Annotated in this window: 61 protein-coding genes and 1 tRNA gene (2 of these 62 only partly in view); 42 read left to right on the plus strand and 20 right to left on the minus strand. The window is 68.1% G+C overall.

Annotated features, from left to right (window positions below; genetic code table 11):
- Positions 1–20 carry the 3' portion of a HalX domain-containing protein gene (locus EP28_RS03290; RefSeq protein WP_049982569.1) on the plus strand. 565 nt of this gene lie to the left of the window's left edge, so the window shows 20 of its 585 coding nt (coding positions 566–585); its start codon lies off the left edge, out of view; the stop codon is at positions 18–20.
- Between the two features lie 92 nt (positions 21–112).
- Entirely contained in the window at positions 113–2,167 is a 2,055-nt protein-coding gene (locus tag EP28_RS03295) for a DEAD/DEAH box helicase (RefSeq protein WP_049982570.1), read from the plus strand.
- 41 nt (positions 2,168–2,208) lie between these two features.
- Here EP28_RS03295 and EP28_RS03300 read toward each other — a convergent pair whose 3' ends face one another.
- Positions 2,209–3,276 carry a phytoene/squalene synthase family protein gene (locus EP28_RS03300; protein ID WP_049982571.1) on the minus strand — a complete coding sequence of 356 codons (1,068 nt, stop codon included), beginning with the start codon at positions 3,274–3,276 and terminating at the stop codon, positions 2,209–2,211.
- Positions 3,277–3,434: 158 nt separating this feature from the next.
- Between EP28_RS03300 and EP28_RS03305 the strand changes: the two genes are divergently transcribed.
- Complete coding sequence (locus tag EP28_RS03305; protein WP_049982572.1) at positions 3,435–4,580, plus strand: acyl-CoA dehydrogenase family protein; 1,146 nt, start codon at positions 3,435–3,437, stop codon at positions 4,578–4,580.
- Between the two features lie 29 nt (positions 4,581–4,609).
- Here EP28_RS03305 and EP28_RS03310 read toward each other — a convergent pair whose 3' ends face one another.
- The 4 genes from EP28_RS03310 to EP28_RS03325 form a co-directional block, all read right to left on the minus strand.
- A complete protein-coding gene (locus EP28_RS03310; protein WP_049982573.1) occupies positions 4,610–6,556 on the minus strand; it encodes a PH domain-containing protein in 1,947 nt (648 codons plus the stop codon).
- Positions 6,553–7,017, minus strand: coding sequence for a PH domain-containing protein (locus EP28_RS03315; protein ID WP_049982574.1), 465 nt, complete (start codon positions 7,015–7,017; stop codon positions 6,553–6,555). The genes EP28_RS03310 and EP28_RS03315 overlap by 4 nt, the downstream gene beginning before the upstream one ends.
- 145 nt (positions 7,018–7,162) lie before the next feature.
- Positions 7,163–7,846, minus strand: a complete 684-nt coding sequence (locus EP28_RS03320) for a YqjF family protein (protein ID WP_049982575.1) — start codon at positions 7,844–7,846, stop codon at positions 7,163–7,165.
- Positions 7,847–7,932: 86 nt separating this feature from the next.
- Positions 7,933–8,883: a cation diffusion facilitator family transporter gene (locus EP28_RS03325; RefSeq protein WP_049982576.1), complete on the minus strand. Its 951-nt coding sequence runs from the start codon at positions 8,881–8,883 to the stop codon at positions 7,933–7,935.
- A 149-nt stretch (positions 8,884–9,032) separates the two neighbouring features.
- On the opposite strand from EP28_RS03325, the gene EP28_RS03330 reads away from it, so the two are divergent.
- The 10 genes from EP28_RS03330 to EP28_RS03375 all read left to right on the plus strand — a co-directional run bounded on the left by EP28_RS03330 (position 9,033) and on the right by EP28_RS03375 (position 20,452).
- Positions 9,033–10,457, plus strand: coding sequence for a DUF7289 family protein (locus tag EP28_RS03330; protein ID WP_049982577.1), 1,425 nt, complete (start codon positions 9,033–9,035; stop codon positions 10,455–10,457).
- A 179-nt stretch (positions 10,458–10,636) separates the two neighbouring features.
- Entirely contained in the window at positions 10,637–11,338 is a 702-nt protein-coding gene (locus EP28_RS03335; protein ID WP_049982578.1) for an HD domain-containing protein, read from the plus strand.
- Between the two features lie 154 nt (positions 11,339–11,492).
- On the plus strand, positions 11,493–11,738 hold the full coding sequence (locus EP28_RS03340; RefSeq protein WP_049982579.1) for a YhbY family RNA-binding protein: 246 nt from the start codon (positions 11,493–11,495) through the stop codon (positions 11,736–11,738).
- Positions 11,738–12,628 (plus strand): mechanosensitive ion channel family protein, encoded by an 891-nt coding sequence (locus EP28_RS03345; RefSeq protein WP_049982580.1) that lies wholly within the window; start codon positions 11,738–11,740, stop codon positions 12,626–12,628. The genes EP28_RS03340 and EP28_RS03345 overlap by 1 nt, the downstream gene beginning before the upstream one ends.
- Positions 12,629–12,719: 91 nt before the next feature.
- Positions 12,720–14,057: a Trk system potassium transporter TrkA gene (trkA, locus tag EP28_RS03350; protein WP_049982581.1), complete on the plus strand. Its 1,338-nt coding sequence runs from the start codon at positions 12,720–12,722 to the stop codon at positions 14,055–14,057.
- A gap of 7 nt (positions 14,058–14,064) precedes the next feature.
- Positions 14,065–15,567, plus strand: coding sequence for a TrkH family potassium uptake protein (locus tag EP28_RS03355; protein WP_049982582.1), 1,503 nt, complete (start codon positions 14,065–14,067; stop codon positions 15,565–15,567).
- Between the two features lie 117 nt (positions 15,568–15,684).
- A complete protein-coding gene (locus tag EP28_RS03360; protein ID WP_049982583.1) occupies positions 15,685–17,253 on the plus strand; it encodes a TrkH family potassium uptake protein in 1,569 nt (522 codons plus the stop codon).
- A gap of 121 nt (positions 17,254–17,374) precedes the next feature.
- Positions 17,375–17,815: a universal stress protein gene (locus tag EP28_RS03365; protein WP_049982584.1), complete on the plus strand. Its 441-nt coding sequence runs from the start codon at positions 17,375–17,377 to the stop codon at positions 17,813–17,815.
- A gap of 254 nt (positions 17,816–18,069) precedes the next feature.
- Positions 18,070–18,753, plus strand: coding sequence for a potassium channel family protein (locus EP28_RS03370; RefSeq protein ID WP_049982585.1), 684 nt, complete (start codon positions 18,070–18,072; stop codon positions 18,751–18,753).
- A 1-nt stretch (position 18,754) separates the two neighbouring features.
- Positions 18,755–20,452, plus strand: a complete 1,698-nt coding sequence (locus EP28_RS03375) for a potassium transporter TrkG (protein WP_049982586.1) — start codon at positions 18,755–18,757, stop codon at positions 20,450–20,452.
- A 27-nt stretch (positions 20,453–20,479) separates the two neighbouring features.
- Here EP28_RS03375 and EP28_RS03380 read toward each other — a convergent pair whose 3' ends face one another.
- Both EP28_RS03380 and EP28_RS03385 read right to left on the minus strand, forming a co-directional pair.
- A complete protein-coding gene (locus EP28_RS03380; protein ID WP_049982587.1) occupies positions 20,480–20,836 on the minus strand; it encodes a hypothetical protein in 357 nt (118 codons plus the stop codon).
- A gap of 204 nt (positions 20,837–21,040) precedes the next feature.
- Entirely contained in the window at positions 21,041–21,286 is a 246-nt protein-coding gene (locus tag EP28_RS03385; protein ID WP_049982588.1) for a DUF7999 family protein, read from the minus strand.
- 102 nt (positions 21,287–21,388) lie between these two features.
- On the opposite strand from EP28_RS03385, the gene EP28_RS03390 reads away from it, so the two are divergent.
- The 11 genes from EP28_RS03390 to ftsY all read left to right on the plus strand — a co-directional run bounded on the left by EP28_RS03390 (position 21,389) and on the right by ftsY (position 29,446).
- Positions 21,389–22,150 (plus strand): 4-phosphopantoate--beta-alanine ligase, encoded by a 762-nt coding sequence (locus EP28_RS03390; protein ID WP_049982589.1) that lies wholly within the window; start codon positions 21,389–21,391, stop codon positions 22,148–22,150.
- Positions 22,151–22,255: 105 nt separating this feature from the next.
- Positions 22,256–24,013: a pyruvate kinase gene (gene pyk / locus EP28_RS03395; protein ID WP_049982590.1), complete on the plus strand. Its 1,758-nt coding sequence runs from the start codon at positions 22,256–22,258 to the stop codon at positions 24,011–24,013.
- A gap of 81 nt (positions 24,014–24,094) precedes the next feature.
- Positions 24,095–24,331 carry a DUF7312 domain-containing protein gene (locus EP28_RS03400; RefSeq protein WP_049982591.1) on the plus strand — a complete coding sequence of 79 codons (237 nt, stop codon included), beginning with the start codon at positions 24,095–24,097 and terminating at the stop codon, positions 24,329–24,331.
- Between the two features lie 125 nt (positions 24,332–24,456).
- The gene (locus tag EP28_RS03405) at positions 24,457–25,110 is read left to right on the plus strand and encodes an NfeD family protein (protein ID WP_049982592.1); all 654 of its coding nucleotides are present in this window, start codon (positions 24,457–24,459) and stop codon (positions 25,108–25,110) included.
- Positions 25,107–26,255, plus strand: a complete 1,149-nt coding sequence (locus EP28_RS03410) for a M20 family metallopeptidase (protein WP_049982593.1) — start codon at positions 25,107–25,109, stop codon at positions 26,253–26,255. Before EP28_RS03405 ends, EP28_RS03410 begins: the two co-directional genes overlap by 4 nt.
- Positions 26,256–26,419: 164 nt before the next feature.
- Positions 26,420–26,572, plus strand: a complete 153-nt coding sequence (locus EP28_RS03415) for a 50S ribosomal protein L39e (protein ID WP_004050128.1) — start codon at positions 26,420–26,422, stop codon at positions 26,570–26,572.
- A complete protein-coding gene (locus EP28_RS03420; RefSeq protein WP_049982594.1) occupies positions 26,573–26,851 on the plus strand; it encodes a 50S ribosomal protein L31e in 279 nt (92 codons plus the stop codon).
- Between the two features lies 1 nt (position 26,852).
- Entirely contained in the window at positions 26,853–27,518 is a 666-nt protein-coding gene (locus EP28_RS03425; RefSeq protein ID WP_049982595.1) for a translation initiation factor IF-6, read from the plus strand.
- A 150-nt stretch (positions 27,519–27,668) separates the two neighbouring features.
- A complete protein-coding gene (gene rpl18a, locus EP28_RS03430) occupies positions 27,669–27,845 on the plus strand; it encodes a 50S ribosomal protein L18Ae (protein ID WP_049982596.1) in 177 nt (58 codons plus the stop codon).
- On the plus strand, positions 27,845–28,309 hold the full coding sequence (gene pfdA / locus EP28_RS03435; RefSeq protein WP_049982597.1) for a prefoldin subunit alpha: 465 nt from the start codon (positions 27,845–27,847) through the stop codon (positions 28,307–28,309). The genes rpl18a and pfdA overlap by 1 nt, the downstream gene beginning before the upstream one ends.
- 9 nt (positions 28,310–28,318) lie before the next feature.
- The gene (gene ftsY / locus EP28_RS03440; RefSeq protein WP_049982598.1) at positions 28,319–29,446 is read left to right on the plus strand and encodes a signal recognition particle-docking protein FtsY; all 1,128 of its coding nucleotides are present in this window, start codon (positions 28,319–28,321) and stop codon (positions 29,444–29,446) included.
- Here ftsY and EP28_RS03445 read toward each other — a convergent pair whose 3' ends face one another.
- Positions 29,447–31,063: a long-chain-fatty-acid--CoA ligase gene (locus EP28_RS03445; RefSeq protein ID WP_049982599.1), complete on the minus strand. Its 1,617-nt coding sequence runs from the start codon at positions 31,061–31,063 to the stop codon at positions 29,447–29,449. It abuts the gene before it with no gap.
- A 23-nt stretch (positions 31,064–31,086) separates the two neighbouring features.
- On the opposite strand from EP28_RS03445, the gene EP28_RS14635 reads away from it, so the two are divergent.
- The 4 genes from EP28_RS14635 to EP28_RS03460 all read left to right on the plus strand — a co-directional run bounded on the left by EP28_RS14635 (position 31,087) and on the right by EP28_RS03460 (position 32,368).
- Positions 31,087–31,215, plus strand: a complete 129-nt coding sequence (locus tag EP28_RS14635) for a hypothetical protein (protein WP_255358265.1) — start codon at positions 31,087–31,089, stop codon at positions 31,213–31,215.
- Positions 31,212–31,433, plus strand: a complete 222-nt coding sequence (locus EP28_RS03450) for a hypothetical protein (protein ID WP_049982600.1) — start codon at positions 31,212–31,214, stop codon at positions 31,431–31,433. Before EP28_RS14635 ends, EP28_RS03450 begins: the two co-directional genes overlap by 4 nt.
- A gap of 104 nt (positions 31,434–31,537) precedes the next feature.
- Positions 31,538–31,612, plus strand: a tRNA-Met gene (locus tag EP28_RS03455).
- 144 nt (positions 31,613–31,756) lie between these two features.
- Complete coding sequence (locus EP28_RS03460; protein WP_049982601.1) at positions 31,757–32,368, plus strand: translation initiation factor IF-2 subunit beta; 612 nt, start codon at positions 31,757–31,759, stop codon at positions 32,366–32,368.
- 49 nt (positions 32,369–32,417) lie between these two features.
- On the opposite strand, the gene EP28_RS03465 is transcribed toward EP28_RS03460, so the two are convergent.
- The gene (locus tag EP28_RS03465; protein ID WP_049982602.1) at positions 32,418–33,353 is read right to left on the minus strand and encodes a thiazole biosynthesis protein; all 936 of its coding nucleotides are present in this window, start codon (positions 33,351–33,353) and stop codon (positions 32,418–32,420) included.
- A gap of 148 nt (positions 33,354–33,501) precedes the next feature.
- On the opposite strand from EP28_RS03465, the gene EP28_RS03470 reads away from it, so the two are divergent.
- From EP28_RS03470 to EP28_RS03500, 7 genes are all read left to right on the plus strand, one after another.
- Complete coding sequence (locus tag EP28_RS03470; protein ID WP_006114269.1) at positions 33,502–33,768, plus strand: 50S ribosomal protein L37ae; 267 nt, start codon at positions 33,502–33,504, stop codon at positions 33,766–33,768.
- Positions 33,769–33,771: 3 nt separating this feature from the next.
- Positions 33,772–33,906, plus strand: coding sequence for a DNA-directed RNA polymerase subunit P (locus tag EP28_RS03475; protein ID WP_004049526.1), 135 nt, complete (start codon positions 33,772–33,774; stop codon positions 33,904–33,906).
- 36 nt (positions 33,907–33,942) lie between these two features.
- On the plus strand, positions 33,943–34,197 hold the full coding sequence (locus EP28_RS03480) for a KEOPS complex subunit Pcc1 (RefSeq protein ID WP_049982603.1): 255 nt from the start codon (positions 33,943–33,945) through the stop codon (positions 34,195–34,197).
- A 187-nt stretch (positions 34,198–34,384) separates the two neighbouring features.
- Entirely contained in the window at positions 34,385–34,768 is a 384-nt protein-coding gene (locus tag EP28_RS03485) for a prefoldin subunit beta (protein WP_049982814.1), read from the plus strand.
- Between the two features lie 6 nt (positions 34,769–34,774).
- Positions 34,775–35,050 (plus strand): DUF3194 domain-containing protein, encoded by a 276-nt coding sequence (locus tag EP28_RS03490; RefSeq protein WP_049982604.1) that lies wholly within the window; start codon positions 34,775–34,777, stop codon positions 35,048–35,050.
- Positions 35,051–35,182: 132 nt separating this feature from the next.
- The gene (locus EP28_RS03495) at positions 35,183–35,377 is read left to right on the plus strand and encodes an HVO_0649 family zinc finger protein (RefSeq protein ID WP_049982605.1); all 195 of its coding nucleotides are present in this window, start codon (positions 35,183–35,185) and stop codon (positions 35,375–35,377) included.
- Positions 35,378–35,433: 56 nt separating this feature from the next.
- Entirely contained in the window at positions 35,434–35,880 is a 447-nt protein-coding gene (locus tag EP28_RS03500; RefSeq protein WP_049982606.1) for a universal stress protein, read from the plus strand.
- 9 nt (positions 35,881–35,889) lie between these two features.
- On the opposite strand, the gene EP28_RS03505 is transcribed toward EP28_RS03500, so the two are convergent.
- Positions 35,890–36,444, minus strand: a complete 555-nt coding sequence (locus EP28_RS03505; RefSeq protein WP_049982607.1) for a GMP synthase subunit A — start codon at positions 36,442–36,444, stop codon at positions 35,890–35,892.
- A gap of 189 nt (positions 36,445–36,633) precedes the next feature.
- On the opposite strand from EP28_RS03505, the gene EP28_RS03510 reads away from it, so the two are divergent.
- Positions 36,634–36,846 (plus strand): hypothetical protein, encoded by a 213-nt coding sequence (locus EP28_RS03510; RefSeq protein ID WP_049982608.1) that lies wholly within the window; start codon positions 36,634–36,636, stop codon positions 36,844–36,846.
- Between the two features lie 145 nt (positions 36,847–36,991).
- Complete coding sequence (locus EP28_RS14050; protein ID WP_155118423.1) at positions 36,992–37,147, plus strand: rubrerythrin-like domain-containing protein; 156 nt, start codon at positions 36,992–36,994, stop codon at positions 37,145–37,147.
- A gap of 39 nt (positions 37,148–37,186) precedes the next feature.
- Here EP28_RS14050 and truD read toward each other — a convergent pair whose 3' ends face one another.
- Together truD and pth2 are read right to left on the minus strand one after the other, a co-directional pair.
- Complete coding sequence (gene truD, locus EP28_RS03515; protein ID WP_049982609.1) at positions 37,187–38,749, minus strand: tRNA pseudouridine(13) synthase TruD; 1,563 nt, start codon at positions 38,747–38,749, stop codon at positions 37,187–37,189.
- A gap of 3 nt (positions 38,750–38,752) precedes the next feature.
- The gene (gene pth2 / locus EP28_RS03520; RefSeq protein WP_049982610.1) at positions 38,753–39,091 is read right to left on the minus strand and encodes a peptidyl-tRNA hydrolase Pth2; all 339 of its coding nucleotides are present in this window, start codon (positions 39,089–39,091) and stop codon (positions 38,753–38,755) included.
- Between the two features lie 262 nt (positions 39,092–39,353).
- Between pth2 and EP28_RS03525 the strand changes: the two genes are divergently transcribed.
- The 4 genes from EP28_RS03525 (at position 39,354) to EP28_RS03540 (ending at position 44,326) form a co-directional block, all read left to right on the plus strand.
- Positions 39,354–39,773, plus strand: a complete 420-nt coding sequence (locus tag EP28_RS03525; RefSeq protein ID WP_049982611.1) for a cupredoxin domain-containing protein — start codon at positions 39,354–39,356, stop codon at positions 39,771–39,773.
- Between the two features lie 98 nt (positions 39,774–39,871).
- Entirely contained in the window at positions 39,872–40,723 is an 852-nt protein-coding gene (locus EP28_RS03530; protein WP_049982612.1) for a sulfite exporter TauE/SafE family protein, read from the plus strand.
- 1 nt (position 40,724) lies between these two features.
- On the plus strand, positions 40,725–43,355 hold the full coding sequence (locus EP28_RS03535; RefSeq protein WP_049982613.1) for a heavy metal translocating P-type ATPase: 2,631 nt from the start codon (positions 40,725–40,727) through the stop codon (positions 43,353–43,355).
- Between the two features lie 182 nt (positions 43,356–43,537).
- Positions 43,538–44,326, plus strand: coding sequence for an aldo/keto reductase (locus EP28_RS03540; protein ID WP_049982815.1), 789 nt, complete (start codon positions 43,538–43,540; stop codon positions 44,324–44,326).
- A 66-nt stretch (positions 44,327–44,392) separates the two neighbouring features.
- Here EP28_RS03540 and EP28_RS03545 read toward each other — a convergent pair whose 3' ends face one another.
- A complete protein-coding gene (locus EP28_RS03545) occupies positions 44,393–46,243 on the minus strand; it encodes a S9 family peptidase (RefSeq protein WP_049982614.1) in 1,851 nt (616 codons plus the stop codon).
- A 143-nt stretch (positions 46,244–46,386) separates the two neighbouring features.
- Between EP28_RS03545 and EP28_RS03550 the strand changes: the two genes are divergently transcribed.
- The gene (locus EP28_RS03550) at positions 46,387–47,433 is read left to right on the plus strand and encodes a glycosyltransferase family 4 protein (protein ID WP_049982615.1); all 1,047 of its coding nucleotides are present in this window, start codon (positions 46,387–46,389) and stop codon (positions 47,431–47,433) included.
- Positions 47,434–47,526: 93 nt separating this feature from the next.
- Here the strand turns inward: EP28_RS03550 and EP28_RS03555 are convergent, their stop codons facing one another.
- The 7 genes from EP28_RS03555 to EP28_RS03585 form a co-directional block, all read right to left on the minus strand.
- Positions 47,527–48,159 (minus strand): halocyanin domain-containing protein, encoded by a 633-nt coding sequence (locus EP28_RS03555; protein WP_049982616.1) that lies wholly within the window; start codon positions 48,157–48,159, stop codon positions 47,527–47,529.
- A gap of 121 nt (positions 48,160–48,280) precedes the next feature.
- Entirely contained in the window at positions 48,281–49,198 is a 918-nt protein-coding gene (locus EP28_RS03560; RefSeq protein WP_049982617.1) for an NAD-dependent epimerase/dehydratase family protein, read from the minus strand.
- Between the two features lie 63 nt (positions 49,199–49,261).
- Entirely contained in the window at positions 49,262–50,524 is a 1,263-nt protein-coding gene (locus tag EP28_RS03565) for an XdhC family protein (protein WP_049982618.1), read from the minus strand.
- Between the two features lies 1 nt (position 50,525).
- Complete coding sequence (locus EP28_RS03570) at positions 50,526–51,407, minus strand: Rossmann-like domain-containing protein (protein ID WP_080506038.1); 882 nt, start codon at positions 51,405–51,407, stop codon at positions 50,526–50,528.
- Complete coding sequence (locus EP28_RS03575; RefSeq protein WP_049982619.1) at positions 51,404–52,840, minus strand: VWA domain-containing protein; 1,437 nt, start codon at positions 52,838–52,840, stop codon at positions 51,404–51,406. Before EP28_RS03575 ends, EP28_RS03570 begins: the two co-directional genes overlap by 4 nt.
- Positions 52,841–52,842: 2 nt before the next feature.
- The gene (locus EP28_RS03580; protein WP_049982620.1) at positions 52,843–53,841 is read right to left on the minus strand and encodes an AAA family ATPase; all 999 of its coding nucleotides are present in this window, start codon (positions 53,839–53,841) and stop codon (positions 52,843–52,845) included.
- Between the two features lie 8 nt (positions 53,842–53,849).
- Positions 53,850–54,728, minus strand: partial view of an XdhC family protein gene (locus EP28_RS03585; RefSeq protein ID WP_080506039.1) — the 3' portion only. The gene runs 363 nt beyond the window's last position; the window shows 879 of its 1,242 coding nt (coding positions 364–1,242); its start codon lies off the right edge, out of view; the stop codon is at positions 53,850–53,852.

The following is a 54,728-nucleotide window of genomic DNA, read 5'->3' on the forward strand; positions in this document are numbered from 1 at the left end:
AGTTCGACGTTGAGGAGTGACCGGCGACGGCCCGCACCGTCGAAACGTCGACACCCGACGCCCGGATTCCGCGGCGACTGTTTAAATACTACCACGCCGAATCGACGGTCGAATGCGCGTTCGGGACCTTCCGCTTTCCGCGTCGTCCGTCGATCACTTCGCCGATCGCGGGGTCCGAGAGCTGTACCCGCCGCAGGCGGCCGCGGTCGACGCGGGGGTCTGTGAGGGTTCGAACGTCGTCGCGGCCATCCCGACCGCCTCCGGCAAGACGTTCATCGCACAGTTGGGCCTGCTGACCGCAGACGGCCCGGGGTTGTACGTCTGCCCGCTCCGAGCGCTCGCCCGCGAAAAGTACGAGTCGTTCGCGTCGCTCCCCGGCCTCGAGGTGGGGATCTCAACCGGCGACTTTGACGCGTCAGGTGAGGATCTCGCCGGCAACGACGTCATCGTCGCCACGTCGGAGAAGGTCGATTCGGCGATCCGAAACGGCGCGTCGTGGGTCGACGAGTTGGCCTGTGTCGTCGTCGACGAAGTGCACCTCCTCGACGCGGAGCGTCGCGGCCCGACCCTCGAAGTAACGATCGCGACGCTCCGTCGACAGAACCCCGACGTACAGGTCGTCGCGCTCTCGGCGACCGTCGACAATCCGGAGGCGATCGCGGGATGGCTGGACGCGACGCTCATCGAGTCGGACTGGCGACCGGTCGATCTCCGTACCGGCGTTGCCGTCGGCGGATCGGTCGCGTTCGACGACGGGACGACCCGCGAGGTCCCGCTCGACGAACCGGATCGGGCCAACGGACGCGACGGTGACGCCAGCAGTGGCGGCGGTGACGCCAGCAGTGGCGGCGGTGACACGGGCAACAGCACCGGTGACGCTGGCGGCGACGACGACGGCGAGACGGGACCCGACGACACCGAGGTCGCGGCTGCGCTCGTCGCAGACACGGTCGCCGAGGGCGGCCAGTGTCTCGCGTTCGTTCGGTCGCGGGCGGAGGCGGTGTCGCTGGCGGAGCGGCTCGCCGCCGACGGTCTCGCAGAACGGATGGGGATAGAAACTGCCGCGGCCGCGGCCGCCGACGAGGCCGGCGCGGTCGACGGGACAGTGACCGGACGCCAGCTCGCCGACTGTCTTCGATCGGGCGTCGCGTTCCACCACGCCGGGCTCCGCTCCGGTCACCGAGCCGTGGTCGAATCGGCGTTTCGCGACCGCGACGTCGCCTGCATCTGTGCGACGCCGACGCTCGCGGCGGGCGTCAACGTCCCGGCGCGCCGCGTCGTCGTCCGCGACCAGAAGCGCTACTCCGGGTCGAGAATGGAGTGGCTCCCGACCCTCGAAGTCCACCAGATGTGCGGGCGAGCCGGCCGCCCCGGCCTCGACCCGCACGGAGAGGCCGTCCTCGTCGGCGCGGCAGACACCAGAGACGAACTCGTCGAGCGGTACGTCGACGGCGAGCCCGAGGCCGTCGAATCGACGCTCGCCGACCCGGCCTCGCTTCGGACGCACGTCCTCTCTGCTATCGCCACCGGCTTCGCCGAGACAGAAGCTGAGATCCTCGACGTGTTCGAGGGGACCTTCTACGCCCGCGAGACGGGTGCCGGTGGACTGGCCGACGCGGTCGGCGTCGCCGTGGACGCCCTCGTCTCGGCCGACATGGTCCAGAGGGAGACGACGGGCGGTGTCGACGACTATCGGCTCATCGCCACGTCGGTCGGCGAGACGACCTCGCGACAGTACGTCCGACCGGAGACGGGCGAGCGAATTGTCGACGGCCTGCGAACAGCCGCGGCCATGCCGAACGCGACGACACTCACCGCCTTCGAACTGATATGTGACACGCCCGATATGCAGGACACGTACCTCGGCAACGAAGAGCGCGCCGAGATGTACCGGTTTGCGCGGCGACACGCCGGCGTGTTGACGACAGAGATGCACGAGACGGACGCCTTCGAGGAGTGGCTGGAGTCTGTGAAGACGGCGCGGATCCTCGACGAGTGGATCGACGGGGCGACCGTCGAGGAACTCGTCGAGGCCTACCGGATCGGCCCGGGCGATCTCGACTCGCGGATCGAGCGCGCGGAGTGGCTGTTGAGTGCGGCCGAAGCGCTCGCGGACACGATCGGTGTCGGCGTGCCGTCGGTTCCGCGGGCGCGCTCTCGGCTGTGAACGTGAGCCGAGACCGAGTAGGAAACAGGCGTCGAACGCGGTCAGTCCGCCGGTTCGACGGCCCTGTGGAACGGCGTTCGGGAGATGGTCTTCCGGAGGTCCGCGAGCGAGTCGCGCCCCGCTTCGCCGGCGACCGACATCACGGCGAACACCTCTTTTCTGGATATCTTCACGCCGGTCTCGGTGAGCGCGTCTTCCGGGCGCGAGCTGAGCTCGCGGAGCGTGCCCACGGCTAGCAGATACGGAACCGTCCACGCCTCAATCGTGTTCCCGTTCGAGAGCGGCATCGTCTCGAGGTACGCCTGCGCGTCGTCGAGGAACGAGCGCGCGAGATCGGCGGTGCGGTCGACCACGCGGGCCGACGATTCGCGGTTCGCCGGGTGGACGACGCGCTCTTGGTCGACGCCTTCGTCGGCGAGCCACTCCGCCGGGAGGTAGACGTTGTTCTCTTCGGTGTAGTCGTCGTACACGTCTTTCGAGACGTTCACGAGCTGTAAGAGGAGGCCAAACTCCTCTGCGGTGTCGCGGAGCCGCTTCGCGCGGTCCTCGGTGACGTCGCCGCGGGTGAGGAGGTTCGTGATGAGGTTGCCGACGGTGCCGGCGGCGTAGTAACAGTACTGTTCTAGCTCCTCGCGGTCGTCTATCCGGAGACCGCCCTCGGTGGCATGACGGTCGACGAACATCGCCATCCCGTCGACCATCTCGATGACGGGCGGGACGATCGCGGCGCGGGCCTCGGGGTCGAGTTCTTCGAACGTCGCCACGATCGTGGGTGCCTCGGCGACGACCTCCCAGTCCTCGTCGCGTTTTTCGGGAGCCGGGAGCCACTCGTCGACCGCCTCGCGGAACGTCGCGATGTCGACGTCGCTGTCGGGGTCGATCGCGCGGCGGTACGTCCGCAACACGTCGCTCTGGGCGGCGGGCGGGATGTGCCCCGCGTCTTCGACGGTGTCGGCGACCCGACAGAGGAGGTATCCCACGCAGATCTGCGAGGCCATCGGCTCCTCTAACACGTCGACGGTCAGCGCAAAGGTTCGGGAGACGCCTTGCACCGCCTCGTGACACCACGAGAGGTCGGGTTCGACGGGGCCGTGTGATCGTCCGCTCATTCGGGTATCGGCCCTTACGTCACAACGCATAAAAAGCCTCGTGGAACGGCGGAGGGGAGCGGCCGAATCGAAGCGATACGCGGCGTCCGCATCGGGAACGAACCCGCGCGAACGATCATCGTGGCAACGGCTAAGTCACCGTGGGGGAAGCATTCGCTATGGAGCTAACGCTCTCAGCGGAGCAGCGACAAATCCGTGACACCGTCGCGTCGTTCGTCGACGAGGAGGTCGTCCCGCGCGCCGCCGACATCGACGAGACGGACGAGTTCCCCGCGGACCTGATAGACGAAATGGCCGACCTCGGGTTCATGGGGATGCCGTTCCCCGTCGAGTACGGCGGTTCCGGACTCGATTACCACAGCTACGTGCTCGGGCTCGCGGAGATCGCCCGCGGGTCGGGCGGGCTCGGCACGATCGTCGCCGCCCACACCTCTCTCGCCGGTACCATGGTGTACGACTTCGGTGACGAAGCCCAAAAGTCGGAGTACCTCACGCCGCTCGCCGCTGGCGACGACGTCGGCGCGTTCGCGCTCTCGGAGGCCGAGGCCGGCTCCGACGTTCCGGCCATGTCCACGGTCGCCGAGCGGGACGGCGACGGCTACGTCGTGAACGGCGGGAAGCTGTGGATATCGAACGGGTCCGTCGCCGACACGGTCGTCCTCTTCGCGAAGACGGATCCTGACGCCGGCCGAGATGGGATCTCCGCGTTCGTCGTCCGTCCCGACGAAGACGAGGGGTTCGTCGTCGAGGGGACGGAAAAGAAGCTCGGTGACAAGGGGTGTCCCACGGCGGAACTGCGCTTCGATGACATGTGGCTGCCCGAGGATCGGCTCCTCGGGGACGAGGGAGAGGGGTTCGTGCAGGCGCTGAAGACGCTGAACGGGGGCCGGATAACCATCGCGGCACGCTCCGTCGGCATCGCTCGCGCCGCGCTCGACGAAGCGACGTCGTACGCGCAAGAGCGCGAGCAGTTCGACCGCCCCATTGCCGACTTCCAAGCCATCCAGCACAAGCTCGCGGACATGGACACCAAGACCCGGGCCGCGGAGCTGTTGATGCACGAGGCGGCCGACCTGAAGATGCGCGACGAGTCGTTCGTGAAGGAGGCCGCGCAGGCGAAGCTGTACGCCTCCGAAATCGCCCGAGAGGTCGCCAACGAAGGGATTCAGATCCACGGCGGCTACGGCTACACAAAGGACTTCCCGGCCGAGCGGTTCTACCGAGACGCGAAGCTCTCCGAGATATACGAGGGGACGAGCGAAGTGCTCCGAAACACCATCGCCCAACAGCTGCTCGACGAGTAGAACGTCACCGGTTCGCGTGGCGAAGACTGTTACTGACGGTCCTCAGTGCGTCTGCCATGATCGTCGCTGTCGTCACTGTCGTCGCTGTCACTGTCGTGGTTGCCGTCGCTGTCGTCGGAGACACCGTCAGTATCCGCAGCGTCGCCGTCCGCGTCGCTGTCGTCGTCATTTTCGTCTCGATGCGTCACGTCGGCGTCGGACGGGAACCGATCGACCGCGTAGTTGCCCGTGTCGACGCGCTTCGCCGGCTCGGAGTAATCGCGGTCGCTCCCCGCGAAGTCGGGTCGGATCACGCCGTCGTCCGGCGGCTCTTCGGCGTCCGCCTCGACCGTCGCCGCGTCGGCGGCGGTGGCCGTGTCGCTTCGAGCGCTCTCCGTCGTGTCGTCCTCGGGAACCTCGTCTCCGTCTCCGGGAACCTCGTCTCCGTCTCCGGGAGTCCCGCCGCCCTCGTCGGGGGGGTCGTCTCCGGGGTCGCCTTCGATCCACTCGAATCCGCTCCGTTGCCGTCGCCGCGCCGACACGGCCTCGTGGAGTCGCTCGCGAAGGGTCTCACGGAGCGCGACCGCCTCGTCGACCGCGATGTCGACGGCGGCGGCCTCGTTGCCGGTGAGCGAACTAGAGCCGGCGGTGTCGGCGACGATCGTCGCGACTCCCCACCGGCGCTGGAACACCGTGCGACTGTCGATGACGTTTTGCACTCGATAGTACGGGACGACGGTCACGGTTCGGCTCCAGAACCCGTTCCGCGTGAGCAGGTGGTCCTCGCCGAGCCAGTAGCCGCGGTGTTTCCACTTGAGATGCGCGGCGGGCGGTACGGCGGGGAGGAGCACGAGGAGACCGAACCACGGCAGGTCGGCGACGAGATACCAGTCGGTCGCGAACGCGATTCCGGTGAGAACGGCGACCCCGAGTGTGTACCGGAACGCGTACCGCCACCGGATCCGTTTCGGCGGCCGATCGAAGCGCGGGTCGCCGAACGGCTCCACCTCGCGGGCGAGTCCGTAGACGCGGGCGGCGGCTGCGATCGGGACCGCCGACTGGCTCCCCTGATCGCCGTTCTGTCCCGGGGCGTAGCCGGCGGTCTCGATGGCGAGGCTCGCGTACCCGAGCGCGCGCTTCGCCGGGTTGTCCGTGATAGTGAGCGTCTGGACCTTCTCGGTCGGGATCGACCCGCTGTACCGACGGAAGAGGCCGCGCTCGTACCGCAACTCGTCGCCGGCTCGCGCGAGCCGGAACCCGTAGTAGTTCGAGAACGCGACGCCCGCGCCGAGCACCCACGACACGAGGAACAGCCCGCCGACGGCGACGAACGCCGTCGCGGTGAGCGCGGCGGCGTCAGCGCCCGGGAGGAACCCCGAGAGCACCGGGAAGGAACCGGATCCCAAGAACGCCAGCAGGCCGATCAGACGGCCGTCGAACGACAGCGCGCCGACGAGTGCAAGCTCTTTCGGCGAGATGGCGAACAGCTCCGTCTCAGCGTCGGCGGCTCCGCCCGACACGCCGGCCGTCGCCGGGTCGTCGGCGTCGCCGCCCGTTCCGCTCTCGCCGCCCGCGCCGCTCTTTCGACGCTGGACCTCGCGTCGGATCCGCGTCGCCTCGGCCGGCGAGACGAACCGGATGGACCCCTCGGTGCTCGACCCGCCGGCCGTCTCCAGATCGACGGCCGCGATCCCGATCGCCCGCTGGATCACGCTCTGGCTCACGTCGACGTTCTGTATCCGTCGGTAGGGTATCTCTCGCTCGCGGCGAGAGATCACCCCCGACGCGATGTCGAAGGTATCGGCGGCGAACTCGTAGTCGAACCGTCGGTAGTACGCCGTCTCGTAGCCGAAGGCGGCGAGGAGCATCGCTCCGGCGACGCCGACCGCGAGCGGAAGTCCCCAGCCGTTGCTGTTCACGACGAAGAAGCCGACGACGACGAACCCCGAGACCTTCTGAAGCGCGCGGTACGGGATCGACTGGGGCGCGAGTCTCACACCGCGTCCTCCCCGTCGGCGCGGATCGCAAGCCGTTTCAGCTCCTCGCGAAGGTCGCTCGCCCCGCTCGGCGTCAGTCCCGGGATCTGTACGTCCGCTCCCCGCGATCCGGCCGTGTACACCACACAGGAGGCGAGGCCGACGGCGCGCTCGACCGGCCCGCGGCGCGAGTCGACGTGCTGGATTCGCACCAGCGGGACGGTCGTCCGGACCTGCGTGATCACGCCGCGGTCGAGGTACAGCGCGTCCTCGCGGATCTCGTAGCTCCAGCGTCGGTACTTCAACGTGGCGTGTGCGACGCCGACGACGAGCGCGACGCCGCCGACCGCGCCCGCAGACCATCGTGGCACGTAGCCCAGGTAGGCCACGGCGGCGACTGGGAGGGAGACGAGCACGGCGACGAGCGCCGCACGGAGGATCCACACGATCCGTACGCGGGGATGAAGCGACTGAGCGGTCATCGGTCCGCCCCTGTCGCGCGTCCGAGAGTCATACGCGGTGGTTGTCCGCGACGCATTATAAGTCCCGGCCGTCGGTGCGGAGCAGCGCGGCCCGTGGTCGTCCTCGGCGGGTGTGCGGCTCCGTTCAGATCCGACGGGAGCGGTATCAGATCCGGCGGATCCGGTCCGCCGTCACGTCTATCGGGTCGGCGACGTGTGCGGTCGGCTCGCCGTCCGGTCGCTCAAACCCGTTCGCCTCGAATAGCGTGTTCGCCCGGAGGTCGACCCGAGCCTCGCGAAGCGTCCAGGGCTCGTGTGCGATCTCTCCGACGTAGAGCCTCCGACCGGACGTGTAAAACCGGTAGTTCTCGACGAGGAAGGCGGCTCGCGATCCCGGATCGGGGACGAACGCCTCCCCGTCCGGCCTGTAGGTCGCATCGAAGCGGGCGTGCGGGGCATCGCGGTGCGCCCGACGGCTGGTGAACCGGACCGCGTCGCCGTCGCGACGCACCGACATCTCGGCGCGGTAGTACGGCAGGGCGAACAGCCGGCGTGCGACCGCGACGCCGAGCCGGTCTGCGGCGTCGAGGTTGTAGAAGTAGACCCCCGGCCCGTTCGGCCCCTCGACGTACGTGCGGAGGTTCAACTCCGGGAACGAGAGCCCGACCGGCGATCCGCGCGGGCGGATGTCGTCCATCACGAACGCGACGACGCCGAGGTAGGCGTCGCCGTCATGCGTGGCGACCGAAAGCCCAGACGGAAGCGTCTCGGCGACGACGGCGGGGTCGGCTACCCAGTGACAGAACAGCCCCTCGCGCCACGTCATCTCCAGCCAGCGGGGTGCGGCCATATCGACCGTCGGTGCTCGACGAATAAATGCGGTGCGGCGGACGGGCGGGGCGACCGATCCGCGCGAATCGAGGCGGCCGCCGAGGCTTAGAACGGACCGTCGCCGGACGGTCCACGGGGCGGCCCGGTCGTCGACTCCTCGGCGTCTTTCCACTCGCCGAGCCCCGAGGGGTCGAGGTGCACGTGAACGTCGCCAACGTCGTCGAGGGCGCGCAGGCTCGTGACGAGTTCCGTCTCGACGTCGTGGGCGTCGTGCAGCGTCATGCTACCGTCGACCTCGACGTGGACTTCGACCTCCAGATCGGTCCCGTCGTAGTACACGGTGAGATCGTGAACGCCTTCGACGGCGGGGTGATCGCGCAGGGCCGCGACGATCCGGTCGCGGTCGGCGTCGGGGGGCGCGCCACCGACCAGGTACGTCACGTTCTCGCGGCCGATCTCGATCCCCTGATACACGACGAGGACGCTGACGAGCGCCCCGGCCAGCGGATCGAGGACGGGAAATTCGAGGAAGACGCCGAAGATGCCGACAAGCGCCGCAATCGTCGTGTAGATGTCGTTGAGACAGTCGGCCGACAGCGCGGTGAGCGCCGTGGATCCGAGCGAGTCGTTCACCCGCTCCGTGTACCAGTAGAGGAGGTACATGTCGGCCACCGCGAAAAGCAGCGCGGCGACCAAGAACGGGCTCGCCGCGACCTCGGTCGGACCGACCAGCCCGACGATCGACTCGCGCAACAGGAGGAGCCCGAGAATCACGATCGTCGCGCCGACGAAAAGCGCCGTCAGCGGTTCGATCCGCTGGTGACCGTGTGGGTGAGTCGGGTCGGCGTCGTCGTACCGCGCGCCGCCCCAGATCAGGACGACGGCGCTCGCGACCAGATCCGCGACGGAGTGGGCCGCGTCGGCGACGAGCGCGACGCTCCCGAACGCGATCCCGGCCGCGCCCTCGACGAGGATCTTGGCTAGGTTCCCGAGGACGTTCACCGCCGCGGCCCGCTGGAATCGCCCTTTCTCGCTTCGAGAGCCGGGAACCCACATTCGTCCGAACCGTCGGCGGCCGCGTTTAAGAACTTCGTGGCTGGCGCGTCCCGACGCGACACCCGGTTACACCGGACGCCGCACAGCTGCGTATCAGTTCTGATGGCTGACGGTCCGAGGTTAAGTACGGTGGCGACGTACGCCCTGGCATGAGAGTCAGCGAGCGCGGCCAAAGCGAGGTGATCGGCGTCGTGCTCCTGTTAGGAATCACCATCGCGGCCGTGACGGCCACGGTGGCGACGGGGAGCGTCGCACTCGGGCTGATCACCGACGAGGCCCAGTCTGCGAGCGTCGAAAACGGGATGTCTCAGTTCTCCTCGCAGTCCAGCCTCGTCGCGCTCGGCGAGACGGACGCGCGGCGGTTCGACCTCGGGAGCGTCGACGGCGGACAACTTCGCCTCGACGAGGACGCCGGGCACGTCACGGTGCGGATCGAAAACGGAACCGACGGCGAGACGACGGTGTACGACGGGTCGATAGGCACGCTGGAGTACGTCGGATCGGACCGTACCGTCGCGCTGCAGGGCGGCGGCGTCTGGACCGCCTCCAACGGCTACGGGCGGATGGTCTCGCCGCCGGAGTACCACTACCGAGGGACCACGCTCACGTTCCCGATCGTGCGCCTGACGGGGACGGAGCAGACCCCGCAGTCGGGGACCGGCGTCGTCCGTCGGTCGTCGGGCGGCACCGACAACGTCACCGAGACGGCGAACCCCCTCGAAAACGGGACGGTCGTCGTGGAGGTACAGAGCGACTACTACGAGGGGTGGTACGAGTTCTTCAGCCAGCGCGCCGACGGCTCGGTGACGAAGTACGACGGCAATCGGACGACGGTCGCGCGCTTGGTCGTGCCGGACGAGGTCGTGTTCGACCGGGCGATCTCTCTCGAAGGCGATTACACGCACGGAAACAACGGGAACGGCGGCCTCGACGAGTCGCTCTACGAGGAGGACGAGGTGCATCCGTCGCCCGGGCCGATGATCGACTCCGCGCTACAGGAGGGTGCGGACTCCGGCGAGCCGCTCTCGAACTGTTTCGACGCCGACCCCTGTACGGGCGGCACCTACTACGCGTCCGGCGATGTCGACGTCGGCCAGCGGGTGGAGTTTGACACGAGCGGCGGCGACGTCACGATCGCGGTCGACGGCGATCTTGACCTCGGCGGGAACGAACTCGAGATCACGAACGAGGGCGACGGCGTCGTCCGGTACTACGTCAACGGCTCCGTGTTCGCGAACGGCGACGCGACGGTGGGTACGACGAGCGCCGCCGTCGAGGCGCAGCGGAATCAGTTCTACGTGCGAGACGGGTTCCTCGAAGACGGCCCCGGACAGGGGACCGTCGACGTCGACGCGGTCGTGTACGCCCCGAACTCGGACACGGACCTCGCCGGGAGCGTCACGCTCCGTGGCGGCTTCGTGTTCGACTCCCTGACTACGCAGAGCAGCGCGTTCAGCGTCGAACACGACGACACGCTCGACGACATCGAGATCCGTATCGCGGGCGGCAGCGGTCGGAACTCGATCACGTACCTCCATGTGAGCGAGAACGCCGTGGAGGTCGAGTTCGACTGAGCGCCCGTCGATCAGACTTCCCGCCGGCTGCGAGGGGTCACCGACCGGGTTGGGCCGCCGACACCGCACCGCCGTGACGGCGATATGGCACCGCTCGACCGCCGTCGCGGCACCGTCGTAACGCCTAAGAACGAAACGCTCCTCGGTCACGGTAATGAATCATGAGTTTTTCGTCCGAGGTGGTTCCCGTGGGCGTCGAGATTAAGGAAACGGAGGTGAGCGACGAGGAGTTCGCCGAGATGAAAGCGTTTGTGAGAGATTACCTCGCAGCCAGCGTCGAGAGCGAGGACGATGGCGGTCGGATGCGGTGGTATCCGTGGCACTCGGCCGACTACCGGTTTAACCACATCCTCAACGTCGTCGACCTCGCGACCGAGATCGCGGCGTCGGAGAGCGCCGACCTCGACGTGGTCCGCGTCGCGGCGGTGTTCCACGACGTCGCGAAACTGGAGGCCGAACAGGACGTCCACGCCGAGGCCGGCGCGCGCGTCGCCCGCGAGTACCTCACGAGCCGCGGCGACTACCCGGAGTGGTTCGTCGACGAGGTGTGCGGCGCGGTCGTCGACCACTCGTACACCGGTGACCTCGACGACGTGCCCTTGGAGAGCCGGTGCCTGATCGAAGCGGACGTGCTCGATAAGGTCGGCGCGAACGGCGCGGTCCTGATGCTCCTGCGGATGGGATACGAGTCCCGCACGCACATGGACGCCGCGAAGATGGTCGACCGCGTCTTACAGCGCGCACACGACCACACCGAGCGCGTCGTCTCCGACAGCGCAGAGAGCATCGCCCACCAGCGGATAAAACGCGTGAAGTGGTTGCGCGAGTGGCTCGAAGAAGAAGTGTCGCGGATGGACGCCGACGGCGTCACCGACCGCTGAGGCGAGTCGACACGAGAACCGCACTCGGACCGCCGAGCATCATCTCCGACCGCCGAGCATCATCTCCGACCGCCGAGCATCATCTCCGACCGCCGATCCTCCCCTTCGACCGCCGAACCTCAAGCTTCAATGGTCACGGGCGTGTTGCGTCCGTATGAGCGACCAACAGCTTCGCAAGGAGGCACACGACCTCGACGTCACCGTCTGGGTCGGGAAACACGGTATCGACGCGGTCGTCGACGAACTCGGAGACCAACTCGACGACAGCAAGCTCGTCAAGGTGAAGTTCCTCCGCGCCGCTCGCGGCGGGACGACGACCGACGAGCTCGCCGCTGAACTCGCCGACGCGGTCGACGCGGAACTGATAGAGACGCGCGGGAACACGGCGGTGCTCCACTGATGGCCGCCGCGCCCCCGGCGCGAGCCGTCGTCGCTGTCGGCGGCGCACTGGACCCGTATCTCGGACCCTTCACCGGCACGGTCGTCGACGCGGGGACGTTCCTTACCGTACTCGCGGCGGTGTACGTGGTGTTTAAGATCGCCATCGCGCCGCTTTTCGAGCGGGTGTTCAACCGCCGGGGGCTCGACGATCACGCGCGGAAGCCGCTACAGAAGCTGCTGACGTTCGTCGTCTTCTTCGCCGGAGTCACGGTCGCGTTCGGCGCGGCCGGCTACGGCGACTTCCTGCAGTCGCTGGCGACGATCGGGGCCGCGGCGACGCTCGCCATCGGATTCGCGCTCCAAGACGTGCTCAAGAACTTCGTCGCTGGGGTGTTCATCTTCACGGACAAACCGTTCCGGATCGGCGACTGGATCGAGTGGCAGGGGAACTCCGGCGTCGTCGAGGACATCTCGCTCCGTGTGACCCGTGTCCGAACGTTCGATAACGAACTGCTCACGGTACCGAACAACGTGCTCACGGGCGACGTGATCAAAAACCCCGTCGCGAAGAAGACCCTCCGGCTGAAGTTCGTCTTCGGGATCGACTACGAGGACGACATCGACAAGGCGACGGAGATCATCGTGGAGGAGGCGGAGCGGAGCGAGGCCATTCTGGACGACCCCGCCCCGTCGGTGCGGCTGACGGAGCTGGCGGACTCGTACGTCGGGTTGCAGTCGCGGATCTGGATCGACGACCCCTCGCGCGCGGACTTCGTGAAGACCCGCGCCGACTACGTGAAGGCGGTCAAAGAGCGGTTCGACGAGGAGGACATCTCGATCCCGTTCCCGCAGCGCACCGTCTCGGGACGGAACTCGTGGGAGGAACCGAGCGCGTTCGGCGGGGACTGATCGCTCGGGCCGTCTCTTCTCCGGGTCGCGGTCGCGTCGATCCGGGATTCCGATAGTAACGAACTTCAGTCTCGGGTAACTCGGTGTGGCTATGCACGTGGTCGTTATCGGGGCCGGCGAGGTCGGGACGAGTATCGCCGCGAGTCTCGCGTCGGACCACGAGGTCGTCGTCGTCGACGTTGACCCGGACCGAGCGGAACAGCTCAAGTACGAACTCGACGTTCTCACCATCGCCGGCGACGGCACGAGTTCGGAGATCCAGACCGCGGCGGACGTCGGCCGCGCAGACATGGTCATTGCCTGCACCGATAACGACCAGACGAATCTCGTCGCCTGCGGGACCGCGAAGACGCTCGGTGATGGGTTCACCATCGCGCGCGTGAAGAGCACGGACTTCCTCCGGACGTGGCAGGGGAACGAAGGCGCGTTCGGCGTCGATTTTATGGTGTGTACGGACCTGCTGACGGCCGAGAACATCGTTCGCGTCATCGGCCTTCCGGCCGCCGTCGACGTCGATCCGTTCGCGGGTGGTCTGGTGCAGATGGCCGAGTTCGAGATCGCCGAGGGGAGTCCCGTGGCCGGGCAGACGGTCTCGGAGGCGGACCGCTTCGAGTCTCTCACGTTCGTCGGGCTGTTCCGCGACGGCGAGATGACCATCCCACGCGGCGACACCGGAATCACGGTCGGCGACCGTGCGGTAGTTATAGGGAGCCCCGAGAGCGTGCAAGCGTTCGCGACAGACGTCGCGCCGCAGACGACCCCTGGCCGCGCCGACGAGATCGTCGTTGTCGGCGGAAGCGAGATCGGATACCAAACGGCGAGGCTCCTCGAAGAACGCGACTTCAAGCCACGGGTGATAGAACAAGACTCCGGTCGCGCCCGCTGGCTCGCGGAGAATCTCCCGAAAACCGTCGTGATGGAACACGACGCGACAGACGCGGAGTTCCTCACGCGGGAGCACGTCGACGAGGCCGACATCGTCGTCACCGCACTCGGGTCGGACGAAAAGAACCTGCTCATCTCCGTGCTCGCGAAGCGGCTCGGCGTCGACCGGGTGATCGCGGTCGTGGACAGCCCCGATTACGTCACTGTGTTCGAGGAAATCGGTATCGACATCGCGATCAACCCGCGCACCGTGACCGCAGAAGAGATCACGCGGTTCACCTACGAGAGCGTCGCCGAAAACATCGCCGTGCTGGAGAACGATCAGGCCGAAGTCCTCGAATTGGAACTCACTGAGGGCTGCGGCCTCGTCGGACGACCGATCTCGGAGATCGTCGCCGAGACCGACGCGCGGTTCGTCATCGGCGCGATCACCCGCGATCACGCGCTTGTTACCCCTCGTGGCGATACCGTGCTTCAGGCCGGCGATCACGTTATTCTCCTTGCGGAGTCCGACGCTATCGGAGCCATCACCTCGATGGCGTGACACGCCCGTGAGACCCACGGTGCGAGTCGGTTGGCGTGCGAGCGTCGGGCTCTCCGGGGACATCCTCGCCGCTCTCCCCGTCCCGCTGGCGTTCCCACTGTTGGTAGCGCTCTACTACGGTGAGTCGCCGCTCCCCTTCGTTGCGGCGATCGCGGTCTCGGTCGCACTTGGAGCCGGATTTCGGAGGCTTGGCGATCCGAACAGCAACCTCGGTCCCCGCGAGGCGTTCCTCGCGGTGGCGCTCATTTGGTTTCTCGTCGCCGTCGTCGGCGCGATTCCGTTCGTCGTCGCCGGCGACGGAACGACCGCACACCCGGTGAACGCACTGTTCGAGTCGATGAGCGGACTGACGACGACCGGTGCGACGGTTCTCGTCGACTTCTCGGTCCACTCCCGCTCGGTCATGATGTGGCGACAGGTGATTCAGTGGCTCGGCGGCCTCGGGATCTTGATCCTCGCGACCGCGGTGCTCTCGGAGGTCGGCGTCGGCGGGGCCCAGCTGATGGAGTCGGAGACGCAAACGCAGGACATCAACAAACTCGCGCCCAAGATCTCGCGGACGGCACAGCTCATCTGGGGAATCTACTTCGGGCTCACCGGGCTCGCGGTCGTCGTCTACTTCCTGCTCGGGCTCGCCGTCGACCCTCGGATGGACCTGTACAACGCGGTCGCGCACGCGTTCACATCGGTCGCGACCGCCGGGTTCTCGCCGGAGCCGCTCTCCGTCGGCGCGTTTCATCCGGCCATTCAGTGGGCGGTCGTCCCGTTCATGGTGATCGGCTCGACGAGCTTCGTACTCATCTATTTCGCTATCAACGGCGAACCGATGCGCCTGTTGAAAAACGAGGAGTTTCACTTCTATCTCGGTGCGATGGCCCTCTTCGCGTCGATCGTCGCCCTCGGGCTATTCTTCGATCCCGGGATCGGATACGGTGTCGAAGGAACGCTTCGCCACGCCGTGTTCAACGTCGTCTCGATCGTGACGACGACGGGGTACGCGAGCACCGATTACGTGACGTGGGCACCGGCGGCGAAGCACATCCTGTTCATGGGGATGTTCGTCGGCGGGATGGTCGGGTCGACCACGTGTTCGATCAAGTCGCTCCGGTGGCTGGTCGCGCTGAAGTCGTTCCGACGGAACCTCTACACCGCCATCCATCCGGAAGCGGTGCGTCCGGTCCGCATCTCTGAAAAGCCGATCGACGAGGGGGCCATCCGCGACATCTACGCGTACCTGCTGTTGAGCATCGTCATTTTCTTTCTTCTCACCGTGGTGATCGTTGTCGACGCGGAGCGATCCGGGCTCCGCGTGACCGAATTCGAGGCGCTCGGCGCAGCGGCGACGACGTTTCTCAACATCGGCCCCGCGTTCGGCGCTGCGGGTCCGTACGGGACGTTCGCGACCTTCCCGATGAGCACCCGAGCCGTGATGGTCGTCCTCATGTGGATCGGTCGGATCGAGATAATCCCCGTGCTCGTGCTGTTCACGAAGGCGTTCTGGACCTCGTGACGGCACACCGCGAGTCGAGATCTGACCAACATTCGAAGACAGACCAGGCGGCGCCGCGGTCGTTCCTTCGACAGTTTAATACAGGGAACCGGCCACTCTCACATCGATCGAACATTCATGTCCTGGGGCGTCAACTGGAAGGCGAGCGTCGGGCTTCTCGGGGTCGGAATCAAGTACCTCGCCGTCACGATGCTGGTGCCGCTGGTCGTAGCGATCGCGTACGGCGAGGACATCTGGGTGTTTCTCGTCTCGATGGTGCTCGTCGCCGGCATCGGGGTCGTCGTAGAACGGATCGATCCCGACCCCGATCTCGGGCCGCGCGAGGCGCTGCTTTTCGTCTCGCTCGCGTGGATCACCGCCGCGGTCATCGGCACGATCCCCTACCTTCTTGCGGGGTACGGTACCGCGTCTACGGTCGGGCTCCAGGTCGGGTCGGCCGGCGCGTTCACGGAGTCGATCGTCAACGCACTGTTCGAGTCGATGAGCGGGTTCACCACCACAGGCGCGACGATACTCGGTGAAATCAGCACCGATCGCCACTCTCACGCCGTGCTGATGTGGCGTCAGCTCACGCAGTGGCTCGGCGGGATGGGTATCATCGTGCTGATGATCGCCATCCTCCCGGAGGTCGCGGTCAACGGTGCCCAACTGATGGAATCGGAGGCCCCCGGTCCGGAACTACAGAAACTCACGCCGAAGATCGCAGAGACCGCGCGCGCGCTCTGGCTCATCTACTTCGGCTTTACCGTGGTGTACATTGTACTCTTATACGGGCTTCACCTCGGCGGAATGGCACCGAACATGGACCTATACAACGCGATCGCCCACGGGTTTACCACCCTTCCAACCGGCGGATTCTCGCCCGAAGCCGACAGCATCGGCGCGTTCTCGGCAGCCGTCCAGTGGGTCGTCATCCCGTTCATGGTCGTCGCCGGTGTCAACTTCGCGCTGTTCTGGCATGTGTTACGCGGTGAGACGCAGATCATGCTTGAGAATGCCGAGTTTCGCGCGTACGCCGGCGCGACCGCCGTCGTGACCGCCGTTCTCGCGGTGCTCCTGTTCCGCGGCGCGGCTCCACCCATCGAACTGGGCGGTGTGACCCAGGGGGTCGCCGAAAACTCGCTCCGGCAGGCGACGTTTCAGATCGCCTCGCTTCTGAACTCGACCGGGTACGCGACCGCCGACTTCGCGCAGTGGGAGACGCACACCCAGATCCTCCTCATGTTCGCGATGTTTATCGGCGGGTCGGCCGGCTCGACCGGCGGGGGCGTCAAAATCGTTCGGTGGCTCATCGTCGGGAAGGCGATCCGCCGAGAACTCTTCACTTCCGCACATCCCGACGTCGTGCAGCCGATCCGTCTCAGCGGGAGCGTCGTCGACGAGGACGCGATCCGCGGTATCATGGCGTTCACCATTCTCTATCTCGTCCTGTTCGGCGTCTCGGCGGTCCTTCTCTCTCTCGACGCCGCACGGATCGGGATTCAGCTAACGATGCTTGAGTCGACGAGCGCGTCGCTCGCGACGATCGGAAATATCGGACCGGGATTCGGTCGGTTAGGCCCCTTCGGGAGTTATCTGTTTTTCCCCGACACGTCGAAGCTGCTGATGGTGTTCCTGATGTGGATCGGTCGGCTAGAGATCGTCCCGGTGCTCGCGGTGTTCATCTCGGCGATCGACACGCGGTGACGGTCCGGTTCGGGACGCGTCGCTCGGGTGCAGTGTCGCCCTGAAAGACGCCTCTGGCGTCTTCTAGCGGAGCGATGTCAGAGAACGTAGCTTCTTAACCGGCGAGGACAGTAGTGTTCGTATGACGAGCACCGACGACACTGACGGGCAGGACCTGCTCGGACACGTACTCCTTCCGGTCGCTCACGAAGAAGACGCCCTAGCTACAGCGCGCGCGCTCGCACCGTACGACCCGGATCGCGTGACCGCGCTACACGTCGTCGAGAAGGGCGAGGGCGTCCCCGACAAGACGCCGATCGAGCAGTCCGAAGACCTCGCGGCCGAGTCGTACGCGGCCGTCCGGTCGGTGTTCCCTGACGCCGACGACCACACCGCGTACGCCCATGACGTCGTCGGCGCGATCTTCGATGCGGCAGACGAGGTCGATGCGAGCGCGATCGCCTACCGCTCCCGTGGCGGAAACCGACTCATGCAGTTCCTCTCCGGCGATCTGTCGCTGAAGTTGGTGACTAACGCGGCTCTCCCCGTACTTGCGCTTCCGCGAGCGGATTCGGACGAATGAGGAAGAGGCGCTTGCGCTCCGGGACACGGTCGGCTGCGACGCCTCCCGACTGTCGGTCGTCGACTCCGGAGACGATCGGTCGCGTCAGCGAGGAGCACGACCTCGTGATAGTGAGACGACAGAGCGCGGACTGCTCTCGCGGATCGTCCGCGCGGTCGCTGTGGGAGCGGCTGGTCGGCGAGCGGTGAGGATCTCTCCATCTCCGTTGTGCCGGAGCGGTAGCCTTTCGGTGGTCGCCGCGGAACCGTCGTAACATGTATCTGATCGTCGTGGGTGCGGGCGACATCGGGACACCGCTCGTCGATCTCGCGACCGACAGCGGCAACGAGGTCGTCGTCATCGAGCGCGACGAGGAACGGGCCGAGCGAGCGTCGAGGCAGTACGACTGTCTCGTGCTCAACGACGACGCGACCTCGAAAGAGACGCTACAGGACGCCGGAGCCGACCGGGCGGACGCGCTCATCTCGACGACGGATCAGGACGCGACGAACATCATGGTCTGTCTACTGGCCCAAGAGCTGTCGATCCCGAACATCGTTTCGGTCGTTCACAACCCCGAACACATGAGCGTGTTCGAACAGATCGGCGTCAACACGATGCAGAATCCACAGAGCCTGATCGCGGAGTATCTCTACCGAGCCGTGAGTCGTCCGTCGGTCATCGATTTCATGCACATCGGCGAGGAGGCGGAGGTGTTCGAGATCACCGTCGGGCCAGACGCGCCGATCGCCGGCAAGACGCTTCGGGAGGCGGACGAGGCGGATCTCATCGGCGGCCAAACCTTGATCGTCGCCGTCGAGCGGGACAGTGAGGAGACCCCAATTACGCCGCGTGGAACCACACGCATCGAGGCTGGCGATCTGCTCACGGTCTACTCGGGGATCGGTGTAACCCCGGAGGTGACGGACATCTTTGGTCATGTGGAGAACCACGCCTGAGATGACCGGTCCGAACGGCGGCCGGCTCCCGTCTGATCTGGGAATCATCGCCCGTGACATCGGCTCGCTCCTCCTGATGGAGTCCGGGCTGATGACGGTCTCCGTCGTCGTCGCCCTCGCATTTAGTGAACTCTACGCCGCACTTGGTTTCCTCCTTGCGGGTGGTCTGACGGCGCTCGTCGGCGGGGTCGCCTATCGCCGGTTCGCCGACGCCCCGGAGCCGAAGATGAAACACGGTATGGTCATCGCGGCTGGCGGGTGGCTCATGGTCGCGGTGTTCGGTGCGCTTCCTCTGTTTCTCACGGCGTGGGCGACGCCACCGGCCGCGATGGACGCGTTCGTCCCTGCCGCCGCGGACACGGCTTCGTGGGAACCGATCGAAGTCGGCGGAACCACGACGCTCTCCAGTCTCGGATACTTCCGTGACCCGCTCCACGCCTTCTTCGAAAGCATGAGCGGATGGACCGGAAGCGGACTGACGATGGCGGTCCACGAGCCATCGCTGCCGCGGGCGGTCCAGTGGTGGCGGTCGTTCATTCAGTGGGTCGGCGGCGTCGGCGTCATCGTCCTCACCGTCTCTATTCTCTCGCGGCCCGGCAGCGGGAGTTACGCGCTCTACCGGAGCGAGGCCAGAGAGCAGAAGATCCACCCGAGCGTCGTCTCGACGGTCCGGACGGTCTGGAAGCTCGTCGTCGGATACACGCTTTTGGCCTTTTTGCTGTTGTTCGTTTCAATCTCCGCAAGCGGGAGCGCGTACGCCGAGTCACTCTCTCTCGGCGAAACCGCTTGGCAGGCGCTCAACCACGCCATGACGGGACTCACGACGGGCGGATTCTCCGTCACGGACAACTCGATCGCGACGTACGGCTCTCCGTTAGTCGAGGCGGCGTTGGTGCCGATCATGACCCTCGGCGCGATCGCCTTCCCCGTCCACTTCGTGGTGCTCCGGGACCGGAGCCTCCACGAACTGGCCGCGGACCTCCAGACACGGTGGCTGTTCGCGCTGCTCGGAGTCGGCGTGGTGATCCTCTCGATACAGAACGCCGCATCCGTCCAGGCGGCACCGGGAGCGTTCGCGACGGGATCGTTCCTTCCGGTTTCCGGCCCGATACTCGACGGAGCGCAGCTCGACGCCGTTCGGGACTCGACGTTTCAGTGGGTCAGCGCTCTGACCTGCACGGGGTTCCAGTCGGCCCCGATAGGCCGGTGGGTCGCCGGCGCGAAGGTGCTCGTCGTCGGCGCGATGGTCCTCGGCGGTGCCGCCGGGTCAACCGTGGGCGGAATCAAGGTCATCCGTGGATACACGGTCGCACGCGGTATCGCCTGGCAGTTCTCCCGCGTGTTTCTGCCGAAGAGCGCGGTCGTCACCGGGCGTCTCGGCGATCGGACGCTGGACCGCGAAACGATGGAACGTGAGTTCGGCGAAGCCGCCATCGTCACTCTGCTGTGGATCGTCGCCCTCGTTGTCGGGAGCGTCGTTCTCGTCAACGTCGCCGCCCCGGAGTTCGGCTACGCCGACGCGCTGTTCGAAGTCGCCAGCGCACAGGGGAACGTCGGGCTCTCCACGGGAATCACCGGGCCGTCGATGTCGCCGCTGGCCGAGGGGATGTTCGTCTTCAACATGTGGATCGGGCGGCTCGAGATTATTCCGGTGCTGGTGTTCGTTCGGGCCGGAATCTGGGGGTTGAACCCTCGCTGACACGCGTCAGCGGATCGACCGCCACCCTCACTCGTCGTCGGTCCGAACCGCTCCCATGAACGACCAGTGCGGCGCGTGGCTCCCGTCCGGTCGCGGCTCGTCGATGACGTGGTAGAGGTATGGCCCGTGCGGGCAGTCGGCACAGCCGTCCGCACAGCGGGTCTGTTTTACGACCTCGGTGTAGCCGTCGTGTTCGGTGACCCGGAGGATGTCATCGCCGGGTTCTGGTTCGATCGGTGAGTCCGTCTCGCCGTGAGATCGGAGCAGTTCCTGCGCGTGGACGATCGTCGCGCGGAGTTCGGATGGAGACAGCTCGCGTAGGTCGGCAGCGAGCCCGCTGGGAAGTCCCTCCGGTGGCGTCGGACCGTCTGTCGGGTCAGTCATGGTCGGTCGTTCGCATCGGGGTCATATAATCGATCCGCGTATCGCCGCACACCGGCAAAGAGACGAGTCACGCGTGGGTGACATTGCGTGCGGGTGGAATGTGCGCCGACACAGTGTGTCCGTCGATCCGCAGAGTGAAAACGACGATAGGCTCCGAAGCGGCTCGGTGTCACGTAGGCTCGTTCGGCGGTGACGAACGGCAGTTTATGCGGGGTCCGCGCTCACCGGCTGCGCCGTCTCGGCGCGCCACGCGTTCCCGCGGCGACCCTCGCGTGCGAGTTCGACCCTGACGACCGTGCCGGCGTCGAGGTCGGAGAGCGCGGACTCCACCTCCGAGTCGCCGTATTCGACGACGTGAACGGTGCTGTTCCGCGGGTGCTCGCGGAGCGTCGTCGTTCCGTGGTCGTTGCACGGTTCCACCACCGTGTACGTGCCGGAACGGTCAGCCATCACCCGATGTTCGTGTCGTATCGCAATAACGTTTGCTGCGGTGGCACCATCCGCGTCGAGCGGGAACGGGGCGCTTTACTCGTCGCACCGACAACGGCGGGCATGACCGAGACGGACATCCCCGAGGATCACCCGCGATACGCGTCGCTCGTGACGCGCCACCGTATCGAGGCGGGCGTCGAGGCGGGTATCACCTCGAAGCAGGGACTCATCGCGCAGGGGCGCGGCGAGGCGTTCGATTACCTCCTCGGCGAGCGGACCGTGCCGAGTGCGGACGCCGCCGCCCGCGCCGCCGCGGCCGCGCTCCTTGCGGCGGATCACCCGGTGATATCGGTGAACGGAAACGTCGCGGCGCTCGTGCCGGGAGAGACCGTCGAACTCGCCGCGGTCGTCGACGCGGATCTGGAAGTGAACCTCTTCAACCACACCGACGAGCGAGTGCGCCGGATCGCGGCCCACCTCCGCGATCACGGCGCGGACGAGGTGAAGGGGCTGGCCGCGGACGGCGAGATCCCCGGTCTGTCACACGCTCGCGGGACCGTCGACGCCGACGGCATCGAGTCGGCTGACGTGGTCGTCGTTCCCTTGGAGGACGGCGACCGCGCGGCGGCGCTCGACGAGATGGGGAAAACCGAGATCGTGATCGATCTCAATCCGGGAAGCCGGTCGCCGCAGACCGCGAGCGTGCCGATCATCGACAACCTGATCCGCGCCGTGCCGAACGTCACCGCGCACGCTCGCGACCTCGCAGACGCCGACGACGCGGAACTGGAGGCGATAGTCGATCGCTTCGACGCCGACGCGGCGCTCGCCGACGCGGAGGCCGCGATCCGCGACGGGGACTTCGGTGCCGACGCGGCGTGATCGTCGGAATCGGCCGGAGTGAGGCGAAGACAGACTGTCACGAACATTCACTCGGAGTCGACTCAACCGTGTGGCTTTTTCCGCCTCTGCGTCGAACCGAGCGGTATGCGAAACGCCAAGATCGTCTGTACGATCGGTCCCGCCTCGGACGATAGGGACACGATCCGCGACCTCGCCGCGGCGGGGATGTCCGTCGTCCGACTGAACGCCAGCCACGGAACGACGGACCACAGAGAGACCGTTATCGAGCGCGCCCGCGCCGTGGACGCCGAGATCGACGACCCGCTCGCGGTGATGGTCGATCTGAAAGGGCCAGAGGTCCGGACCGCCGAGATCGACGAGCCGATCACGATCGTCGAGGGGTCGACGGTGACGTTCGTCGAGGCCGACGACGCCACGCCCGACCGGATCGGTCTCACTCACTCGATCGCGGCCGCGGGACCGGGCGACACCGTGCTCCTCGACGACGGCCGAATCGAGTGCCGCGTCGACGGCGTCGACGGCGAGTCGGTGACCGCGACCGTCGTCTCCGGCGGGGATCTCGGCTCCCGAAAGGGTGTGAACCTCCCGGGCGTCGCCATCGACGTCGACCTGATCACGCCCGAAGACGAGGCCGAACTCGACTTGGCGGCGCGGACCGACGCCGACTTCGTCGCGGCCTCGTTCGTGCGCGACGCCGACGACGTCTACACGATCGCCGACGAGCTCGAGGCCCGCGGCGGCGACGACATCCCGATCGTCGCCAAGATCGAACGCGCCGGGGCGGTGGAGAACCTCGAAGGGATAGTCGACGCCGCAGACGGCGTGATGGTCGCGCGCGGCGACCTCGGCGTGGAGTGTCCGCTCGAAGACGTGCCCGTGATCCAAAAGCGGATCATCCGGACGTGCGTCAACCAGGGCGTCCCCGTGATCACCGCGACCGAGATGCTCGACTCGATGGTCGCCTCGCGGCGGCCGACCCGCGCCGAGGCCTCGGACGTCGCGAACGCTGTCCTCGACGGAACGGACGCGGTGATGCTCTCCGGCGAGACCGCGATCGGCGACGACCCGGTCAACGTCGTCGAGACGATGGACCGGATCGTCCGGCAGGTCGAGGGGAGCAACGAGTACGCAGAGACGCGAGAACAGCGCGTCCCGACCGCGGACGAGGGGTCTCGAACCGAGGCGCTGGCGCGCTCCGCGCGCTACCTCGCCCGCGACATCGGCGCGTCGACGATCGTCGCGGTCTCCGAGTCCGGCTTCACGGCGCGCAAGACCGCGATGTTCCGTCCCGGCGTCCCGGTGGTCGCGACGACTCCGGACGACCGGATCCGCCGCCAGCTCGCGCTCACATGGGGCGTCCGTCCGGTGTTGAGCGAGTACGCCCACGACATGGAGACGATCCTCGATAACGCGGTCGACGCCGCGCTCGACACGGGCGGTGCCGAGTCGGGCGACACGCTCGTCGTCCTCTCCGGGATGTTGACCGAGTTCGAGGGGACGAACACGACGAACACCCTCAAGGTCCACGTCGCGGCCGAGACGCTCGTGACCGGGAAGGCGGTCGTCAGCGGACACACGGCGGCTCCCGTGTACCGCGTCACAGACGGCGCGCTCGACGAGGTTCCAAGCGGGTCGATCGTCGCGCTCGGACCCGGATTCGAGGGGGAGTTCACGGGAGGCCTCGATGCGATCGCCGGCATCATCGACGCCCGCGAGGGGATGACCGGCTACCCGGCCGTGGTCGCCCGCGAACTCGGGGTCCCGATGGTCTCCGGCGCGACGCTGCCGGAGCGCGTCGCCGACGGCGAGACGGTCACCGTCGACGGCGAGCGCGGTATCGTCTACGACGGCGACGTGATCGCGGCGGCACGGAGCCGGTAACGGAGCCGGTCACGAACGCGGTCACGGCCGGCGTCTCCCGCCGCCCGCCAGTCATTTACTATCGCCTCGCGTAGCGTGGGTATGAGCCGCGAGGACCGCGACAACGTTCGGAGCCGGGCAAACGAGGCGCGCGAGGGCGACGAAGACGAGAGTCAGTGGCGGTTCTCCGTCGACGAGGTCGGACCGAACGGAGTCACCGAAGACACGCACACGCCCGCGGACGAGCCGATAGAGCCCGGGACGATAGACCTCGAAAACGCCGTCTTCGTCGCGCTCGGCGTGGCACTGACCGTCGGGGTCTTCGTGCTCGGCTTCTGACGGTCGCACCCGGCTTCTGACGGTCGCCTCGCCCGCTCGTTTGGCTCCGGCCGCGAGGCGGTCGTGCGGGGACGGCCTCGGCGTCCCGCACCACCACTTATGCCGACGCAGCCGTACGTCCGGACATGAACGCGCTCGCGCAGTCGGGGCTTTTTGCCCCCGAGACCCTCCCGCTCCTGTTGTTGACGGCCGGGCTGTTGCTCTCGATGGCGGAGGCGATCGCTCCGGGGGCGAACTTCATCGTCGTCGGCATCGCGCTCATCGGAGCCGGCCTCGGCGGCCTCCTCCTGGCGAGCGTCGGTGTCGCGGGCGCGGGGCTCGCGATCGTCATGGCGCTTCTGACGCTCGGGTTCGGCGCGGCCGCCTTCTACGGCTACCGCGAGTTCGACCTGTACGGCGGGAAGGGTCAACAGCAGACGACCGACAGCGACTCGCTGAAGGGGAAGACCGGCACCGTCACGGAGGAGGTCACGGCCGCGGGCGGCGAGGTGAAACTCGCCGGCGGCGGATTCAACCCGTACTACTCCGCGCGAGCCATCGAGGGGACGATCGCGGAGGGCGAAGAGGTGATGGTCGTCGACCCCGGCGGCGGCAACGTGGTTACCGTGGAGTCGATGGGATACGTCGAAGACGACATCGACAGGCAGCTCGCGGCCGACCGCGCCCGGAAGAAAGCGGACGATGGCGTCGACAGCGAGGGTGAGGCGGACCACGAGACGGAGGCGGACCGCGGGACGGAGGCGGACCACGAGACAGAGGCGGGGGTCGACCGCGAATGAGTGACCTCGTCGACCTGACGGAGCGGCTGGTCGCGATACCGTCACACGAGGACGAGACCGCCGCCGGCGACGCGATCGAGTCGTGGCTCCGCGCGGAGACGGACGCCCGCGTCGAGCGCGACGCCGTCGGCAACGTGCTCGCGTACAGGGAGCCGCCGGGAGGGTCCGGTCGGGCGGGCAGCGAGACGCTCGCGCTGGTCGGCCACCACGACGTGGTTCCGCCCGCCGAGCGGCAGACGGTCGGCGCGGGGACGGACGGCGAGTACGTCGTCGAGCGCAGCGACGGTCGGCTCCGCGGCCGTGGCACGGCGGACATGAAGGGGTCGCTCGCGGCCTGCCTGCTCGCGTTCCGGGACGCGACGCCGCCGCCGGGGCGGACGCTCGCCGTCGCCTCGTTCGCCGGCGAAGAAGAGGGCGGAACGGGGGCGAGACACGCGATAGCGGAGGGGTTCGCCCCGGACCGCGCGGTCGTCGCCGAGGGGTCGACCGGCTACTCTGCGCCCGGCGTCACGGACGTCGCCGTCGCGCACAAGGGGCGGCGCGCGTCGACGCTCGTCGCCAGCGGCACCGCGGCGCACGCCTCGGAGCCCGAGGCGGGCGAGAACGCGGTCTATCGGGCGAGCGACGCGATCGACGTCGTCCGCGACCTGGACGCGCCGAGCGCGACCGTCTTCGGCGAGTCGGTCACGGGGTCGCTGGCAGTCACGATCGTCGAGGGGGGCGAGACGTGGAACGTGATCCCGGAGCGGTGTGCGGTCACGATCGACGAGCGGACGGTCCCCGACGACCGGGCCGACCTCGGTCGGGTTGAGGCGGCCGTGACGGGCGTGGAGTGGACCGTCGATCAGGATCTCCCGCCGATGGCCTGCGAGGACGCCGACTTCGCGGACGCGGCGCTCTCGGTTGCCCGCGAGGTGCACGAGGCCGGCGGCCGCGGGAGCGCCGATCGCGACCCCGGCGCGCCGGAACACGTTGTGAAGCCCCACGCGACCGACGCCGGGTGGCTCGCCGAGGCGGGCACCGCCTGTCTCGTCTGCGGGGCCGCAGAACCCGGCGAGGCGCACACCGACACGGAGAGCGTCGGGATCGACGTGCTGGAGCGGTGTCGGCGGATCTACCGCGGGATCTGCGAGCGGGAGGCGTGAGGCGTCGACTGCGCGGGAGGCGTGAGGGCGGCAGCACACGGTGCGAGTAGACAGCAGCGCACAGGCGGGGCGGCGGAGGTGACGACTCGGACCCGCGACGTGACGCACCCGAGCGACGCGGTATGGAAGGGGTTTTATGCGCTCCGCGGAAACGTGGGGCTACTATGGGAGACAAATCGAAGGCTCAAAAGAAGCGTCTGGCGAAGGCGGAGCGCCAGAACACCCGCGTCCCGGCGTGGGTCATGATGAAGACCGACATGAACGTCACGCGAAACCCCAAGCGGCGCAACTGGCGTCGGAACGACCTGGACGAGTAAATGTCGACGAGTGATTTCGAGGAGCGCGTCGTCACCGTCCCGCTCCGCGACGCCAACGACAAGCCCGTACAGGAGCGCGCCGACTTCGCCATGAAGATCGTCCGCGAACACCTCGCACAGCACTTCTCCGTCGACGAGGCGGACGTCGTGCTCGACACCTCCGTCAACGAGGCGGTCTGGGCGAACGGCCGGCAGAACCCGCCGAGCAAGGTCCGCGTCCGCGCGGCCCGCTTCGTCGAGGACGGCGAGCCCGTCGTCGAAGCCGAATACGCCGAGTAGCGTGTTACGGGCGACTTTCACCGGCTCGTCGTACGTCGGGGTGTTCGCCCGCGTCGTCGACGACCTCCTCTTGGTCAGACCGGACGCCGACGAGGAACTCGCGGACGCGCTCGGCGAGGAACTGTCCGCGACACCCCTCCAGACGACCGTCGGCGGAGCCAACACCGTCGGCGCGTTAGCCGTCGGCAACGAGAACGGTATTCTCGTCTCGCCGCGTGCGACAGACCGCGAGCGGTCGCGGATCGCCGAGGCCGCGGACCGCCAGGTCAGCGAACTCCCCGGAGAGATCAACGCCGCCGGCAACGTCGTCCTCGCGAACGACTACGGTGCGTACGTCCACCCCGACCTCGCGCGCGAGGCGATCACGACGATCAGGGACACGCTCGACGTGCCCGTCGTCCGCGGCGACCTAGGCGACGTTCGGACCGTCGGCACCGCCGCGGTCGCGAACGACACCGGCGTGCTCTGTCATCCGAAATCGGCTGAATCGGAGCTACAAGCCGTCGAGGACGCGCTTGACGTCCGTGCCGATCTCGGCACGATCAACTACGGTGCGCCGCTCGTCGGTTCGGGGCTCGTCGCCAACGACCACGGGTACGTGGTCGGCGAAGAGACGACAGGACCGGAACTCGGTCGGATCGAAGAGACGCTCGGGTTCATCGACTGACCGTTCCGTTCGGGTCCGATCCCGGCACCGCGGTTCTCCCGTCGTTCGTCTCGTCAGGTTCTGAGGAGCACCGATACGACCGTTTCGGCGCGTTTCCCGCGGCTCTGTTTTTTAGGAAGATACTTCCCTGTCCCTGCCGGAACGAGGAACATGAGTACCTACACGGTGAGTGGACAGTTCCAGAGTCGAGACGGCCACCAACCCTTCACGAAAGAAGTCGAAGCGGAAAACGAGTCACTCGCGCGCGAGCGCATCTACACGACAGTCGGAAGTCAGCACAACCGGAAGCGTACGCAGATCGAAATCGAGGAGGTGTCCGCGGCATGATGGGCGGCGGACAACAGCAGCTCCAGCAGCTCTCACAGGAACTGCAGGCGCTCGACGAGGAGATCGAGGCGCTCGAAGCCGAGGTTGACGACTACCGCGAGGAGAAAAGCGACATCGACGACGCGGTGGAGGCGATCGAGACGCTCGATACGGGCTCGACGGTACAGGTCCCGCTCGGCGGCGGCGCGTACGTCCGCGCCGAAGTGCAGGACATCGACGAGATCATCGTCTCACTCGGCGGCAACTACTCCGCAGAGCAGGAGCAGGGCGACGCCATCGACGTGCTCCGACGCAAACAGGAGTCGCTCGACGACCGGATCGAGGAGACGCAGGCGGACATCGACGAACTCGAGTCCGAGAGCGACGAACTCGAACAGCAGGCCCAGCAGATGCAACAGCAGATGCAACAACAGCAGCAACAGCAGATGCAGCAGATGCAGCAGGCGGCAGACGACGAGGAGTAGCGACGAACCGTGTTCGACGGACTGAAAGACAAGCTCTCCGGGTTCCGGAAGGACGTCGAGGAGAGCGCCGAGGTCGAAGAGCCCGAAGCGCACGACGAGTCGCCGGCCGGCGAGAACGGGACCGCAGACGAGGCGGCAGCCGACGACGACGCAGACAGCGGCGGCTCGCCGATATCGGCTAGCGACGCCGCTGACGCGACCGACGGCTCGGCGGTGTCGGCAGACGAGACAGACGACGGAGACGACGAACCGAGCACGTTCCAGCGCGCGAAGGCGTTCGCGACCGGCCGGATTATCATCGAGGAGGAGGACCTCGAAGAGCCGCTTTGGGACCTCGAGATGGCGCTCTTAGAGAGTGACGTGGAGATGAGCGTCGCAGAGCGCATCCTCGACACCGTCCGCGAGAAGATGCTCGGCGAGTCGCGAAAGCAGGTGGAGACGACGGGCGAACTCGTCGAATCGGCGCTTCACGACGCCTTGCTCGACGTGATCGCCGTCGGCCAGTTCGACTTCGAAGAGCGGATCGCCGAGGCGGAAAAGCCCGTGACCATCGTCTTCACCGGCGTCAACGGCGTCGGGAAGACGACGAGCATCGCGAAGCTCTCAGAGTGGCTCGACGAGCGGGGGTACTCTTCCGTCCTCGCCAACGGCGACACCTACCGGGCGGGCGCAAACGAGCAGATCGCAGAGCACGCCGACCGGCTGGACCGCGAGCTGATCGCACACGACCAGGGCGGCGACCCCGCGGCCGTCATCTACGACGGCGTGGAGTACGCCGAGGCCAACGACGTCGACGTCGTCCTCGGCGACACGGCCGGCCGGCTCCACACGAGCGACGACCTGATGGCGCAACTGGAGAAGATCGACCGCGTCGTCGACCCCGACATGACGCTTTTCGTCGACGAGGCGGTCGCGGGACAGGACGCGGTCAACCGCGCGAAAGAGTTCAACGACGCGGCCGAGATCGACGGCGCGATCCTCACGAAGGCCGACGCCGACTCCTCCGGCGGCGCGGCCATCTCCGTGGCGTACGTCACCGGCAAGCCGATCCTCTTTCTTGGCACCGGTCAGGGGTACGACGACATCACGCTGTTCGAGCCCGAAGAACTCGTCGACAGCCTGCTCGGCGGAGAGTAGCTACCCCTCTCCGACCATCCGGTCCTCGTCGTCCCACTCCTGCTCGCGAAGCTCGTACTTCTGGATCTTTCCCGTCGCGGTCGTCGGCAGTTCAGCGACGAACTCGACCTCGCCGGGCGTCTTGTAGTCGGCGACGCGCTCGCGCACGAGCGCCGTGAGTTCCTCGGCAGTCGCGCCCGGGTCGTCGGGGTCGCCGCCCTCGGGGACGACGAACGCCTTCGGCGTTTCTCCCCACCGTTCGTCAGGCGCGGGAATGACCGCCACGTCGGTGACGACCTCGTGTTCGAAGAGGGTGTCTTCCAACTCGATAGAGGAGATGTTCTCGCCGCCGGAGATGATGATGTCCTTTTTCCGATCTTGAATGGAGATGAAGCCGTCCTCGTCGACGACGGCCAGATCGCCCATGTGGTAGTACCCCTCCAGTCGCTCGGAGAAGGCTTCCGCTGTGGCCTCGGGCTTCTCCCAGTAGCGGTCCATCACCTGGTTGCCGCGGACGACGACCTCGCCTATCGTTTCGCCGTCGGGAGCCACGTCGTCGCCGTCCTCGTCGACGACACGGACGTCGGTCCCCAGATACCCGATCCCCTGCGTCTTTTTCACCGCGAACCGGTCGTCGGAGCCGGACTCGTAGTGTCGCTTGGCGTCCGACGTGGTCACGAGCGGTCCGGTCTCGGTCGCGCCGTACACGTGTTTTAGCTCCCAGCCGAACTCCGCTTCGACCGTGCGGATCGTCGCCTCCGGCGGCGCGGCACCGGCGGTCGCGACCCGCACCGGGTTCTCTCCGGTCGTCGCTCCGCCGTGTTCGGCGTGGTGGTCGCCGAGCATGTTGAGGACGGTCGGTGCCGCACAGAAGTACGAGACGTCCTCGGTGCGGATCCGATCGAACGTCTCCGCCACGTCGACGCCGCGGGTGCAGATGTGTCTCGCGCCCATTCCCGTGATCGCGTAGATGTGTCCCCAGCCGTTGACGTGGAACATCGGGAGCGTCCAGAGGTACACGTCGTCGTCCGTGATCTCCAAGTGGATGGTTATGAGGTACGCGTGCAGCGTCTCGGCGCGATGGGTGCGACAGACGCCCTTCGGGTCGCCGGTCGTCCCGGAGGTGTAGTTTATCGTGATCACGTCGTCTTCGTCCATCTCCGGGCGCTCGTAGGCCGCGGGGTCCGCGTCCGCGAGCGCGCCGTCGAACGACTCCCAGTCGCCCTCGACCGCGTCGGCGTCGTTCGTGAGGAAGACGTCCGTCGGGACCTCCTCGCGGACGGCCTCGACGTTCGCCGCGTACTCGGCGTCGGCGTAGATCGCGTCGACGCCCGCGTCGGAGAGCATGTACGCGAAGTCGTCGGGCGTGAGCCGGTAGTTGAGCGGCGTGTGGACCGCGCCGACCTGCATCGCTCCGTAGGCGGCTTCGAGGTGGTAGTGCGTGTTCGGGTCCAACACCGCGACGCGGTCGCCCTTCTCGATTCCCCGCTCTTGGAGCGCGGCCGAGAACCGGTCCGCGCGGTCGCCGAGTTCGGCGTAGGTGTATCGCGTTCCATCGACCGCGAGCACGGCCTCCTCATCAGCGTAGTGACGTCTCGCTCGGTCGAGAAAGTCCGTCGTGAGTAACGGTTTTCGCATCGATCTATCACTATTTATGATCTATGATAGTGTTTGCGGCCGCTGCAAGCTGGCGTGGGGAGTTGTCGGCGGGCGACCCGGACGTCACCGAGGAGATCGGGCGTGCGTCGTCGTGGGGTTTTATCGGATCGGCGACGAGGAGGAGGGTATGAGCGACGAATCCGGTCGACCGACGGCCACCGACGGGTACATAGAGCCGATCGTGGGGCTGTTGGGACTGTCGTTCGCGCTGATGGCGGGGATAACGGCACCGCGACTGCTCTCCGGCGACCCCGCCGAGGCCGTCCTTCCGATCGCCTTCGCCGTCGGAAGCCTCGCGACGATCTGGTTCCGGCGTCAGTACGCGGCCGCCGCACGCGACGGGGAGTGAGGTGCCGGCGCGAACGGAATGAGGTATATAAACGCATCGTGGACGAATCGCACACGGGCGACGGGATCAGAACCCTTAACAGTCGCACGCGAGTTTGCTATGATAGCGGGATGGGATAGCCAGGAGATTCCGCCGGGCTCATAACCCGGAGATCGGTAGTTCAAATCTACCTCCCGCTATCTTCTGGACGAACGCCACATCGGAAGCGGTGCGGTCGCCTTCCATCGCCGGTCATTGATTCTCGCGGGGTCTGTCGGTCACATGTGTTCTTTCCGCGTTCCGAACCCGGAAGCGATTTCCGTCGCGCGGTCGTCCGCTCGCGTATGGACTACGAATCGAGCCTCGACCGCGCGATGGAGGAAGTGCCGGACCTCGGCGGTTCCGACGAGCGGCTGTCGGTGCCGGACCCGGAGACGCAGAAAGACGGCGCGTTCACGCGCCTGACGAATCTCTCCGCCATCGCGGACGCCTTGAGCCGCGACCCGGAGCACGTCCACTCGAAGATCCAGCAGGAGCTCGGTACCGCCGGCCAGTACGAGGACGGCCGCGCCCGTTACAGCGGGAACTTCCGCGAGCGCGATTTCCAAGCTGCCATCGACTCGTACATCGAGTCGTTCGTCACCTGTTCGGAGTGTGGCCTCCCCGACACGCGATTGGAGACCGAAAATCGCACGCCGATGCTCCGCTGTGAGGCCTGCGGGGCGTTCCGTCCGGTCGCGAAACAGAACACGCAGAACACAACGCGGCAGGAGGAAGCCATCGAGTCGGGCAAGACGTACGAACTCGAGATCGTCGGCACCGGCCGCAAGGGCGACGGGGTCGCAGAGCGCGGCGAGTACACGGTCTTCGTTCCCGGCGCACAGGAGGGCGAGACGGTCAACGCCTACATCAAGAACGTCTCCGGTAACCTCGCGTTCGCCCGCCGCGAGAACTAATCGACGGGCACAGCGGTTCTCACTCAGTCGATCCGACGGGCACAGCGGTTCAGTCGTCGGCGGGAGCCGGTTCGCCGCCCGCAGAGAGCCTGACTTCGGGCTCGTCGACGCCGAGTTCGTCGAGGGCTGACTGCGCGGCGCGCTTGCCCGACACCAGCATCGCGCCGAACGTCGGCCCCATCCGCGGGAGCCCGTGAGCGGTCGCGACCGCCATCCCCGAGGCGATCAGGCCGTCGTGAACGACGCCGGTGTGCTCGACGACGGCGTCCTCGCTCTCGCCGACCCACATCGAATCGTGGCCGGGCGAGTCGTGGCCGGGCGCACCGTACTGACCGTCGTCGGTCTGGTCCATCCCGGTGTTGTGTTCTTTCGCGTGTTCGATCCCGGGCGCGGAGAGCACGCCGCGCTCGTCGAGTTTGCTGATAGCGACTGCGTCGTGGCCGGTCGCGTCGATCACGAGGTCGGACTCGACCGCGATCGGGTCGACGCAGGTGATCTCGCGCGGGAGCGCGTGCACCGGCGTCCAGTTCATCACGATCCCGCCGACCTCGTGGTCCTCGCGGATCACGAGATCGGTGAACTCCGTCATGTTCTGGACGCGCGCGCCGGCGTCGCACGCCGCCTTGATGAGTCCCGAACAGGCCTCCGGCCCGGGGGCGGTGTAGAGGCCGTCGACGTCCTCGACCGGCTCGTAATCGACGTCGAGGTCCGCCAAGATCTCCTGAGCCGGATCGCGGACCGTCACCGTATTCATCAGGAAGCCGCCGAGCCAGAACCCGCCGCCGAGGTAGTTGTTCTTCTCGACTATCATCACCTTCACGCCGCGCTCTGCAAGCTCCTTCGCGGCCATCAGCCCGGAGGGGCCGCCGCCGAGGATAATGACCTCTGAATCCGTGAAATCGAGGAACCCGTCGGTCCACTCGGTGCCGATCGCTTGCGTTACGTCCGTCTCGCTCACGTCTGCGAAGCCGTCGTATCCGTGCATACAACCAAGTGATATTACTAAGTAGTATTAGTCGTTACGGTCGGCGCACACAGCGAGCGCGTTCAGCCGGAGCGGCCGCGGCACCGACGTCGTGTGACGCCCCCAACTCGTAGCCTTTTTACCCGCGCTGGCGGTATTCGCACTCACTATGGCTGAGGACAAGGCACGAAGCACCGGGAGTGCGGGCCGATTCGGCGCTCGCTACGGCCGCGTTTCCCGCAAGCGGGTTCAGGACATCGAAGAGGAGATGCGCAACGCAACCGTCGACGGCGACGACGTCAAACGCGTCGGGACGGGCATCTGGGTCAACGAGGAGACGGGCGAGACGTTCACCGGCGGAGCCTACCGCCCCGAGACGCCGGGTGGCCGCACCGTCCGCCGCTCCATCCGCGCCGCGCTCGCCGACGAGGAGTAGGTAATGAGCTACAAGTGCTCCCGCTGTAAGCGCGACGTCACCCTCGACGAGTACGGCGGCGTGCGCTGCCCGTACTGCGGCCACCGCGTCCTCCTGAAGGAGCGCGGCGGCGACGTGAAGGAAGTCAACGTCGAGTAACCACCGGACGAAGCGCCGACCGTGGCGATCCCCTCGATGGCCCGTAGACACGAAACGATTCTTTCGTTCACCTATCCCTCCGAGCGACGCGCCCGGCTCGTCGGCGACGCGCTCGCGCCCGAGGTCGACGAGATCGACGACGATCGCTCGGGCGCGACGGTCGAACGCGACGGTGAGGCGGTCCGCGTCCGCGTCGTCGCCGACGACCTCGTCGCGCTCCGCGCCGGGATCAACAGCTGGTCGCGTCTCGTCGCGGTCGCAGAGCAGGTCAGCGCCCCCGCCAGTCGGTGACGGGTCGTCCGGTCCGGTGGGACGGCGGATCGTCTGGTCCGACGAGACGGCGAATGCCGGTTTTCGTTTGAGCTGCTAATGCACGGTATTCAGGCGCGTAAACGCCTGTATATCGGTTTTCTCTCGTCGTCGGAGAAGTCGGGGGTTTTTCCGTCCGGGTCGCCACGTTCCGTCCATGCAAGGGAACATGCCGCCCGAGGCACAGGAGAAGATCGAGGAGCTGCAGGAACTCCAAGAGACCGCCCAACAGGTCGCAGAACAGAAAGAGCAGGCGAAGTCCGCGCTCAACGAGTCGAAGACCGCGCTCGACGCCCTCGAAGACGTCGACGAGGACGCCGGAATGTACCGCGAGATCGGCGAGGTTCTCGTCGAGACCGACTACGAGTCCGCCCGCGCGGACCTCGAGAACAAGGTCGACTCGCTCGAAGTGCGCGCCGAGCAGCTCGAAAAACAGGAGGAACGCGTCGAAGAGCAGTTCGACGACCTGCAGGGCGAACTGCAGCAGATGCTCCAGGGCGGCGCTGGCGGCGGTCCGATGGGTCCGGGCGGTCCGGGCGCGGGCGGCGCGTAAGCGGCGATGAGCGACGAATCGAGCGGTGAGCGTTCGGTCGACGGCCCGAGCGACGCCGCGGTGGTGAACGCCGCGGCCGAGGCGGCCGAGGGTATCGTGTTCAAACACTACGACCAGTCGACGGTGACCGACCTCGACGTCACCGTCACGTTCGAAGACGGCGTCCTCGACGTCGACGTGTACCTCAACGTGCCCGACGACGCCGAGCCCGACCCCGATGCGGTCGCCCGCGAGGCGGCCGAGACGGCCGGCGAGGCAGTCGACGAACTCTTCGCGGAGTGACGCACCACCAGAACCGATCGGTCGTCACGGCCGGCGGTCCCGGGTGACTGCGTCCGAACTCAGACGATCGGGAGTGACTACCGTGCGGTGGCACCGGTACTTATTACTCGCCCCACCGTGACATGGTACCACATGTCATCGAGTTACGGCGGCACTTCGGCGTTCGACCGACTGCGCGCGCGGCTCGACGGGCGACCGCACGCCTGTGAGGAGTGCGGCTTCGTGGACGACGGCGAATGGGAGGCGGCGACCTCCGGCGCGACCGTCGAGTACCGCAGGGAGTGTCCGAGTTGCGGGACCGAGCAGATTCGACGCTACCGGCTGTGACGCCCGCGGGCCTCGACCCGTCGACACGCGCCGCCCGCTCGGCGCGGGCCGCGTGAATGTACGACGCCGTCTGCTGTCCGACCGACGGGAGTCGCGGGAGCGACGCGGCCGTCGAACACGCCTGCGAACTCGCCGCGCTCGCGGAGGCTCGGGTCCACGCGCTGTTCGTCGTCGACGAGTCGATCGCGGGTGCGGCCGACTGGGATATGGTCGTCGAACGCGAGGAGGCCCGCGGCGAGCACGCGCTCGACGCGGTGGCCGACGCCGGCGAGCGTCGGGGTATCCCCGTCGAGCGACACCTCCGGCGCGGGCGACCACACGAGGAGATCCTCGACGCCGCGGGCGACTACGGCGTCGATTTGATCGTGATGGGTACGGAGGGACGAACCGGGCTCGGTCGGTTTCTCTCCGCCGGCTCCGTGGCCGAGCGGGTCGTGCGCCACAGCTCGGTTCCGGTGTTGACGGTGCGGACGCCGACCGAAGACGGAACGATGCGAGACTGAGAGCGACGCTTAAGCCGACTCGCAGATGGCCACGAAGTTCTCGAAGACCTCGTCGCCCCGTTCGGTGTGGGCGACCTCGGGGTGCCATTGGACGCCGTAGTGGTCCGCTTCGACGTCTGCCATCGCCTCGATGCCACAGACGTCGGAGGTGGCCGTCCGAACGAACCCGTCGGGCAGTTCCTTCACCTCGTCGGCGTGAGATGCCCAGACACGGGTTTCCGGCGCGAGCGACCCCACGAGTGGGTCCTCGTCGTCCACGATCTCCACGTCGACGTCGGCGTACCCGCCGTAGTCGCCGCCGCCGATCACACCGCCGCGCTCGCGCGCGATTAGTTGCATCCCGAGACAGATTCCGAAGACGGGCGCGTCGCCGTCGAGGTAGTCGGGCGCGTTGCCGACGCGGTCCATGTCGGGACCGCCGGAGAGGACGATCCCGTCTGCGTCCACCTCGCTTGCGGGCGTGTCTGCCGAGACGATCTCGGTGTCGACGCCGATGTCGCGGAGCGCGCGCCGTTCGAGGTGCGTGAACTGGCCGTGGAGGTCGATGACGACGATTCGGGTCATGCCCCCGATTGCGGACTCGCGCACAAAAACGGCTCGGAACGAGACACAGTATCGTGGGGGTTTTCGATCGAAGAGTGCCGAGTTGATCCATATATATGGATCAGTATGTCCCGAACCGCCGTCGATCGCCGTTCTCAGACCGAGCGAATCGCCGGCATCGATTTATACACACAAGTATAATAATAAATCATGATACTTCGAGTACTGCTCGCGGTCTTCGGCGTCGTCGAGTTCCTGTTCCCGAGGCGTCTCGCCGACGCGTCGATGTCGCTAGCGACGACGGACGACTCCGAGTACGAGCTTCGGTCGTGGGTGTACACCGTCGCGCGCGTCGAGGGGCTATGTATCGCCGCTCTCGCGCTGTGGTACGGGCGGCGTGCGTCGAGTGGCGACGACGAATAGCCACAGCCGGGGGACTCGCCACACCCGTATCGCCGGAGGCGTAGAGCGAGTGATTCGGGGTGGTGGAGAGTCTATGTACTACCTCTTTTGTCCTTATATACCTATGAGGATTAATATTATCACCAGCCGGTTCGAGGCTACGGGTATGCCTCATAACCAAGACGTCGAGGCCGCCAACAGTCCAGACGCCGAGTCCACGTACGAGTGCCTCCAGTGTGGACGGCTCGTCTCGTCGGAGACCCACCCCGGAACGTGTGAGTGCGGCGGCGAGTTCCAGAACCGGGAGAAATCGCTCGAGTGAGAGACAGTCTGTCCCTCGTCTGTTCTGCCGCCCGGGCGATCAGCCGTCAAGCGGACCCGATTTCGTAAACTCTCTGAGGAGGACGGTCGCGTACGAGCCGCTCGGGAGTGCGAACGCGAACCGCGGGTCGCCGCCGTCGACGGTCACGTCGAGATCGGAGCGGAGGAGGATCGCCCGCCGAGTCCCGGCCGAGTCGAACTCGTCGGGCAGCGCGAAGTCGCTCGGGCGGATTCCGGCGTCGTCGAGCACCGCACGCTCGATGTCACCGGGATCGCCGCCGCCGATTTCGGTGTCGGTGCCGACGAGCGGCGCGGTGACGAACGCACGACCGCGCTCGCAGTGGCGGGTGACCACGGAGACGCGGTCGGCGTCGACGCGCTGGAGCCGGTCCGTGTCCGGCGCGTACAGTTCGTCTGGCGCGTCGGCGTCCGAAAAACAGACCACGTCGCCGGCGACGGGGCGGTCGAAGGGGATTCCGCGTCGGAGACGCTCGCTCACGATCCGGTTGAACAGGGCCGACTGCGCGGCGTTGACGAACAGCCGCTGGAGGTTCGACGGGACGGCCTCCAGCGCGTGCCACCAGTCGTCGTGATCGCGCGGGGTGTCTGGGGGGACAGCTCGGTCCGCGAGCCGGTGAATCATGGAGCGTTCGAACCGAAGCTTTCGCGGGATATCGTCGAGACAGGCCGCCCAGTCGCCGTCGCCGGTGCCGTCGACGGCGGGGACGGTCGCGCCCGCCGGCTCACCGCTCGTCTCCTCCGACGCACCGCTCGCCTCACCCGCGTCGCCGGTCACGCCGAACGCGGCGTCGACGCGGTCGCGCGCGGCCCGCGTGTCGTCCGGCTCCGCCGGCGCGGAGTTGCCCGCGTACAGCCGGACCGCCTCGCGCGGGTCGTTCCGGACGATCGCAAGCCCGACGCGGTGAGTCACCGGCCGGCGGCTCCCGAACCGCTGCTGACCGAAGTAGTTGGGGACGGCGACGGTCGCGCCGTCGACGACCGCGGTGTCGGTTTCCATCCCGTCGGTCCCAATCCCGTCGACTCCGTCTCCCCCGCCCGCGAACGCGGCGAGATCCCGCGTCACGTCGACGACTCGATCGGAGGCGTCGGCGACCGTGCCTGCGACCCGTATCTCGAAGGCGTTGCCGGCGAGGTCGCCGAAGGTGAGCCCGCGCCCGGCGCGTCCGAGCGCCTCGATCTCGGCCCCGCGGATCTCGGGGAGGTCGTCGGGGTCGACCCCGCGGAGGGTGAAAAGCTGGGTCGTGACGGCGCGTTTGTCCTTCGTTCCCGCCCACGAGACGCGCTCGCGGCTGATTCCGAGCGCGTCGGAGACCCGCCGCGCGAAGTCGTTCGTGTCCCAGTCGCGGAGCGTGACCCGGACGACGAGTTCGGGATAACTTCCCGTGTCGACGTCAATCGGCTCCGGCTCGAACGCCTCCAGTTCTCGCACGCGGAAATCGTCGGGCGTCTCGCGGAGCCGTCCCCCGATTCCGTCCGCGTCGCTGACGTAGTGGTCCATGCCGACCGCGCGCTCTATCGGATGGCTCTCGCGGTGCGAGACCGACGTGTCGGTTCCGTCGCTTTCGGCGCGTTCGTCCGTCATCGGTCAGTACAGCGAGAGGTCGCCGGTCACGCGGTCGACCAGTTCGTCGCGGGCGGGTCCGACCGAGAGCGCGGTGACGGTTCCCGGCTCCAGTTGGGTGTGGCCGGCGTCGCGGACGATGGCGTAGGGGAGCCCCTCCGTGTCGGCCTTGTCGGCCAGCGCGAACAGTTGGCTCTCGGAGTCGCCCTTGAGCACGACCTTCTTTTGTCCCTCCCCCTGCCACTTCTTCCGGGCGCGCCTCCCGGCGTCCTGATACGCCGACAGCGACGCGTGTGCGACCTGCGCCGCGAGCTTCCCCTGGCCCATCCCGATGTCGGTCCGAGCGACGATGGCCTGTTTCATATCTCAGACACCGCCGCCGCGGGTTTAGCGCTTGTCTCTCGGCGGCCGCGCGTGCGCCCCCGCGATGTCCCGAGTCGCCGATATCCCGTCGTCGATCAGTCGTCCGTGGCCGTCGTCGATCAGTCGTCTGCGCCCGACGCGGTGCGGGTCGAGCGGGTCGGGCAGGCCTCCTCCGCCGCTCGGTGAGAGGCGGCCGCAGGGAGCGTTCCCGCTCGACGGGGGCGACCGCGATATTGAAACGACCGGAGCCCTCACGTTCGGTATGCACCGCAGACGGTTCCTCCGGCGGGCCGGCGCGCTCGGGGTCGTGGGAGCCTCGATCGGTCTCGCCGGCTGTGCCGGCGTCGGCGGCGACCCGGGGTACGACGTGGGAATGATGGCGTCCGCCTTCCGGCCGGCCGAGATAACCGTCGCCGTCGGCGACACCGTCGTCTGGGAGAACACGAGCGCGCGCACCCACACGGTCACGGCGAGTCAACTCCCCGACGGGGCGGCGTACTTCGCGTCCGGCGGCTACGACGACTACGAGACCGCGCTGACCGAGTGGGAGAGCGATTTCGGTGGCGGATTAGAGAGCGGCGACCGCTTCTCGCACACGTTCACCGTTCCGGGCACGCACCACTACGTCTGTATCCCACACCTCACCGGCGGGATGGTCGGGACGGTGACCGTGGAGGAGTGACCCGTCGCGTCGTCGACGCCCGCGGTCACAGACCGAACCGATCCGTCCGTCGAAACGCATTACCGCACGCGACCCCAACCGAGACCGACTGAGTTCACATGGCCATCTCGACGCTCCTCGGAGTCGACGTCCTCCTGTTTCTCGCCATCGGCGTCCTCGGCGGAGCCCACTGTATCGGGATGTGCGGCCCGCTCGTCACCGTCTACGCCGGACGGATGCGCGAGGGGAGAGGCGAACGGACGGACGGCGGCGCGACCGGGGGACAGACGCGCGGCGGTCGCGACGCTGCGACCGACCGCCGCGGCAGCCACCTCACCACCTACGAGGTCCGCCAGCACGCCCTGTTCAACCTCGGGCGGGCGACGAGCTACACCCTCATCGGCGCGGCGTTCGGCGCGCTCGGCGGAGCGGTGCTCGTCACGACCGCGACGATCACGGGCGCGGCGGAGACGGTCCGCGGCGTCGTCGGCCTCGGCGTCGGCGCGGCCGTCATCGTCGTCGGCGTCCGGTACGCGCTCGGCGGGGCGACGGGCGGGGTCCACCTTCCGGGGCTCGACCGCGTCACCGGTTGGCTCACGGGCTACGTCGACCGGCTGGCGAACGGTCCCGGGATCGTCGGTCTCGGCGCGCTCCACGGCCTGCTCCCGTGTCCGATCCTCTACCCGGCGTACCTCTACGCGTTCGCGAGCGGGTCGGCGACGAGCGGGGCGGTCGCGCTTGGCGCGCTCGGCGTGGGGACGATGCCCGCGGTGTTCCTCTACGGGACGCTGATCGAGAGCGTCGACGCGGTCCACCGCAGGCGGGTCCACCGGCTGCTCGGGCTGGCGTTCGTCGCGCTCGGCTACGTGCTGTTCGCGCACGGGCTGATGGCGGTCGGCGTCCACATCCCCCACCCGAGCCTCCCGTTCTGGAACCCGCTCGACGTCGCCGGCGGTCACGGAGGGATGTGACGTGAGCGCGAGCGCGTCGAACGAGACGGGAGACGCAGCCGACGGCTGTACCCTCTGTGACCTCCCGACCGACGGCGTCGACGTCACTGACGACGAAGGGAACCGCTTCTGTTGTGCCGGCTGTCGAGACGTGTACGCCGCCCTCGGCGACGTCGACGTCGACGCCGACGACGTGCGCTCGCGGCGGACCGCGACCGCCGACGGGAACGCCGCTCGGAGCGCGGCCGACGCGGCTGACGCGGACGGTGTCGTCGACGGCGACAGCGACGCGTCAGCGGTTCCGGCCGACCACGAGGCGACGTTCCTCGAAGTGGACGGAATGCACTGTGCGACCTGCGAGGCGTTCATCGAGACGGTCGCGACGAACACCGAGGGCGTGAGCGCCGCGAGCGCGAGCTACGTCACGGACACGGTTCGGATCGACCACGATCCCGGCTCGGTCTCCACCGACGACCTCTCCGAGGCCGTGAGCGGGCTCGGCTACAGCGCGTACGCCCGAGACGACGCCTTCGAGCGCCGTCGCGCCGACAACATGGCGACGGCGCGGCTGGCTGCCGGCGTGCTCGTCGGCATGGCGGTCATGCTCCAGTACATCGTCATCATCTACCCCACCTACTTCGCGTTCCCCTTCTACAACGAGCGCACGCTGGAGTACCTCAATCAGGCGATGTCGTCGACCTCCGGCACCTACTTTTTCATCGTCATCGCGGTGTTGACGACGGTCGTGCTGTTCGTGACGGGCAAGCCGATCCTCAGAGGGGCGTACGTCAGCGCCAAGACGCGGTCGCCGAACATGGATCTCCTCGTCGCGCTCGCGGCCGTCAGCGCGTACGTCTACAGCACGCTCGCCGTGATCTTCGTCGAGTCGCCCTCCGTCTACTACGACGTGACCGTCGCGATCATCGTGATCGTCACTGTCGGGAACCGCTACGAGGACGCGATCAAGTCGCGCGCGACCGAACTGCTCTCGGATCTCACCGCCGTACAGGTCGACTCGGCGCGGCGGGTCGCCCGGGCCGGAGCCGACGGCGACGATGGCGAAGACGGAGCGACCGAGGAGGTCGCCATCGACGCCCTCGCCCCCGACGACCGCGTGCTCGTGCGCGCCGGCGAGCGGGTTCCGGTCGACGGCGAGGTCGTCGACGGCGATGCCGCGGTCGACGAGTCGGTGGTCACCGGGGAGTCGATGCCCGTTCGGAAGACGCCCGGCGACGCGGTGGTCGGCGGGTCGGTCGTCGCCGACGGCTCCGTGACGGTCGCGGTCGGCCCGGACGCGAGTTCCAGCCTCGACCGCGTCTCCGAGTTGGTGTGGGACCTCCAGAGCGGGAACCACGGGGTCCAGAAGCTCGCGGACCGGCTGGCGACCATCTTCGTCCCCGCGGTGCTGTCGATCGCCGTCGTCGCCGCCGGGGCCAACCTCGCGCTCGGCAACGGGGTGACGCGGGCGATGCTCGTCGGACTCACGGTGCTCATCGTCTCGTGTCCGTGCGCGCTCGGGCTCGCGACGCCGCTCGCGGTGGCGGCGGGCATCCGCGACGCCTTGGAGCGAAACATCGTGATATTCGACGACACCGTCTTCGAGCGGGTCCGCGACGCCGACACCGCCGTCTTCGACAAGACGGGGACGCTGACGACGGGCGAGATGCGCGTAGTCGCCCGCGAGATCGACGACGACCTGCTCCGGCTCGCGGCCGCGCTCGAAGAGCGGTCCGCTCATCCGGTCGGACAGGCGATCGCGGCGGCGCGAGCGGCGGGCGACGCCGCCGACATCGCCGAGCCAACGGGTTCCGGCGACGACGACGCGGCTCCCGCGGTCGCCGACGGCGGGACGGCGGCGACCGACCGGACGGAAAGCGGGGAACCGCTCGGCGGCGACTCGCAGTCGCCCGACGTCGCCGACTTCGAGAGCCACGCTCGGGGCGTCTCCGGAACCGTCGACGGGACGCCGGTCGTCGTCGGACACCCCGACCTCTTCGACGAGCGGGGGTGGGCGGTGCCGGACCGGATCCGGGAGGCGGTCGCGGACGCCCGCGACGTCGGACGCGTCCCGGTTGCGGTCGGTCGCGACGGCGCGGCCGAGGGCGTGATCGTCGTCGGCGACGAGCTTCGCGAGGGGTGGGAGGAGACGGTGACCGCGCTCGACGGCCGCGGCGTCGACGTGGTCGTCCTCACGGGCGACGACGAGCGCGCGGCCACGGTGTTCAACGAACACGACGCCGTCTCTTCGGTGTTCGCCGGCGTTCCGCCCGAGGGGAAAGCCGAGACCGTCGAGCGGCTGAAAGCCAACGGACTCACCGTGATGGTGGGCGACGGGACCAACGACGCGCCCGCGCTCGCGGCGGCGGATCTGGGGATCGCGCTCGGCGGCGGCACGGCGATGGCGGCCGACGCCGCCGACGTCGCGATCGTCGACGACGACCTCGGCTCCGTGGCGACCGTCTTCGAACTCGCGCGCGCGGCCGGCCGGCGGGTGAAAGGAAACATCGGGTGGGCGTTCCTGTACAACGCGGTCGCCATCCCGCTCGCGGCGCTCGGGCTGCTCAATCCGCTCTTCGCCGCGGTCGCGATGGGGCTGTCGAGCCTGCTCGTCGTGACGAACTCCTCGCGCGCGCTGCTGTCCGACGAGGCCTGACGGCGCGCGACGGACGGCCCGACGCGGGCGACGGCGGTTCGCCGACCGCGCGTGCGCCCGTCGACCTCGCGGTCGAGTTCCGGCCGCACCCGCCCGTACCGCAAAGGATTTTCCGCTCACGCAAGTAGTCGCGTCCGATGACAGACCAACAGCACCAGCCCGCGGCACCGCTCCGGAGCGGGATGCCGGTTCTCGGAATCGGAACGTGGCAGAACGAGGACCCCGCACAGTGTACCGAGTCGGTGGCGACGGCACTGGAGATGGGGTACCGTCACGTCGACACCGCGCAGGCGTACGGCAACGAGGCGGCCGTCGGCGAGGGGATCGCGGCCGCGGACGTCGACCGCGAGGACGTCTTTCTCGCCACGAAAGTCTGGATCGACCAGCTTGCGCCCGACGATGTCGCCGCCTCGACGCGCGAGAGCCTCGAGAAGCTCGCGGTCGATTCCGTCGATCTCCTGTACGTCCACTGGCCGGCGGGCGCGTACGACCCCGAGGAGACGCTACCGGCGTTCGCCGAACTGCGCGACGACGGCCTGATAGACCGGATCGGCGTCTCGAACTTCGAACCCGAACACCTCGACGCCGCGGCCGACGTGCTCGGCGAAGCCCCGTTCGCGAATCAGGTGGAGATGCACCCGCTCCTCCAGCAGGAGGAACTTCGCGAGTACGCGGACGGCAGCGACGTCGAACTCGTCGCGTACTCGCCGCTGGCCCGCGGCGCAGTCTTGGAGAATCCGACGGTCACGGAGATAGCCGAGGACCGCGGCGTCAGCGCGGCACAGATCAGCCTCGCGTGGCTCCGCGAGAAGGGCGTGACCGCGATCCCGAAGGCGACGAGCGAGGCCCACATTCGCGACAACTTCGCGAGCCTTGACGTCGACCTCGCGGACGAGGAGGTCGACGCGATCGACGCGATCGAGGAGCGCGACCGCCGCGTCGACCCCGATTTCGGCCCCGATTGGGACTGAGCCGCGATCGGCGCGGGTGCGTCGTCGGACTGCCGATCACTGGACGCCGAGCGGCTGAGCGCGCGCCTATACGTGCTCGCCGAGGAACGCCACTATCGCGCGGTACGCCTCGATGCGGTTCTCCAGCTTCGAGAGTCCGTGTCCCTCGTCGTCGAAGACCAGCTTGCGGACGGGGACGCCCTGCTCGCGGGCGCGCTCTGCTATCTGTTCTGCCTCGTCGACGGGCACGCGGGGGTCGTTCGCGCCGTGAAGAACGAAGAGCGGCGACTGGATGCGGTCGATCCTGTTGACCGGCGAGATCGACTCCAAGAACTCGCGGTCGTCCGCGAGCGAGCCGTACTCTGCCTCCCGCAGTTCGCGCCGCCAGTCGCCGGTGTGTTCGAGAAACGTCACGAAGTTCGCGATGCCGACGACGTCGACGCCGGCGGCCCACAGCTCCGGGAACTCGGTGAGCGCCGCGAGCACCATGAACCCGCCGTAGGAGCCGCCCATCGCGACGACGCGGTCGGGGTCGATCTCGGGGTGGTCGTGCAGCCACTCGACACCGGCGCGGAGGTCTTTCACCGAATCCATCCGCTTTCTGACGTCGTCTAAGGCCGCGTACGCCTTCCCATAGCCGGACGATCCGCGGACGTTCGGCTCGAAGACGGCGTACCCGCTGTTCAGCAGGTACTGCGTGACCGACGAAAACGAGGGACGGCGCTGGGACTCCGGCCCGCCGTGGATGTCGACGACGACGGGATACCCCGAGTCGGGCGGCTCCGTCTCCGGCACCGAGAGGTACGCCGGGATCTCTCGTTTATCGAAGGTGGGATAGCGGACCAGTTCGCGTTCGATGAACGTCTCGGGTGGGATGCCCGCCGTCGCGGCCGCGGTCCACCGCTCCGTCTCTCCGGTCGTCGCCTCGATCACATGGACGTTCGCGTTGTGCGTGCTCCCAGTCGCGGTGACCGCGAACCGATCGCCGTCGGGACCGAAACTCACGCCGCCGGCGACGCCGTCCGGGAGGTCCGGGGCGGGCAGTTCGTCGATCCGGTCGGGGGCGACCAGTTCGCCGACCGACAGTTCCGTGTAGCCGTCGACGTTGCGCGAGTAGACCAGCCGTCGGGACTCCTCATGAAGCGCGACGCCGTCGACGTTCCACTCGTCGCCGGAGACGACGACGGTGAACTCGCCGGTCGCGAGGTCCAGCCGCTCCAAGCGGAGCGTATCGCTGTCGTGGTCGGTGACCAGATATATCGCGTCGCCGTCCGGCCCCCACTGCGGGCTGCCGTAGCGGATGTCGCCGTCGTGTGGCGTGTGGTGTGTCAGCTCACCGCTCTCGACGTCGAGGGTGTACAGGTCGTGGTCGAAGGAGGCGTGCGCCTCGTGGACGACGAGGCGGTCGTCGCTCGGCGACCACCCGGCGACAGAGAGCCACCCGTCGCCCTCGTACACCAGTTCTGGATCGGGCGGGTCGCTCGGGGCGTCGGAGCGGTCGCCCGCGGCGTCGCCGCTCGCCTCGGCCGCCCGCTCTTGGACGTACACGTCGAAGACGGCCTCGTCTCTGCGGTTCGAGGCGAACGCGAACCGATCTCCCTCGCCGTCCCAGCCGCCCCAGCGGTGTTTCGCCGCCGGACGGCGGGTGAGATCGACTATCTCGCCGGACTCGTAGTTGAGGCGATACAGCTGCGTGCGCTCGTTCCCGCCCTCGTCCATGCCGAAGACGGCTTCGGGACGCTCCGGCGAGGAGTCGACGAACGAGACCGTCTCCTCGAAGAAGGTGCGCTGTGTAGGCCACGAGAGCGGTGCGTCGAGCGACCACACCTGACCGGTGCCGGTCGTGTTCAAGATGACGGAGAGCCGACCGTCGGGACCGATGTCGGCTCCGCCGGCGCTGCGGACGTTGAGGTATCGCTCGATGTCGTATCGGTGCATGAGAGTCGGTTCCGCACGCGGTGTGAAACCGTTTCGGGTGGTAGCGTTGCGCGGCGAGCGTCCCGGCCGCGCTTGCACCGCCGTCTGAGCGGGACGACCCGATGCCCGTGTCTTTTTACCTGCCGCCGTCGTCCACCCGGCGTATGCGCGTCGCGTTCGTCTCGCTTTTCGCCCCCGGGCACGGCGACACGCCGGCCCGGAGCCGAACGCGTCGGGTAGCTCGCGGACTCGCCGACCGCGGCCACGAGGTGACGTGGCTCTGTGCCCGCTGGTGGGGCGGGGATCACGACGTCTTCGAGGAGGAGGGAATCACGTACCGGTCGGTCACCGCCGATCCCGCTCCGTCGGCGTTCGCGGCCCGGCTCCCGCTCGCGCTCCGCCGCGTCGCACCCGACGTGGTCCACGCGGTCAACAGCCCGCCGACGCCCGGGGTCGGCGCGACGGTCGCGGGAACGCTCTCTCGGACTCCCGTCCTCGTCGACTGGTGGCACGACCACCCGGCAGACGCCGCGCGGCGGTACCGCCTGCTCGCGCGGAGCGCCGACCTCGTGACGACCCCCTCGCGAACGGTCAAGACGCGCGTGCGAGAACACGGTGCCGACGGCGACGACGTGCGAGTCGTTCCGGAGAGCATTGACTTCGACCTCGTGACTGACGCCGCGGTCGACGATCGATTCGACGCGGTGTACTCGCGGCGGCTCGACCGACACGCCAACGTCGAGACGTTCCTGCTCGGGCTCGCCGAGCTTCGCGGCCGCGACTGGACCGCCGCGGTCGTTGGTGACGGCCCAGAGCGCGGCCGGATCGAGTCGATGGCGAGCGACCTTCGGATCGACGACCGAGTGTCGTTCCTCGGCGACCTGCCGCTCCGCGAGCGCGTCTCGCTTTTCAAGGGGACACACGTCGCCGTCGCGACGGCGACGTGGGAGACGTTCGCCACGGAGCTTCTGTGGGCGCTCGCGTGCGGCTGCGTCGCGCTCGTCGAGTATCAGGCGGACTCCAGCGCACACGAACTCGTCGAGGGACGTCAGCGTGGACGACTGGTGACGACGCCGGCGGAACTCGCCGACGAGTTCGTCGCCGTCGCCGACCTCGATCGAAAAACGGTCGAACGCGACTTCGCCGAGTACGACCACGACGCCGTCTTGGACCGATACGTCGAGGCGTACCGGTCGCTCGCGAGCGCGTGACGCCGCGGACGCGTGGCGTCGGTGTAGCTTCAACAGAAACAGCGCGCGACGAGCCGACGCGGCGAATCGGGTGCGGCCCGCAGTTCGGGATGGTTACGCGTCTTCGGCGGTGATCGTCCCGCCGTACTTCATGAAGACGAACGCGAGTCCGAGCGTGCTCACCATCGCGATGAACGTCGCGATGCCGAGCGCGCGAGCGCCCTGCGGAACGAACACGGCGTTACTGCCGCCGCCCCCGCCGGTCTCGACGGTGGCTATGTCCTCGCCGACGGCGAGGCCGGCGTGCATGCCGACGGCCGTGTGCGGAACGCAGTGGTAGTGGGTGATCCCGGCGTCCTCTTCGGTCACCTCGTACTCGTAGGTGTGCCCCTCTTCGCCGACCGGGTCGCCGCTGTCGAGGCTCGCCGACCCCTCGACGGTCTGGACGTTGTGTGCGCCCCCGTTGCCCGTCCACTCCCACGTGATCGTCGTACCCGTGTCGACCCACACGAGCGTCGGGTCGAACGCGAGCCCTTGGTCGCCGGCACCGACCGAGATGGTCAGCGAGTCCTGTCCGCGGGCGTCCTGATAGGAGCCGACGTTCCCGCTCGATGCCCCGCTCGGCCAGTCGGGTTCGACTTCCTGTGCCGCCGCGGTTCCCGAGGTCGCCGTCGCCGCGCCAGCGGTCGCGGCCGCGCCGCCGGCGGTCCGGATGAACGTGCGCCGCGAGACGTCGTCCGTGCTCATACCCCCCGATTCGTGACGGGTTGTAGTGAATATGTTGATCCGACCGCGAGAGCGATCCACACTGTTGGGCCGTTCGACTGAGACACCGCGGGCCGCTCGGTGGGCGTCCGCTCGCGGCGAGTCACTCCTCGCGGTACGGCTCACACACCAGCTCGACGCCTTCCTCGAAGCCGATCTCCGGCTCCCAGCCGGTGGCCTCGTGGAACGTCGAGTAGTCGGCCATCGTGTCGTGGACGTAGCCGTCGAAGGGACATTCGATGTATTCCGGGTCGATGTCGGTGCCGAGCGCGTCGTTGATCAGTTCGACCATCTCGTTGAACGTGTACGCCTCCTCGGTGCCGACGTTGTAGACGCCGGTCAGCTCGTGGTCCGCGGCGAGCTCGCAGGCGCGGGCCACGTCCGAGACGTGGGTGAAATCCCGCGTTTGGCTGCCGTCGCCGAACAGCTCGGGAGCCTCTCCGGAGGCTATCACATCCGCGAACTGCGCCACCGTGTTCGCGTACTCACCCTTGTGGGCCTCGTTGCCGCCGAAGCCCTGATACACGGAGAAAAATCGGAGCCCGGCCATGTTCATGTCGTGGTGGTTCGCGTAGTACTCGGCGTAGCGTTCCCGGGAGAGCTTGGAGGCCTCGTAGGCCGTGTGCGCCTCCACGTCCATCTCGACCGGCGAGGGGTCGGTGCGACTCCCGTAGATGGAGGAGGTGGACGCGTAGACGACCGTGTCACAGCCCGCCTCGCGGGCGCGCTCGACCGTGTTGATGAACCCCTCGACGTTGACGCGACAGCCGCGCTGGGGGTCCGACTCGTGCATGTTCCGCGAGGAGAGCGCGGCGAGGTGGAAGACGACATCGACGTCGACAGGGTAGTCGTCGTCGAGCACCGAAGCCTCGACGAACTCCACCTCCGGGTCGAGATTCTCCGGCGTTCCGAGGTAGGTGTCGTCGACCGCGATCACGTCGTTGTCCGCGGCGAGTCGGTTCGCGAGGGTCGAGCCGATGAAGCCCGCGCCGCCCGTCACGAGGACGCGCTTGTTCTGCATGGTCCAGTGTCGTCGCGGCGGGAGGATTATCGTGTCGGTTTCGACGGCGACCGCTCCCCCTCGCTACGGCGAGGGCGGGGCGTCCACGTCGACGCGGTCGTGGATGGCCCCGTCGCGCTGGCGAAGGTGTCCCGGCGTCCGGTCGTTCGACACGGCGAGAGCCTCGCCGACGATGCTGTGTGCGATCTGGTACGGGGAGCCGCCGCCGAGATCGAGTCCGACGGGCGTGTACAGCGACGTGAGCTCCGCCTCCGTGAACGTCGTTCCCTCGTCGTCGAACGCCTCCAGCATCTCGTCGAATCGTTCGCGCGGCCCCATCAGCCCGACGTACGGCGCGTCCGAGCGGAGCAGGGTCTCGACGGCGAGCCGATCGTCAACGAAGTTGTGTGTCATCACGACGGCGTGCGTCCGGCCGTCGATGTCGAGCGCGTCGTCGAGCGTCCCCGGTGACGTTGTCACGGTCCGGTGTGCCTCGGGGAACCGCGATTCGAGGTCGACCGCGCCGCGGAAGCCGACGACGGTGACCCGGAAGTCGGTTCGCTCGGCCAGCTCCACGACCGGCCCGACGTCGTGACCCGTCCCGAAGACGACCAGGTCGGCGGGCGCAGCTATCCCGTCGACGAACACCGTGAGCGTCTGACCGTCCCGTCCCTCGACGGTCACGACGTCGGCGGAGCCGCGCTCGGCGAGGTCAGCGGCCGGTCCCGAGAGCGCCTCGGCCGGCCACGCGTCCGCGGACGAGCCGTCGGAAAGTCGCAGCTGTCCCTCGTCGGGATGGTAGTACGCGCGGTCGCCGAGTTGTCCCGGGGCGTCTGGGTTCTTGCCGTCGTCGTTGCCGTCGCCTCCGACGCCTCCGTTTCCGTCGTCTCCCACGCGTCCGTCGCGCTCGTCCCCGAGCCGTTCGTCTCCGTCGGCGGAGAGGACGGTGAGCACCGCCACGTCGCGACCGGCGTCGAACGCCTCGACCGCCGGACGATACGTCTCGTCGAGTGGTTCGAGCAGGATGTCGATGACGCCGTTACAGCCCACGCCGAGCCCCCAGACGTCGTCGGCGTCGTCGCCCATCAGGTCGTAGGTCACCCGGTCCGGTCGGCCGCTCTCCCTGACCGATTCCGCGGCGGCGAGCAAGTCGTCCTCGATGCACCCGGCCGTGATCGATCCGACGCCTCCTTCGTCGTCGAGGAGCATCTTCGCCCCCGGACGGCGGTAGGCGCTCCCCTCGACGTCGACGATCGTCGCGAGGACGCCCGTGCCGTCGGAATCGAGGTGGTCGTGAACGCGCTGTACGACTTCGGTCTCCGGAACGCTCCAGTTGCTCTCTGTCATGTCAAGTACCCGATTGCAGATCCATGGTTTCGGGCGCGTCACGCGCCGCGTACACCTTTCGAACGCCGCTATCGTGGAGGTCGGTCCCGCAGCCGCCGTCCGCGACCGCCGACCGCACCCGCTCGGGGTCGGCTATCGCCGCGCCGGCGACGACGTCGACGCCGCGGTCGAAGAGCGGGGCAGGCAGGGCGGAGGCCGTCGCGCCGACCACGACGACCGTCGCGGACGCGGGGGCGGCGGCGAGGTATCGCTCTATCCCCCCGTACACCAGCGTCGAGCCGGTGACGAACACCACGTCGGCTCCCTTCATCGCGGCCGCGGTTTCCGTCGGCGTGAACGCCTGCACCGCGACCCCCGGCGGCGTCGAGACGGTCTCGACCGCGACGGGCTCGCGCTCTATCACGCGGACCTCGACGTCGTCGAATTTCCGGAACGCCGGCCGAAACAGCCCGACCGTGGTGATCCGCGACACGGACGCGGCGAGCAGCGCCATCGGATCGCCAGTTCGCCAGTCGAGAAACGGGACCGAAAGCGCGTTCAGCGCCGCGACGGCGAACGCGCGCTCGCCGAGCGGGACATCCCGAGCGTCGCGATCCGCGAACGGTACCACCAGTCCGTCGAGGTCGTCCGGCGGCGACGGCGACGTCCCCGACGGGCGGTGTGCGAGGCCCGCAGACGCCCGATGCTGGCCCTCGGCGTCGTCGGCGCCGCCGCCGACGAGTTCCACGAGCACCGCCGCGGTACCCACCGTGGCGCGGTCCAGTCGAACGCCGTCGAACGCGCCGCGGGCGCGAAGCGCGTCGAGGGTCGCTCGCAAAACTGGTCCCGGCCAGTCGGATCCGGAACCGCCGTCAGGCCCGCGATCCGGGTCGGCGTCGGTCATACGACCCCCTCCCCGCCGTCGATCCGGCGCGAGTCGTGTTCGTAGCCGACCGCGCCCGCGAGGCCGCGGCGCTCGATCTGCCGGGCGGCTTCGGCGAGGTCCGCGGCCGACGCGAACCCGAACAGGGCGTCGACGTACGGCGCGGCGTCGCTCATCCCGCGCGATTCGGGCGCGAACGACGCCGAGACCGCGAGCGGATTGAGCCAGACGACACCCTCGGCACGGTCGGCGATCCACGTCATGCCGTCGACGAGCAGCTCCGGGTCACCAACGTCGAGTCCGTCGCTTACGACCACGACGACGGTTCGTCGGTCGACCGCGTGCGGGGCCGTCCGGCGCAGCCGGTCGACCGCGTGACCGATCCGGGTCCCGCCGCCCCACTCGACCTCGGCGGCGCGAAGGGCGTCCGCCGGCGACCGCGTCGAGTCGGCGAACGCGTCGGTCGCCTCCACGAGGTCCGTGTCGAAGAGGAACACCCGTGCGCCCTGCGCGCTCGCCGTGACCTGCACGCCGAGTTCCAACAGCGCGCCCCGGTCGACCGTGTCGAGCACCGAACCGCTGACGTCGACGAGCAGACAGCAGCGGAACTCCGACGGCACGGGGGCGTCGCGCGGGAGGTCTATCGGCGCGCCGCCCGTCTGGAGGCTCGCCCGGAGCGCACCTCGGGCGTCGACGGCCGGCCCCGACGGCGAGCGTCGCCGCCGGCGGCCCGGCAGCGACGACAGCGCGTCCACGAACCGGCGGACGCTCGCCGCCTCGGCCGAGGACGCTGTCGGAACGTCGGCCGCGACGAGTTCGCTCTCGCCGACCGCGCTGTACCGGCGGCCGTCCGTCTCCTCGCCACGGTCGCCGGCGGGGCGGTCGCCGGCGACGTGGCGACGGTCGGTCGGAATGTGGACCGTCGGGTCGCCGTCGGCGTCGGCGTCCGTCTCCGGCGGCTCGGCGTCGGCGAGCACTCCCGGATCGTCGGCCGCCGAGCCGCTCCCGTCGGGGACGTCAGGCGGCTCGTCGCGGGCGTCGTCACCCTGTTCCGAATCGTCCCCCGGTGACGGCCCGCCGTGAGCGGTGGCGATCCGGTCGAGCCCGCTCCGGAGCCGGTGCCAGAACGTCGGGAACGCGTCCGCGAACGCGTCGGCATCGGCGGCCTCGGTGAGGAGACTCGCGCGCAGCGCGGCCGCCACGCGCCGCTCGTCTCCGAGCCCGACCGCAGCCAGCGCGCGCGCCGCGTCGAGCGTCCCGGTCGCCGGGACGCTGACCCCGTCGTTCCGGAGGACGGCGACGAGCCGGACCACCTCCGTCAGGAGGTGCGTCTTGGCCGCCGGGAAGTCGGGCGTCTCCGTCCCGGAACCCCCGTAGACACCGACGTCGGCGTCGGCGACCCCGGCCTCGGCGTCGACGGGCTCGAACTCCGTCTCGTCGTCGTGGTCGGCCATGCTCACTCGACCCGCTCTGCCGCCTCGCGAGCGGCCTCGTGGAGGCGTTCGAGCAGTTCCCCGTCGACGCGAGCGACGTCTTCCGCCTCCTTCAGCAGGCAGCCGATCGTCCGCTCTATCTCCTCGGGCGAGAGCGGTTCGTCCCCGTCCTCGTGCCGCAGGGCCGCGACCGCCCGCGCCCAGTCCAGCGTCTCCGCGACGCCCGGCCGCTTGAGGAACGACTCCTCCCGGAGGTTCGCGACCACGGAGCACACCTCGGCCGCGACGGCGGCGTCGAGTTCAGGCACTTTCCGGCGGACGATCTCGTACTCCGTCTCGAACGACGGCGGCTCGACGTGGAGGTACAGACAGCGCCGCTTCAGCGCGTCGCTCAGGCCGCGCGTCCGGTTCGATGTGAGTATCACGACCGGCGGGGTCGACGCGTTCACGGTTCCGAGCTCGGGGATCGACACCTGAAAGTCCGAGAGCAGCTCCAAGAGGAACGCCTCGAACTCCTCATCGGCGCGGTCGATCTCGTCTATCAAAAGCACCGGCGGGGTCTCGCCGTCGGTCCGGAGCGCGCGCAACAGCGGGCGTTCCAGCAGGTACTCCTCGTCGAATACGGAGCCGGATCCGGTTCCGCCGGGGCTCGCTTCGCTCGGCTCGCTTTGTGCCGCCGCGTCGTCGTTCGCCGAGACCGCCGCGCCGTCGCCGGCCACGGTCCCCTCGTCGGCCTGCACGGCGAGCAGCTGTTTCGTGTAGTTCCACTCGTAAAGCGCGTTCTCGGCGGTGAGTCCCTCGTAACACTGGAGGCGGATCAGCTCCGTGTCGAACCCCTCGGCGAGCGTCTTGCCAAGTTCGGTCTTGCCGCTGCCCGGCGGCCCCTCGACCAAGAGCGGCCGCCCGAGCCGGAGCGCGAGTTCGACCGTCGTGACGGTACGGTCGTCGGCGACGTAGTCGGTGCGCTCGAACCGCTCGCGAAGCGCCGCCTCCGTGACCGACGCGAATGGGTTCGCGTCCATCTCACCGTTCACGCTTCGACCTCCCCGTCGAGATACGACGCCGGGTCGTTGGCGAACGAGTCGGCACAGCCGTGACAACAGAAGTGGTACGTCCGGCCGTCGTGCTCGACCGACGCGTCCGCCGCCGCCGGGTCCACGGTCATGCCGCAGACCGGATCGACCGCGGTCTCGTCGTCCGCAGACGCATCGGAGCCGTCTTCAGTTGCGCCCGAGTCGTCTCCGGCTGCCCCCGAGTCGTCCCCGGCTGCGTCCGTTGCAGCCTCGGCGTCGTCACCGGCCGCCGCGGCCTCGCCCGGATCCGACGGGGTCGCCTTCGACCGCTCGTCGACTATCTCCGCGAGCAGGCTCGCCGCGATCGCCGCGGGCGTGTACGCGGCCACGTCGACGCCCGCGGGATTCGTCACCGCGCCCACGACGTCCCCCACGTCGCGGTCGAGCAGTCCGGCCGCGCGCTCCGTCTCCTCGGCCGCGCGCTCGTCGCTCGCGACCAGTCCGATGTAGGACGCGTCGGCGAGGACGCCCGCGGCCACGCCCCGGGCGTCGTACTCCCCCATCGAGGCGACGACGACGAGCGGCGAGTCGCCGACGGCGTCGGCGATCGCCTCGTGGTCGACCGTTGCCACCACCCGGGTCTCCGCGGGAACGTCCCGGTCCGCGTCGCCGTCCGCGACGACGAGCGTCACGTCGACCGTCAGCTCTCCAGCCAGACGAGCGAGCGCGCGCGCGACCGGCGAGTCGCCGACGATCACGAGCTCCGTCGTCGGCGTCACGGGCTCGACGAACAGTTCGAGGACGCCCTCGCTGTGACACGTCATCGGGAAGGCGTCGAGTCCCGGCCGGTCCACGGTCTCCGGGTCGGGCGCGATCCCCACGAGCCGCGGCGTCCC

This window comes from Halorubrum sp. BV1 (assembly GCF_000746205.1).
Taxonomy (GTDB): Archaea; Halobacteriota; Halobacteria; order Halobacteriales; family Haloferacaceae; genus Halorubrum.

Bases quoted from the DNA above. Each gene is read 5' to 3' on its own strand.
- EP28_RS03315 (WP_049982574.1), bottom strand. From the start codon at position 7,017: ATGACCGCTCAGTCGCTTCATCCCCGCGTACGGATCGTGTGGATCCTC.
- EP28_RS03485 (WP_049982814.1), top strand. From the start codon at position 34,385: ATGCCGCCCGAGGCACAGGAGAAGATCGAGGAGCTGCAGGAACTCCAA.
- EP28_RS03550 (WP_049982615.1), top strand. From the start codon at position 46,387: ATGCGCGTCGCGTTCGTCTCGCTTTTCGCCCCCGGGCACGGCGACACG.
- EP28_RS03475 (WP_004049526.1), top strand. From the start codon at position 33,772: ATGAGCTACAAGTGCTCCCGCTGTAAGCGCGACGTCACCCTCGACGAG.
- EP28_RS03445 (WP_049982599.1), bottom strand. From the start codon at position 31,063: ATGCGAAAACCGTTACTCACGACGGACTTTCTCGACCGAGCGAGACGT.
- EP28_RS03380 (WP_049982587.1), bottom strand. From the start codon at position 20,836: ATGACTGACCCGACAGACGGTCCGACGCCACCGGAGGGACTTCCCAGC.
- EP28_RS03300 (WP_049982571.1), bottom strand. From the start codon at position 3,276: ATGAGCGGACGATCACACGGCCCCGTCGAACCCGACCTCTCGTGGTGT.
- EP28_RS03345 (WP_049982580.1), top strand. From the start codon at position 11,738: ATGGCCGCCGCGCCCCCGGCGCGAGCCGTCGTCGCTGTCGGCGGCGCA.
- EP28_RS03570 (WP_080506038.1), bottom strand. From the start codon at position 51,407: ATGACCGACGCCGACCCGGATCGCGGGCCTGACGGCGGTTCCGGATCC.
- EP28_RS03490 (WP_049982604.1), top strand. From the start codon at position 34,775: ATGAGCGACGAATCGAGCGGTGAGCGTTCGGTCGACGGCCCGAGCGAC.
- pfdA (WP_049982597.1), top strand. From the start codon at position 27,845: ATGGGCGGCGGACAACAGCAGCTCCAGCAGCTCTCACAGGAACTGCAG.
- EP28_RS03325 (WP_049982576.1), bottom strand. From the start codon at position 8,883: ATGTGGGTTCCCGGCTCTCGAAGCGAGAAAGGGCGATTCCAGCGGGCC.
- EP28_RS03470 (WP_006114269.1), top strand. From the start codon at position 33,502: ATGGCTGAGGACAAGGCACGAAGCACCGGGAGTGCGGGCCGATTCGGC.
- EP28_RS03305 (WP_049982572.1), top strand. From the start codon at position 3,435: ATGGAGCTAACGCTCTCAGCGGAGCAGCGACAAATCCGTGACACCGTC.
- EP28_RS03400 (WP_049982591.1), top strand. From the start codon at position 24,095: ATGAGCCGCGAGGACCGCGACAACGTTCGGAGCCGGGCAAACGAGGCG.
- EP28_RS03480 (WP_049982603.1), top strand. From the start codon at position 33,943: ATGGCCCGTAGACACGAAACGATTCTTTCGTTCACCTATCCCTCCGAG.
- EP28_RS03545 (WP_049982614.1), bottom strand. From the start codon at position 46,243: ATGCACCGATACGACATCGAGCGATACCTCAACGTCCGCAGCGCCGGC.
- EP28_RS03450 (WP_049982600.1), top strand. From the start codon at position 31,212: ATGAGCGACGAATCCGGTCGACCGACGGCCACCGACGGGTACATAGAG.
- EP28_RS03505 (WP_049982607.1), bottom strand. From the start codon at position 36,444: ATGACCCGAATCGTCGTCATCGACCTCCACGGCCAGTTCACGCACCTC.
- EP28_RS03555 (WP_049982616.1), bottom strand. From the start codon at position 48,159: ATGAGCACGGACGACGTCTCGCGGCGCACGTTCATCCGGACCGCCGGC.
- EP28_RS03320 (WP_049982575.1), bottom strand. From the start codon at position 7,846: ATGGCCGCACCCCGCTGGCTGGAGATGACGTGGCGCGAGGGGCTGTTC.
- trkA (WP_049982581.1), top strand. From the start codon at position 12,720: ATGCACGTGGTCGTTATCGGGGCCGGCGAGGTCGGGACGAGTATCGCC.
- EP28_RS03385 (WP_049982588.1), bottom strand. From the start codon at position 21,286: ATGGCTGACCGTTCCGGCACGTACACGGTGGTGGAACCGTGCAACGAC.
- EP28_RS03405 (WP_049982592.1), top strand. From the start codon at position 24,457: ATGAACGCGCTCGCGCAGTCGGGGCTTTTTGCCCCCGAGACCCTCCCG.
- rpl18a (WP_049982596.1), top strand. From the start codon at position 27,669: ATGAGTACCTACACGGTGAGTGGACAGTTCCAGAGTCGAGACGGCCAC.
- EP28_RS03415 (WP_004050128.1), top strand. From the start codon at position 26,420: ATGGGAGACAAATCGAAGGCTCAAAAGAAGCGTCTGGCGAAGGCGGAG.
- EP28_RS03460 (WP_049982601.1), top strand. From the start codon at position 31,757: ATGGACTACGAATCGAGCCTCGACCGCGCGATGGAGGAAGTGCCGGAC.
- EP28_RS03540 (WP_049982815.1), top strand. From the start codon at position 43,538: ATGCCGGTTCTCGGAATCGGAACGTGGCAGAACGAGGACCCCGCACAG.
- EP28_RS03530 (WP_049982612.1), top strand. From the start codon at position 39,872: ATGGCCATCTCGACGCTCCTCGGAGTCGACGTCCTCCTGTTTCTCGCC.
- EP28_RS03565 (WP_049982618.1), bottom strand. From the start codon at position 50,524: ATGACAGAGAGCAACTGGAGCGTTCCGGAGACCGAAGTCGTACAGCGC.
- EP28_RS03575 (WP_049982619.1), bottom strand. From the start codon at position 52,840: ATGGCCGACCACGACGACGAGACGGAGTTCGAGCCCGTCGACGCCGAG.
- EP28_RS03330 (WP_049982577.1), top strand. From the start codon at position 9,033: ATGAGAGTCAGCGAGCGCGGCCAAAGCGAGGTGATCGGCGTCGTGCTC.
- EP28_RS03360 (WP_049982583.1), top strand. From the start codon at position 15,685: ATGTCCTGGGGCGTCAACTGGAAGGCGAGCGTCGGGCTTCTCGGGGTC.
- EP28_RS14635 (WP_255358265.1), top strand. From the start codon at position 31,087: ATGATAGTGTTTGCGGCCGCTGCAAGCTGGCGTGGGGAGTTGTCGGCG.
- truD (WP_049982609.1), bottom strand. From the start codon at position 38,749: ATGACGGACGAACGCGCCGAAAGCGACGGAACCGACACGTCGGTCTCG.
- EP28_RS03525 (WP_049982611.1), top strand. From the start codon at position 39,354: ATGCACCGCAGACGGTTCCTCCGGCGGGCCGGCGCGCTCGGGGTCGTG.
- EP28_RS03295 (WP_049982570.1), top strand. From the start codon at position 113: ATGCGCGTTCGGGACCTTCCGCTTTCCGCGTCGTCCGTCGATCACTTC.
- EP28_RS03390 (WP_049982589.1), top strand. From the start codon at position 21,389: ATGACCGAGACGGACATCCCCGAGGATCACCCGCGATACGCGTCGCTC.
- EP28_RS03420 (WP_049982594.1), top strand. From the start codon at position 26,573: ATGTCGACGAGTGATTTCGAGGAGCGCGTCGTCACCGTCCCGCTCCGC.
- EP28_RS14050 (WP_155118423.1), top strand. From the start codon at position 36,992: ATGCCTCATAACCAAGACGTCGAGGCCGCCAACAGTCCAGACGCCGAG.
- EP28_RS03560 (WP_049982617.1), bottom strand. From the start codon at position 49,198: ATGCAGAACAAGCGCGTCCTCGTGACGGGCGGCGCGGGCTTCATCGGC.
- EP28_RS03495 (WP_049982605.1), top strand. From the start codon at position 35,183: ATGTCATCGAGTTACGGCGGCACTTCGGCGTTCGACCGACTGCGCGCG.
- EP28_RS03410 (WP_049982593.1), top strand. From the start codon at position 25,107: ATGAGTGACCTCGTCGACCTGACGGAGCGGCTGGTCGCGATACCGTCA.
- EP28_RS03370 (WP_049982585.1), top strand. From the start codon at position 18,070: ATGTATCTGATCGTCGTGGGTGCGGGCGACATCGGGACACCGCTCGTC.
- EP28_RS03465 (WP_049982602.1), bottom strand. From the start codon at position 33,353: ATGCACGGATACGACGGCTTCGCAGACGTGAGCGAGACGGACGTAACG.
- EP28_RS03340 (WP_049982579.1), top strand. From the start codon at position 11,493: ATGAGCGACCAACAGCTTCGCAAGGAGGCACACGACCTCGACGTCACC.
- EP28_RS03580 (WP_049982620.1), bottom strand. From the start codon at position 53,841: ATGGACGCGAACCCATTCGCGTCGGTCACGGAGGCGGCGCTTCGCGAG.
- EP28_RS03510 (WP_049982608.1), top strand. From the start codon at position 36,634: ATGATACTTCGAGTACTGCTCGCGGTCTTCGGCGTCGTCGAGTTCCTG.
- EP28_RS03365 (WP_049982584.1), top strand. From the start codon at position 17,375: ATGACGAGCACCGACGACACTGACGGGCAGGACCTGCTCGGACACGTA.
- EP28_RS03500 (WP_049982606.1), top strand. From the start codon at position 35,434: ATGTACGACGCCGTCTGCTGTCCGACCGACGGGAGTCGCGGGAGCGAC.
- EP28_RS03375 (WP_049982586.1), top strand. From the start codon at position 18,755: ATGACCGGTCCGAACGGCGGCCGGCTCCCGTCTGATCTGGGAATCATC.
- pyk (WP_049982590.1), top strand. From the start codon at position 22,256: ATGCGAAACGCCAAGATCGTCTGTACGATCGGTCCCGCCTCGGACGAT.
- pth2 (WP_049982610.1), bottom strand. From the start codon at position 39,091: ATGAAACAGGCCATCGTCGCTCGGACCGACATCGGGATGGGCCAGGGG.